The sequence below is a fragment of the Pseudomonas sp. CFBP 5748 genome (genome assembly GCF_053850495.1).
Map to the genome: position 1 here is coordinate 469,011 of NZ_JBSPTN010000001.1, position 57,671 is coordinate 526,681.

Annotated in this window: 44 protein-coding genes and 1 other RNA gene (2 of these 45 cut by a window edge); 25 read left to right on the top strand and 20 right to left on the bottom strand. The window is 61.2% G+C overall.

Going from position 1 to position 57,671, the window contains the following annotated elements:
• The 8 genes from ppsA to ACWNZ1_RS02205 form a co-directional block, all read left to right on the top strand.
• A protein-coding gene (gene ppsA / locus ACWNZ1_RS02170; RefSeq protein ID WP_135844473.1) for a phosphoenolpyruvate synthase crosses the window boundary here: on the top strand, positions 1-841 show its end. The gene continues 1,535 nt to the left of window position 1, outside the view; the window shows 841 of its 2,376 coding nt (coding positions 1,536-2,376); its start codon lies beyond the left edge, outside the window; the stop codon is at positions 839-841.
• A 158-nt stretch (positions 842-999) separates the two neighbouring features.
• A complete protein-coding gene (locus ACWNZ1_RS02175) occupies positions 1,000-1,989 on the top strand; it encodes an alpha/beta fold hydrolase (RefSeq protein ID WP_256452417.1) in 990 nt (329 codons plus the stop codon).
• A 126-nt stretch (positions 1,990-2,115) separates the two neighbouring features.
• Positions 2,116-2,607, top strand: a complete 492-nt coding sequence (gene rraA / locus ACWNZ1_RS02180) for a ribonuclease E activity regulator RraA (protein WP_135844475.1) — start codon at positions 2,116-2,118, stop codon at positions 2,605-2,607.
• Between the two features lie 23 nt (positions 2,608-2,630).
• Positions 2,631-3,626: a zinc transporter ZntB gene (locus ACWNZ1_RS02185; protein WP_135844476.1), complete on the top strand. Its 996-nt coding sequence runs from the start codon at positions 2,631-2,633 to the stop codon at positions 3,624-3,626.
• A 63-nt stretch (positions 3,627-3,689) separates the two neighbouring features.
• On the top strand, positions 3,690-3,935 hold the full coding sequence (locus tag ACWNZ1_RS02190) for a hypothetical protein (RefSeq protein ID WP_014337331.1): 246 nt from the start codon (positions 3,690-3,692) through the stop codon (positions 3,933-3,935).
• A gap of 2 nt (positions 3,936-3,937) precedes the next feature.
• Positions 3,938-4,762 (top strand): mechanosensitive ion channel family protein, encoded by an 825-nt coding sequence (locus ACWNZ1_RS02195; protein ID WP_003199523.1) that lies wholly within the window; start codon positions 3,938-3,940, stop codon positions 4,760-4,762.
• 91 nt (positions 4,763-4,853) lie between these two features.
• Positions 4,854-5,444 (top strand): RNA polymerase sigma factor SigX, encoded by a 591-nt coding sequence (gene sigX, locus ACWNZ1_RS02200; RefSeq protein WP_025212681.1) that lies wholly within the window; start codon positions 4,854-4,856, stop codon positions 5,442-5,444.
• 107 nt (positions 5,445-5,551) lie between these two features.
• Positions 5,552-6,586 (top strand): OmpA family protein, encoded by a 1,035-nt coding sequence (locus tag ACWNZ1_RS02205; RefSeq protein WP_135844477.1) that lies wholly within the window; start codon positions 5,552-5,554, stop codon positions 6,584-6,586.
• Positions 6,587-6,802: 216 nt separating this feature from the next.
• On the opposite strand, the gene cobA is transcribed toward ACWNZ1_RS02205, so the two are convergent.
• The 8 genes from cobA to ACWNZ1_RS02245 all read right to left on the bottom strand — a co-directional run bounded on the left by cobA (position 6,803) and on the right by ACWNZ1_RS02245 (position 18,406).
• Entirely contained in the window at positions 6,803-7,558 is a 756-nt protein-coding gene (cobA, locus tag ACWNZ1_RS02210; protein ID WP_135844478.1) for a uroporphyrinogen-III C-methyltransferase, read from the bottom strand.
• A gap of 10 nt (positions 7,559-7,568) precedes the next feature.
• Positions 7,569-10,283 (bottom strand): nitrate reductase, encoded by a 2,715-nt coding sequence (locus ACWNZ1_RS02215; protein ID WP_280944787.1) that lies wholly within the window; start codon positions 10,281-10,283, stop codon positions 7,569-7,571.
• Positions 10,283-10,600 (bottom strand): nitrite reductase small subunit NirD, encoded by a 318-nt coding sequence (gene nirD, locus ACWNZ1_RS02220; RefSeq protein WP_025212685.1) that lies wholly within the window; start codon positions 10,598-10,600, stop codon positions 10,283-10,285. Before nirD ends, ACWNZ1_RS02215 begins: the two co-directional genes overlap by 1 nt.
• The gene (gene nirB / locus ACWNZ1_RS02225) at positions 10,597-13,050 is read right to left on the bottom strand and encodes a nitrite reductase large subunit NirB (protein WP_135844480.1); all 2,454 of its coding nucleotides are present in this window, start codon (positions 13,048-13,050) and stop codon (positions 10,597-10,599) included. The genes nirD and nirB overlap by 4 nt, the downstream gene beginning before the upstream one ends.
• 328 nt (positions 13,051-13,378) lie before the next feature.
• Entirely contained in the window at positions 13,379-15,049 is a 1,671-nt protein-coding gene (locus ACWNZ1_RS02230) for a bifunctional protein-serine/threonine kinase/phosphatase (RefSeq protein ID WP_135844481.1), read from the bottom strand.
• A gap of 9 nt (positions 15,050-15,058) precedes the next feature.
• Positions 15,059-16,270: a nitrate/nitrite transporter gene (locus ACWNZ1_RS02235; RefSeq protein ID WP_014337339.1), complete on the bottom strand. Its 1,212-nt coding sequence runs from the start codon at positions 16,268-16,270 to the stop codon at positions 15,059-15,061.
• Positions 16,271-16,604: 334 nt separating this feature from the next.
• Entirely contained in the window at positions 16,605-17,180 is a 576-nt protein-coding gene (locus ACWNZ1_RS02240) for an ANTAR domain-containing response regulator (RefSeq protein WP_025212689.1), read from the bottom strand.
• A gap of 14 nt (positions 17,181-17,194) precedes the next feature.
• The gene (locus tag ACWNZ1_RS02245; protein ID WP_256452418.1) at positions 17,195-18,406 is read right to left on the bottom strand and encodes a CmpA/NrtA family ABC transporter substrate-binding protein; all 1,212 of its coding nucleotides are present in this window, start codon (positions 18,404-18,406) and stop codon (positions 17,195-17,197) included.
• Between the two features lie 287 nt (positions 18,407-18,693).
• Between ACWNZ1_RS02245 and ACWNZ1_RS02250 the strand changes: the two genes are divergently transcribed.
• Positions 18,694-19,713, top strand: coding sequence for a quinone-dependent dihydroorotate dehydrogenase (locus ACWNZ1_RS02250; protein WP_135844483.1), 1,020 nt, complete (start codon positions 18,694-18,696; stop codon positions 19,711-19,713).
• 223 nt (positions 19,714-19,936) lie between these two features.
• On the opposite strand, the gene rmf is transcribed toward ACWNZ1_RS02250, so the two are convergent.
• On the bottom strand, positions 19,937-20,152 hold the full coding sequence (rmf, locus tag ACWNZ1_RS02255; protein ID WP_003223300.1) for a ribosome modulation factor: 216 nt from the start codon (positions 20,150-20,152) through the stop codon (positions 19,937-19,939).
• A gap of 531 nt (positions 20,153-20,683) precedes the next feature.
• On the opposite strand from rmf, the gene rlmKL reads away from it, so the two are divergent.
• Positions 20,684-22,954 (top strand): bifunctional 23S rRNA (guanine(2069)-N(7))-methyltransferase RlmK/23S rRNA (guanine(2445)-N(2))-methyltransferase RlmL, encoded by a 2,271-nt coding sequence (rlmKL, locus tag ACWNZ1_RS02260; RefSeq protein WP_256452419.1) that lies wholly within the window; start codon positions 20,684-20,686, stop codon positions 22,952-22,954.
• A gap of 144 nt (positions 22,955-23,098) precedes the next feature.
• Positions 23,099-25,483 (top strand): sensor domain-containing diguanylate cyclase, encoded by a 2,385-nt coding sequence (locus ACWNZ1_RS02265; protein WP_135844485.1) that lies wholly within the window; start codon positions 23,099-23,101, stop codon positions 25,481-25,483.
• A gap of 87 nt (positions 25,484-25,570) precedes the next feature.
• On the opposite strand, the gene dacB is transcribed toward ACWNZ1_RS02265, so the two are convergent.
• Complete coding sequence (dacB, locus tag ACWNZ1_RS02270) at positions 25,571-27,037, bottom strand: D-alanyl-D-alanine carboxypeptidase/D-alanyl-D-alanine endopeptidase (RefSeq protein WP_135844486.1); 1,467 nt, start codon at positions 27,035-27,037, stop codon at positions 25,571-25,573.
• 234 nt (positions 27,038-27,271) lie between these two features.
• Between dacB and ACWNZ1_RS02275 the strand changes: the two genes are divergently transcribed.
• The gene (locus tag ACWNZ1_RS02275; protein ID WP_025212695.1) at positions 27,272-27,616 is read left to right on the top strand and encodes a YggL family protein; all 345 of its coding nucleotides are present in this window, start codon (positions 27,272-27,274) and stop codon (positions 27,614-27,616) included.
• A 161-nt stretch (positions 27,617-27,777) separates the two neighbouring features.
• Here ACWNZ1_RS02275 and ACWNZ1_RS02280 read toward each other — a convergent pair whose 3' ends face one another.
• The gene (locus tag ACWNZ1_RS02280) at positions 27,778-28,968 is read right to left on the bottom strand and encodes a benzoate/H(+) symporter BenE family transporter (protein WP_135844487.1); all 1,191 of its coding nucleotides are present in this window, start codon (positions 28,966-28,968) and stop codon (positions 27,778-27,780) included.
• A gap of 242 nt (positions 28,969-29,210) precedes the next feature.
• Here ACWNZ1_RS02280 and ACWNZ1_RS02285 point away from each other — a divergent pair, with 242 nt between their 5' ends.
• A complete protein-coding gene (locus tag ACWNZ1_RS02285; protein WP_003183531.1) occupies positions 29,211-29,975 on the top strand; it encodes a GntR family transcriptional regulator in 765 nt (254 codons plus the stop codon).
• Between the two features lie 120 nt (positions 29,976-30,095).
• Here ACWNZ1_RS02285 and guaD read toward each other — a convergent pair whose 3' ends face one another.
• The 4 genes from guaD to xdhA all read right to left on the bottom strand — a co-directional run bounded on the left by guaD (position 30,096) and on the right by xdhA (position 36,228).
• Entirely contained in the window at positions 30,096-31,400 is a 1,305-nt protein-coding gene (gene guaD / locus ACWNZ1_RS02290; protein WP_135844488.1) for a guanine deaminase, read from the bottom strand.
• A 21-nt stretch (positions 31,401-31,421) separates the two neighbouring features.
• The gene (gene xdhC / locus ACWNZ1_RS02295; RefSeq protein ID WP_135844489.1) at positions 31,422-32,264 is read right to left on the bottom strand and encodes a xanthine dehydrogenase accessory protein XdhC; all 843 of its coding nucleotides are present in this window, start codon (positions 32,262-32,264) and stop codon (positions 31,422-31,424) included.
• 117 nt (positions 32,265-32,381) lie between these two features.
• On the bottom strand, positions 32,382-34,781 hold the full coding sequence (gene xdhB, locus ACWNZ1_RS02300) for a xanthine dehydrogenase molybdopterin binding subunit (RefSeq protein WP_456027321.1): 2,400 nt from the start codon (positions 34,779-34,781) through the stop codon (positions 32,382-32,384).
• A complete protein-coding gene (xdhA, locus tag ACWNZ1_RS02305) occupies positions 34,774-36,228 on the bottom strand; it encodes a xanthine dehydrogenase small subunit (protein ID WP_135844491.1) in 1,455 nt (484 codons plus the stop codon). The genes xdhB and xdhA overlap by 8 nt, the downstream gene beginning before the upstream one ends.
• A 394-nt stretch (positions 36,229-36,622) precedes the next feature.
• On the opposite strand from xdhA, the gene ACWNZ1_RS02310 reads away from it, so the two are divergent.
• From ACWNZ1_RS02310 to ffs, 7 genes are all read left to right on the top strand, one after another.
• On the top strand, positions 36,623-37,282 hold the full coding sequence (locus ACWNZ1_RS02310) for a GntR family transcriptional regulator (RefSeq protein WP_135844492.1): 660 nt from the start codon (positions 36,623-36,625) through the stop codon (positions 37,280-37,282).
• A 1-nt stretch (position 37,283) separates the two neighbouring features.
• Positions 37,284-40,772 (top strand): chromosome segregation protein SMC, encoded by a 3,489-nt coding sequence (gene smc / locus ACWNZ1_RS02315; protein WP_256452422.1) that lies wholly within the window; start codon positions 37,284-37,286, stop codon positions 40,770-40,772.
• Positions 40,773-41,029: 257 nt separating this feature from the next.
• On the top strand, positions 41,030-41,875 hold the full coding sequence (gene zipA / locus ACWNZ1_RS02320; RefSeq protein WP_135844494.1) for a cell division protein ZipA: 846 nt from the start codon (positions 41,030-41,032) through the stop codon (positions 41,873-41,875).
• A 188-nt stretch (positions 41,876-42,063) separates the two neighbouring features.
• On the top strand, positions 42,064-44,421 hold the full coding sequence (ligA, locus tag ACWNZ1_RS02325) for an NAD-dependent DNA ligase LigA (RefSeq protein WP_256452423.1): 2,358 nt from the start codon (positions 42,064-42,066) through the stop codon (positions 44,419-44,421).
• 139 nt (positions 44,422-44,560) lie between these two features.
• Complete coding sequence (locus tag ACWNZ1_RS02330; protein WP_256452424.1) at positions 44,561-45,721, top strand: zinc-binding metallopeptidase family protein; 1,161 nt, start codon at positions 44,561-44,563, stop codon at positions 45,719-45,721.
• 168 nt (positions 45,722-45,889) lie between these two features.
• Complete coding sequence (locus ACWNZ1_RS02335; RefSeq protein ID WP_135844497.1) at positions 45,890-46,240, top strand: hypothetical protein; 351 nt, start codon at positions 45,890-45,892, stop codon at positions 46,238-46,240.
• Positions 46,241-46,670: 430 nt separating this feature from the next.
• Positions 46,671-46,767, top strand: an RNA gene (gene ffs, locus ACWNZ1_RS02340) — signal recognition particle sRNA small type.
• 309 nt (positions 46,768-47,076) lie between these two features.
• Here the strand turns inward: ffs and ACWNZ1_RS02345 are convergent.
• Complete coding sequence (locus ACWNZ1_RS02345) at positions 47,077-47,391, bottom strand: helix-turn-helix domain-containing protein (RefSeq protein ID WP_135844498.1); 315 nt, start codon at positions 47,389-47,391, stop codon at positions 47,077-47,079.
• Between the two features lie 338 nt (positions 47,392-47,729).
• On the opposite strand from ACWNZ1_RS02345, the gene ACWNZ1_RS02350 reads away from it, so the two are divergent.
• Complete coding sequence (locus ACWNZ1_RS02350; protein ID WP_135844499.1) at positions 47,730-49,472, top strand: putative bifunctional diguanylate cyclase/phosphodiesterase; 1,743 nt, start codon at positions 47,730-47,732, stop codon at positions 49,470-49,472.
• Here the strand turns inward: ACWNZ1_RS02350 and ACWNZ1_RS02355 are convergent.
• Complete coding sequence (locus tag ACWNZ1_RS02355) at positions 49,424-50,188, bottom strand: substrate-binding periplasmic protein (RefSeq protein WP_456027322.1); 765 nt, start codon at positions 50,186-50,188, stop codon at positions 49,424-49,426. The genes ACWNZ1_RS02350 and ACWNZ1_RS02355 overlap by 49 nt on opposite strands.
• Positions 50,189-50,331: 143 nt before the next feature.
• On the opposite strand from ACWNZ1_RS02355, the gene dnaX reads away from it, so the two are divergent.
• The 4 genes from dnaX to recR all read left to right on the top strand — a co-directional run bounded on the left by dnaX (position 50,332) and on the right by recR (position 54,710).
• Positions 50,332-52,407, top strand: a complete 2,076-nt coding sequence (dnaX, locus tag ACWNZ1_RS02360) for a DNA polymerase III subunit gamma/tau (RefSeq protein WP_135844501.1) — start codon at positions 50,332-50,334, stop codon at positions 52,405-52,407.
• Positions 52,408-52,470: 63 nt separating this feature from the next.
• The gene (locus tag ACWNZ1_RS02365) at positions 52,471-52,809 is read left to right on the top strand and encodes a YbaB/EbfC family nucleoid-associated protein (RefSeq protein ID WP_003183512.1); all 339 of its coding nucleotides are present in this window, start codon (positions 52,471-52,473) and stop codon (positions 52,807-52,809) included.
• Positions 52,810-53,006: 197 nt separating this feature from the next.
• A complete protein-coding gene (locus ACWNZ1_RS02370) occupies positions 53,007-54,041 on the top strand; it encodes an NADP-dependent oxidoreductase (protein ID WP_135844502.1) in 1,035 nt (344 codons plus the stop codon).
• 66 nt (positions 54,042-54,107) lie between these two features.
• The gene (gene recR / locus ACWNZ1_RS02375) at positions 54,108-54,710 is read left to right on the top strand and encodes a recombination mediator RecR (RefSeq protein ID WP_003199585.1); all 603 of its coding nucleotides are present in this window, start codon (positions 54,108-54,110) and stop codon (positions 54,708-54,710) included.
• A gap of 129 nt (positions 54,711-54,839) precedes the next feature.
• Here recR and ACWNZ1_RS02380 read toward each other — a convergent pair whose 3' ends face one another.
• From ACWNZ1_RS02380 to hemN, 3 genes are all read right to left on the bottom strand, one after another.
• Positions 54,840-55,388: an adenine phosphoribosyltransferase gene (locus ACWNZ1_RS02380; RefSeq protein WP_041020481.1), complete on the bottom strand. Its 549-nt coding sequence runs from the start codon at positions 55,386-55,388 to the stop codon at positions 54,840-54,842.
• A gap of 76 nt (positions 55,389-55,464) precedes the next feature.
• Positions 55,465-56,199 carry a fumarate/nitrate reduction transcriptional regulator Fnr gene (fnr, locus tag ACWNZ1_RS02385; protein ID WP_135844503.1) on the bottom strand — a complete coding sequence of 245 codons (735 nt, stop codon included), beginning with the start codon at positions 56,197-56,199 and terminating at the stop codon, positions 55,465-55,467.
• Positions 56,200-56,293: 94 nt separating this feature from the next.
• A protein-coding gene (gene hemN, locus ACWNZ1_RS02390) for an oxygen-independent coproporphyrinogen III oxidase (RefSeq protein ID WP_135844504.1) crosses the window boundary here: on the bottom strand, positions 56,294-57,671 show its 3' portion. 5 nt of this gene lie beyond the right edge of the window; only the last 1,378 of its 1,383 coding nucleotides appear in the window; the start codon falls outside the window, past its right edge — the gene reads right to left on this strand; it ends in the stop codon at positions 56,294-56,296.

Sequence of the window (57,671 nt, forward strand, 5' to 3'; positions counted from 1 at the left end):
CATCAACCGCATGATCGGCGTGCACCCCAAGGCGCTGCTGAACTACGACGGCCTGCCGCAGGAAATCAAGGACAGCGTCGACAAGCGCATTGCCGGCTACGACGATCCGGTCGGTTTCTACGTCGAGAAGCTGGTGGAGGGTATCAGCACCCTGGCGGCGGCATTCTGGCCGAAAAAGGTCATCGTGCGCCTGTCGGACTTCAAGTCCAACGAATACGCCAACCTGATCGGCGGCAAGCTTTACGAGCCGGAAGAAGAAAACCCGATGCTGGGCTTCCGTGGGGCCTCTCGCTACATCAGCGAATCGTTCCGTGACTGCTTCGAGCTCGAGTGCCGTGCCCTCAAGCGCGTGCGTAACGTGATGGGCCTGACCAACGTCGAGATCATGGTGCCGTTCGTCCGTACCCTGGGCGAAGCGAGCCAGGTCGTCGACCTGCTGGCGGAAAACGGCCTGGCCCGTGGCGACAATGGCTTGCGCGTGATCATGATGTGCGAGCTGCCGTCCAACGCGATCCTGGCTGAAGAGTTCCTCGAGTTCTTCGACGGTTTCTCCATCGGTTCCAACGACCTGACCCAGCTGACCCTGGGCCTGGACCGTGACTCCGGGATCATCGCCCACCTGTTTGACGAGCGGAACCCGGCGGTCAAGAAACTGCTGGCCAATGCCATCGCTGCCTGTAACAAGGCCGGCAAGTATATCGGCATCTGCGGCCAGGGCCCTTCGGACCACCCGGACCTGGCCAAGTGGCTGATGGAGCAGGGCATCGAAAGCGTTTCGTTGAACCCCGACTCCGTGCTGGAAACCTGGTTCTTCCTGGCTGAGGGTCAGGCTGCGGTCTGATTGAGTGAAGGGGCCTCACCGGTGATGTAAGCCGGGTAACCTTTGTGGGAGCGAGCTTGCTCGCGATAGCGGAGTGTCAGCCAAGATTATTTTTGCTGATCCACCGCAATCGCGAGCAAGCTCGCTCCCACAGTCGTCTTTTTTTGTGCAAGAGCATTATGCAAAGCAGCAGCAACCTATTTCCTGTCGCCCTGATCAGCGCCGAACGGCGTGGTGATCTGAGCGAAGACGTCTATCGTTTGAAGCCTGGCAACAGCCCGGACTACAGCGTTGAGCTGGCCGTTACCCGATTGGGCATGGCCGATGGCAGCGATATACGCGGCGTTCCGGTGATTCTGTTGCACGGCAGCTTTTCCAACCGACGTTTCTGGTACTCGCCCAAGGGCCTGGGCCTGGGGGCGTACCTTGCCCGCCTGGGGTTTGATGTCTGGATTCCCGAGATGCGCGGCCACGGACTGTCCCAGCGTAACCAGGGCTATCGCAACAACCGCGTGGCCGACTACGCCCGTTACGACTTGCCCGCCATCGGTGCCTTCGTGCGCGAGCAGAGTGGGCAGGTGCCACACTGGATCGGTCATTCCCTGGGAGGCATCACCCTGGCAGCAGCCCTGGGCGGCCACTACCTGGGCGAGCCTGCGGTGGCTTCAGTGGCGCTTTTTGGCACCCAGGTCAGCCGCACCTACTGGCCGCTGAAGATCCCTCCGGTGGAGTGGAGCGGACGCTTCATTCTCAAGCGGTTTGCCCAATTGTCTGGTTCACGGCTCAAGCGCGGCCCCGAGGACGAGCCCATCGGGCTGGCCCTGGAGAGCATGCGCTGGTACGGCCTGTTCGGACGTTTCGGCGATGCCGAGAAGAACTGGTGGGCCGGATTGGCCGATGTCCAGGTGCCGGTGCTGGCGGTGAGTGCCACGGGTGATCACCAGGACCCGACCTGGGCCTGCCGCAAACTCTTCGACCAGATCGGTTCCGAGCACAAGCAGTTTGTCTGCCTGGGCCGGGAGCAGGGTTTCAAGGGTGATTTCGGCCACGTCGAGATGCTGGTCAGCAAAGCCGCACAGACTGAGGTCTGGCCTTTGGTCGCGCGCTGGCTGCAGGATCAGCAGGCGCCGTTGCTGGAAAGCTTGCCCGCCCTGGCCGAGGCGGTTTAAGCGAAAGGCTCTGACGGGGGCATTTCGCTCTGGTCGGCTTGCGGCTAAGATATGACGCGTTACGCGGTTCCGGTCACAAACGGTTGCTCATTCAGTCTGACGTTCCAGCCTTCCAGGAGTTGTTCGATGAACCATTACCTCACGCCCGACCTGTGCGACGCCTACCCAGACCTGGTGCAGGTGTTGGAACCGATGTTCAGCAATTTCGGTGGCCGCGATTCCTTCGGCGGCGAAATCGTGACCATCAAGTGCTTCGAGGACAACTCGCGGGTCAAGGAGCAGGTTGAGCTCAAGGGCAACGGCAAGGTGTTGGTGGTCGACGGCGGTGGCTCCTTGCGCCGGGCGTTGCTGGGCGACATGCTGGCCGAAAAAGCCGCGAAAAATGGCTGGGAAGGGCTGGTGATCTACGGTTGCATCCGCGACGTCGATATCATCGCCCAGACGGATCTCGGGGTTCAGGCCCTGGCCAGTCATCCGATGAAAACCGACCGGCGTGGCGTCGGCGAACTCAATGTGCCGGTGACTTTTGCCGGTGTGACGTTTCGTCCGGGTGAATATGTCTACGCGGACAATAACGGCGTGATCGTCTCGCCGAGCCCGCTGAAGATGCCTGAATGAAGCGCCAGCTATAAGGGATGAGGATGTTCGAGGAAGAAAACGCGCAATGGGGGCTGGTGCATGCCCTGGTGCTGGACGGTAAAGGCGGCGCGCGTTCCATAGCCCGGACTGAACTCGATGATTTGCAGTTGCAGGCCCATGAAAGCCTGTGGCTGCACTGGGATCGCAGTCATCCGCAAACCCACACCTGGCTGCGCAAATCCAGCGGCCTGAGCGAATTCAACTGCGACCTGTTGCTTGAAGAGAACACCCGGCCGCGGCTGTTGCCGTTGCCCAACGCCGAGCTGCTGCTGTTTCTCAGGGGGATCAACCTCAACCCGGGTGCAGAGCCGGAAGACATGGTCTCGGTGCGCATCTTCGCGTCCGCCCAGCGGGTCATCTCCCTGCGCCTGCGTCCATTGCGCGCCACCGATGAGCTGCTGGCGCAATTGGCCGAGGGCAAGGGACCGAAAACCGCGTCGGAACTCATCCTCTATATGGCGCAATACCTCACCAACAAGGTGCAGGATCTGGTCACTTGCCTCTCTGAAATCGTCGATACCGAGGAAGAAAAACTCGATACCGACGAACGGTATACCCCTGAGCACGACGCCATTTTGCACATCCGTCGAAGGGCCGCCGGGCTGAAGCGATTCCTGGCGCCACAACGGGACATCTTCGCTCAGATGACTCGGCTTAAATTGCCGTGGTTTGTCGACGACGATGGCGACTACTGGAATGAATTGAACAACAGCCTGACCCGTTATCTCGAAGAGCTGGAATTGACTCGAGAGCGCGTGGGGCTTGTGCTGGAGGCCGAAGACCGGCGTCTTTCGGTACGCATGAACCGCACGATGTACCGCTTTGGCATCATCACCGGGATTTTCCTGCCGATGAGTTTTCTCACCGGCCTTTTGGGCATCAACGTCGGCGGTATTCCGTTCTCCGCGAGCCCTTACGGCTTCATGGTCGCTTGCTGCTTGATGGTCTGCGTGGCCCTGGGGCAGTGGTGGTTATTCCGCCGTTTGCGCTGGGTGTGATGGGGTTTCATGTGACCCGACGAAATTTGATCGCGTCTTTCACAGACATCACGAGAGGTGCGTATGCACGATCCGTTTGAACAGTCTTTGCGCGACATGCTCAAGGCTTCGCCGTCCAGCCGGGACGATGATGCTTGCCTGGGGCGTGTACTGAAAACCGCCAACCGCCAGGTCGGCGCCGGCGATCTGTTCAGCCTGCTGGGCCGCTGGTTGCCCGCGCTGATGATTGCCTTGAATAACGGCTCGGCCCACGTCTCGCCGGTCTCCCGTCGTAAACCTGTTACTCGCACCGCTGATAAGGCTGATTGAATATGGAACTTGATCTCTGGACCCAGAGCCTCGTCACGGCAATGACTGCGTTGTGGACCAAGGTGGCTAACTTCATTCCCAACCTTTTCGGCGCGCTGGTCGTGCTGCTGCTGGGTTTTGTCGTGGCCAAGCTGCTGGACACGCTGCTGTCCAAGTTGCTCGCCAAACTGGGTCTCGACCGCCTGATGGGTGGCACCGGCCTGACCAAACTGTTGTCCCGGGGTGGCATCCAGGTGCCGATCTCGACCCTGGTCGGCAAGATCGTCTATTGGTTCGTGCTGCTTATTTTCCTGGTTTCTGCGGCTGAGTCCCTTGGCCTTGAGCGAGTTTCAGCTACGCTCGATATGCTTGCGCTGTATTTGCCGAAGGTTTTTGGTGCTGCGCTGGTGTTGCTGGTCGGCGTCTTGCTGGCGCAACTGGCCAACGGGCTGGTGCGCGGTGCGGCCGAAGGCGTGGGGTTGGACTATGCGGCGGGCGTGGGGCGAATCGCCCAGGGCCTGGTGATCATCATCAGTATTTCGGTCGCGATCAGCCAGTTGGAGGTCAAGACTGACCTGCTCAACCACGTGATCGTGATTGTATTGATTACCGTTGGTCTGGCGGTTGCGCTGGCAATGGGCTTGGGAAGCCGGGAAATCGCCGGGCAGATTCTTGCGGGAATTTATGTGCGTGAATTGTATGAGGTTGGGCAACAAGTGCGTGTTGGCGAGGTCGAAGGCCAGATCGAAGAGATCGGCACGGTGAAGACTACATTGCTGACCGAGGAGGGCGAACTGGTGTCGCTCTCCAATCGGATCCTGCTGGAACAGCATGTGAGTAGCCGCTAACCCGGCAAACCCTGCTAATGTATGCCGCCGCAAAATGCCCGATATCGCAGGCTGCGGCGCACATTGACCTAGACTGTCGGCCCGACTTGTTTTGAACAAACCCCAATCGCTATCTACGCGCTACGACCCCCGTGATCTCTCCGATGAGGAGTTGGTTGCGCGCGCGCATACGGAGCTGTTTCACGTAACACGCGCGTACGAAGAGTTGATGCGCCGTTACCAAAGAACATTATTTAACGTTTGTGCACGATATCTCGGGAACGATCGCGATGCTGATGATGTCTGTCAGGAGGTGATGTTGAAGGTGCTGTATGGCCTGAAGAACTTCGAGGGGAAATCGAAGTTCAAGACTTGGCTCTACAGCATCACGTACAACGAATGCATCACCCAGTACCGCAAGGAACGGCGAAAGCGTCGCTTGATGGACGCCTTGAGCCTGGATCCTCTCGAGGAAGCGTCTGAAGAAAAGGCGCCCAAACCCGAGGAGAAGGGTGGACTCGATCGCTGGCTGGTTTATGTAAACCCGATCGACCGGGAAATTCTGGTGCTACGATTTGTCGCAGAGCTAGAGTTCCAGGAGATCGCAGACATCATGCACATGGGTTTGAGCGCGACAAAAATGCGTTACAAGCGCGCTCTTGACAAATTGCGTGAGAAATTTGCGGGTATTGCTGAAACTTAGTTCGGCGCAAATATCTCTTACGTGTAGGCAAGTTCTGATAGACTTGCCGCCGAGTTGTCCCCCGGTTTGCGGGACTGCTTCACAATCACCAGATGGGGATTTAACGGATGAAACTGAAAAACACCTTGGGCTTTGCCATTGGTTCTTTGATTGCTGCCACTTCGTTCGGCGCTCTGGCACAAGGCCAAGGCGCAGTTGAAATCGAAGGCTTCGCCAAGAAAGAAATGTTCGACAGCGCTCGGGACTTCAAGAACAACGGCAACCTGTTCGGCGGTTCGGTTGGTTACTTCCTGACCGACGACGTAGAACTGCGTCTGGCCTACGACGAAGTGCACAACGCACGTTCCGAAGACGGTCGTAACATCAAGGGCTCCAACACCGCTCTGGATGCTCTGTACCACTTCAACAACCCGGGCGACATGCTGCGTCCGTACGTTTCGGCTGGTTTCTCCGATCAGAGCATCGGCCAGAACGGCAAAAGTGGTCGTAACGGTTCCACCTTCGCCAACGTTGGCGGCGGTGCCAAGCTGTACTTCACCGACAACTTCTACGCCCGTGCCGGCGTTGAAGCTCAGTACAACATCGACCAGGGCGACACCGAGTGGGCTCCAAGCGTCGGTATCGGTGTGAACTTCGGTGGCGGCTCCAAGCCTGCTGCTGCTCCAGTTCCAGCTCCGGCTGAAGTCTGCTCCGACAGCGACAACGATGGCGTGTGCGACAACGTCGACAAGTGCCCTGACACCCCAGCCAACGTAACCGTTGACGCTGATGGCTGCCCAGCAGTTGCTGAAGTTGTACGTGTTGAGCTGGACGTCAAGTTCGACTTCGACAAGTCGGTCGTCAAGCCTAACAGCTACGGCGATATCAAGAACCTGGCTGACTTCATGAAGCAGTACCCATCCACCACCACTACTGTTGAAGGTCACACTGACTCCGTCGGTCCTGACGCTTACAACCAGAAACTGTCTGAGCGTCGTGCAACCGCCGTTAAGAACGTTCTGACCAACCAGTACGGTGTTGAATCGTCCCGCGTTCAGTCTGTTGGCTACGGCGAATCCCGCCCAGTTGCTGACAACGCCACTGAAGCTGGTCGTGCAGTTAACCGTCGCGTAGAAGCGCAGGTTGAAGCTCAAGGTAAGTAATTACCCCGCAGCTTTAGAAAAGCCCGGCTTAGGCCGGGCTTTTCTTTGTCTGGGATTTATGGAAGTGAGGGGAGCGCTGCCGCAAAACAGTTGGTTAAACACAAAACCTGTGGGAGCGAGCTTGCTCGCGATAGCGGTGTGTCAGCCAGTATTGATGCTGCTGACCCGACGCTATCGCGAGCAAGCTCGCTCCCACATTAGGTTGGATGTTGTTTGTTACAGCGCCGAAGCCTGGACCCACGCCGGCTGCGACCCCGCACGTTCGGCAGCGCCTGCCACCGCACCAATGACCAGAATCGCCGGGCTCTTGAGTTGAAATGCGCCTGCATCGGCCTCCATCGAGGCCAGGTCGCTGCGGCAGTCACGCTGATGGGGCAGGGAAGCGTTTTCGATCATAGCCACCGGCGTGTTCGCCGCCAGGCCGCCGGCCAGCAGTTGTTCGCGGATTTCGCTGAGCTTCGCCACGCCCATGTACACCACCAGCGTTGTGCCGCTTTGGGCCAAGGCTTGCCAGTTCAAGCTGCTACCGTCCTGGGTGTGGGCTGTCACCAGCGTCACACCACGGGCAATCCCGCGCAGGGTCAGTGGAATATCGCACTGGGTAGCCCCTGCAAGCCCGGCGGTGATGCCATTGACCAGCTCCACCTCGACACCATGCTCGCGCAGCCACTGCGCCTCTTCACCGCCGCGGCCGAAGATGCACGGGTCGCCGCCCTTGAGACGCACCACGCATTTGCCCTGGCGGGCATAACGCAGCATCAGGCGATGGATGAAGGCCTGGGGTGTAGAGCGGCATCCGCCGCGCTTGCCCACGGCAATGATGCGCGCAGCGGGGCAATGCTCCAGCACGGCAGCGTTGACCAGGTCGTCGATCAGCACCACGTCGGCCTCGCGCAGGGCGCGCACGGCTTTGAGGGTCAGTAATTCAGGGTCGCCAGGACCCGCACCCACCAGCCAGACTTTTGCGTTCATAGTGTTTTCCTCACGAGATAGCCGCCAGTGGTTGCGCGGTGGCAACCAGCAAGCGCTTGATTTCCGGTACGCAGGAGCCGCACTGCGTGCCACAGCCCAATTCCTGTTTCAGTCCCTGCAAGTCCAAGCCACGTTCAATGCCCGCGCAGATCGCGCGCTGGCTGACGTTCATGCAGTTGCACAGCGTTTTGCTGCCGCCAAGCGCAGCGCCAACGTTGCCCGGCGGCGCGCTCAAAGGCGCCAGCAACCAACGGCGCAATTGCTCATCGGCACGACCTTCCAGCCATAGGTTTTGCAACCAATGCCGGGCCAGTGTTTCGCCAGCCAGGCGAATGGCGGTGATACGACCGTTTTCGATCCGCACCCGTTTGCCGATGGCGCGACGCGGATCGTCATAAGCCAGCACCGGCCCGTCGATCAGCCCCAATTGCTCGTCGATCGCCTGAAGCAGTTGCGCCTCGGGCGCGATGGCGCCGGCAGCGCGAATCAGCAACGCCGGGCGCTCACGGCCGGTCAGACTCAGGCTGACGTAGGAAAATGCCTCACACAGCGGTCGCAAGGCCTCCAGATGTTGTTGAACATCGCCCTCGATCAAGGCAAACAGCTGCCAGGGCAGGTTCACCGGTTCCAGGCGTACGCCGCTGTGCTTGAGTTCCGGTTGTTTCGACAGGGGGTCGAAGGCCGGTTGAGTCAGGGTATTGACCCCGCCCTTGAGGAACCGGTCGCCCCAGTGCATAGGCAGGAATGCCTGGCCGGGGCGAATGCTTTCGTCACTGTCCACGGCCACGATCACCGCGCCACGACGGCTTTTGAGGCTGACCAGGTCGCCCGCTTGCAGGCGGTGGCGAAGCAATTCGTCGGGATGCAGGCTCAGTACCGCTTCGTTCACATGACCAAACAACTGTGCGGCGGTACCGGTACGGCTCATGCCGTGCCATTGGTCGCGCAAGCGACCGGTGTTCAAGGTCAACGGGTAGCGCGCGTCACGCAGCTCTTTGGCGGGGCGATACGGTTCGGCCAAAAAGCGGGCACGGCCGCTGTCGGTAGGGAAAATGCCGTCTACGTACAGGCGCGCCGTTCCAACCGTAGCGCCCTCCGGGAAGGGCCATTGCTGAGGACCGAGCTGATCGATCAGCGCATGGCTGATGCCGGACAAGTCCAGGTCGCGGCCACGGGTCAGCTGTTTGTATTCATCGAACAGTTGGGCCGGGTTATCAAAGGCGAACAGGCTGGGCTGGCCCGGCCGCAGACGTTTCTCCAGGCGCTGTGCGAAATCCACGGTAATCGCCCAGTCCGCTCGTGCTTCACCTGGTGCGTTAATTGCCCGGCGGACGTGGGAAATACGCCGCTCGGAGTTGGTCACCGAACCTTCTTTCTCGCCCCAACTGGCCGCGGGTAGCAGCAGGTCGGCAAATGCGGCGGTCTCGGTGGTCCGGAAGGCTTCCTGCAACACCACGAACGGGCAGGCTTGCAGCGCTTCACGTACCGCCGTCTGGTCTGGCATCGATTGGGCCGGGTTGGTGCAAGCGATCCACAAGGCCTTGATCTTGCCGCTGCGAACCTGCTCGAACAGCTCGATGGCGCTCAAACCGGTGGTGGCGGGCAACTGCTCGATGCCCCAGTAGCGGGCGACTTCGGCGCGATGCTCCGGGTTGGCGGCTTCACGATGGCCCGGCAGCAGGTTCGACAGGCTGCCGGTTTCCCGCCCGCCCATGGCATTGGGTTGGCCGGTCAGCGAGAACGGGCCAGCACCCGGACGACCGATTTGCCCGGTGGCCAAGTGCAGGTTGATCAACGCGCTGTTCTTGGCGCTGCCGGCGGTGGACTGGTTCAAGCCCATGCACCACAGCGACAGGAAACTCGGCGAGGTGCCGACCCATTCGGCGCACTGGTGCAGTTGTTCGATGCTGATGCCGCACAACTGGGCGACCATCGCCGGGGTGTAGTCGCGCACCAGGTTCTTCAGGTCCGCCAGGCCTTCTGTGTGGGCCTTGATGAAGTCGCGGTCGACCCAGTCTTCCCACAACAACAGGTGCAAAATCCCATGGAACAGGGCGACATCGGTGCCCGGCAGGATCGCCAGGTGCAGGTCCGCCAGGTCGCAGGTGTCGGTGCGCCGGGGGTCGATGACGATGATTTTCATCTGCGGCCGGCGGGATTTGGCTTCTTCGAGGCGGCGAAACAGGATCGGATGAGCGTAGGCCATGTTACTGCCGACGATCATCACGCAGTCGCTCAGTTCGAGGTCTTCATAGCTGCAGGGTGGGGCATCGGCGCCGAGGCTGCGCTTATAGCCCACCACGGCGGAGGACATGCACAGGCGCGAATTACTGTCGATGTTGTTGGTGCCCACCAGCGCCCGGGCGAGTTTGTTGAAGGCGTAGTAGTCCTCGGTCAGCAGTTGACCGGAGATGTAGAACGCCACGCTGTCGGGGCCGTGCTCGGCGATGGTCTCGGCGAAGACACTGGCGGCGTGATCCAGGGCGCTGTCCCAGTCGCTGCGGGCCCGGGCCAGGCCCTTGCCCAGGCGCAATTCCGGGTAAAGAGCGCGTGCGGCGAGGTCACCGGTCAGGTGCAGTGTCGAGCCCTTGCTGCACAGTTTGCCAAAGTTGGCCGGATGGGCGGGATCGCCGCTGACGCCGAGGATGCGCTCGTCGTCATGCTCGATCAAAACGCCGCAACCGACCCCGCAATAACAGCAAGTCGAAGCAGTGGTCTGGCTCATCAGCTTGCGTCCCGCAACGCCAGCATCACCCGGCCGTTCTCGACCCGTGCCGAGTGATGGTGGGCGCAGCCGACATCCGGGGCCTGGGCCTGGCCGCTTTCCAGGTCGATCTGCCAGTTGTGCAGCGGGCAGGCCACACGCTTGCCGTAGACCAACCCCTGGGACAGCGGGCCACCCTTGTGCGGGCAACGGTCATCGAGGGCGAACACTTCATCGTCGCTGGTGCGGAAAATCGCGATATCGCCTTTGGGGCCATTGATGATGCGCGAACCGAGGATATTGATCTCTTCCAGGGCGCAGATATCCAGCCAGTTCATGCCGGCACCTCCAGGTTTTTCACGGGGATGACTTCAAACTCTTTTTTCAGCTGGGGCTGTTCCAGACGCTGTTTCCACGGGTCTTGTTCCAGTGACAGGGAAAACTTCAGGCGCTCGTGGAGGGCCTGGCGCCGCGCCGGGTCTTCGAGCACGGCTTTCTTGATGTGCTCCATGCCGACCCGCTGCATGTAATGCACGGTGCGCTCAAGGTAGAAGGCTTCTTCGCGGTACAACTGCAGGAAGGCGCCGTTGTATTCACGCACTTCTTCGGCGGTCTTGAGTTTGACGAAGAACTCGGCCACCTCGGTCTTGATCCCGCCGTTGCCGCCGATGTACATCTCCCAGCCGGAATCGACGCCGATAATGCCGACGTCCTTGATGCCCGCCTCCGAGCAGTTGCGCGGGCAACCGGAGACGGCCAGCTTCACCTTGTGCGGCGACCACATGTTGAACAGGTCATGTTCCAGCTCGATGCCCAGTTGGGTGGAGTTCTGCGTGCCGAAGCGGCAGAACTCGCTGCCCACGCAGGTCTTCACGGTGCGGATGGACTTGCCGTAGGCGTGGCCGGACGGCATGTCGAGGTCTTTCCAGACGCCCGGCAGGTCCTGCTTTTTGATTCCGAGCAAATCGATGCGCTGTCCGCCAGTGACCTTGACCATGGGCACGTTGTATTTGTCGGCCACGTCGGCGATGCGCCGCAGTTCTGACGGATTGGTCACGCCACCCCACATCCGTGGGACGACCGAGTAGGTGCCGTCTTTCTGGATGTTGGCGTGGGCGCGTTCGTTGATCAGGCGCGATTGTGGGTCGTCCTGGGCTTCGCCCGGCCAGGTGGAAATCAGGTAGTAGTTCAACGCCGGGCGGCAGGTGGCGCAGCCGTTCGGGGTGCGCCAGTTCAGGTAGCTCATGGTTCCGGCGATGGTCAGCAGGTGCTGGTCGCGGATCGCCTGGCGGATCTGGCCGTGGTTGAGGTCGCTGCAACCGCAGATGGCTTTTTCGCTTTTCGGCTTGACGTCCGCCGCACCGCCCACGGTGTTGATCAGGATCTGTTCGACCAATCCGGCGCAGGAACCACAGGAACTGGCGGCCTTGGTGTGTTTTTTCACGTCGTCGACGCTGAACAGCCCGTGCTCCTGGATCGCCTTGACGATGGTGCCTTTGCACACGCCGTTGCAGCCGCAGACTTCGGCGGTGTCGGCCATGCTCATGGCTTTGTCCTGGCCCTGGTGGCCTACGTCGCCCAAGGCGTTTTCACCGAACATCAGGTGATCGCGGATCTCGCTGATGGTGTGGTTCTCACGGATCTGGCGGAAATACCAGCCACCGTCTGCCGTATCGCCATACAGGCAGGCACCGACCAGCACGTCGTCCTTGATCACCAGTTTTTTGTAGACGCCGCCGATCGGGTCGGAAAGGGTGATGGTCTCGGTGCCTTCGCCGCCCATGAAGTCCCCGGCGGAGAACAGGTCGATGCCGGTGACTTTGAGCTTGGTCGAGGTGACCGAGCCCTTGTAAGTGGCGAAGCCCAGTTGTGCGAGGTGGTTGGCGCAGACCTTGGCCTGTTCGAACAGCGGGGCCACCAGGCCATAGGCGGTGCCGCGGTGGCTGGCGCATTCGCCGATGGCATAGATGCGCGGGTCGTAGGTCTGCAGGGTGTCATTGACCAGGATCCCGCGGTTGCAAGGGATGCCGGATTTCTCCGCCAGTTCGGTGTTGGGGCGAATGCCGGCGGCCATCACCACCAGGTCGGCGGGGATGATGTCACCGTTCTTGAACTGGACCGAGCCGACCCGGCCGTTGCCGGCGTCGTACAGGGCCTGGGTCTGCTCGCAGAGGCGGAATTTCAGGCCACGGTTTTCCAGGGCGGTTTGCAGCAGTTGGCCGCTGGTCTTGTCCAGTTGCCGTTCCAGCAACCATTCGCCCAGGTGCACCACGGTCACGTCCATGCCCCGCAACTTCAGGCCATTGGCGGCTTCCAGGCCGAGCAGGCCGCCGCCGATCACCACCGCATGCTTGTGGGTCTTGGCGGTGTTGATCATGGCCTGGGTGTCGGCGATGTCGCGGTAGCCGATCACGCCTTCCAGGGTGTTGCCGGGGATCGGTAGGATAAAGGGTGTGGAGCCGGTGGCGATCAGCAGGCGGTCGTATTCGGCCTCGCTGCCGTCTTCGGCGATGACCCGGCGCTTGACCCGGTCGATCTCCACCACTTTGCGGTTGAGCAGCAGCTTGATGTTGTTGTCCAGGTACCAGCTCAGGTCGTTGAGCACGATCTCTTCGAACGTCTGCTCACCGGCAAGCACCGGCGAGAGCAGGATGCGGTTGTAGTTGGTGTGGGGCTCGGCACCGAACACCGTGATGTCGTACAGCTCGTTACTCAGTTTGAGCAGTTCTTCGAGGGTTCGAACCCCGGCCATGCCGTTGCCGATCATTACCAGTTTGAGTTTTTTCATCAGGGTTCTCCGCAAGTACAGGCCCGTTTCATCACGGTGATCGGGCTGGCTCGGCAATTTTTTCGAAAACAAAAAAAGGCGTCCCGCTAGTTGCCTAGCGAGGACGCCTTTGTCCTGGTCCCGTTCTCTCGGGAAGCACCGCCTTCATCGTTGGAGGCGTTGCTTTATGTATGGTGAGAGAGGTTATGCAGTGGTTGTGCCAAGTGGCTTGAGGGCGTGGATTTATTGGGGGAACGGCTGATTGCACGAATGGGGGAGGGATTTATTGCACCGAATCAAAGCGTGTTGCCCGGTAATGGAGCGTGGAGGCGAGGGGCGCGACTGGATTTCAGCCATGAAATACCAAAAACAGCAGCACAATATTCACCACCAAAGACACCAGCGCCAACGTCCGCCAGACCTTCAGTGGTTCTCTTTCCAGCAGCGGCCGGGGCCTTACGCCCAAGCTGCGGCGTTCGCCCTGTTCCAGCAGCAACAGCCATTCCTCGGCGGTTTCAAAACGCTGCTGCGGATCGGCCGCGACGGCGCGTTCCAGGCTTTGTCCGAGCCATTCGGCCAGGTCTGGCCGATAGCGACTGGCATTGACCGGCACGCCAAAGCGCGGGCGCTGGAACGCCTCGATTTCGCCGTAGGGATAATGCCCGGTCAGCAGGAAATACAAGGTCACGCCGAGGGCATACAAATCCTGTTGCGCGGTCGGCGCAGCGCCACCAAAGGCTTCCGGTGCGATATAGCTAGGCGTGCCGGGCAGCATGTTAGCCTGATCTTCGGACAAGCCCGGGCAGTACGCCAGCCCGAAGTCCAGCAAGCGCAATTCCCCATCGTCTCCCAGGTGCAGGTTTTCCGGCTTGATGTCGCGGTGGTAGATCTGCCTTCGATGCAACAGGCCCACCGCCCGCACCAGCCGCTGCGCCAGGTCCAGCCATTGGGCCAGAGGGAGCGGCCCGCCCTGGTTGAACAGCTCGGCCAGGGTCATGCCCGAATATTCGCGCATCACGTAGTACAAATGCTGACGCTGGGGAACGCCATGGACCTCGGGAAACTGCCGCCCTGCGACCCGTTTGAGAAACCACTCTTCCGACAGCAATGCCTGTCCGGCCCGGGTGTCGTCCCGTAGCTGCCCGGGCAAGGTTTTCAGCAGCCATGGCTGGCCCTGCCCATCGTGTACCCGGTAGAGCAACGATTGCTGGCTCTGGCCGAGCAGACTTTCGATCTGCCAGCCCTCGAACACCTGACCCGGTTTCAGTGCCGGGGGAAGGGGCCATTGCTGCAATTGGATCAGCGCATCGCCGATGCTTGCCTCGCCCAGCGCATCGACACGTACCAGCAGAGCGCTGGCGTTGTCCTGGCTACCGGCCAGGTGCGCGGCGTTGACCAGTGTCTGCGCCGCGAGGTCCAGGTTCGGTTGGTCGCGAAGGATGCCGGCGATGGCCGTGTCCCCGAGGACCGCCCAGACGCCGTCGCTGAGCAGCACGAAGGTTTCGTCGGTGCGCAGTTCACCGTCGAGAAAGTCGAGGATCAGATGTTGATCCAGCCCCAGGGCACGTTTGAGCACATGTTGCATGCCCTGTTGCTCCCAGACGTGATCTTCGCTGACCCGCTGCAGATGATCGGCGTGCCAGCGGTAGACCCGGCAATCGCCGACATGCGCGAGGGTGAAGCGCCGGCCTCGCAGCACCAGGGCACTGACGGTGGTGAGCAGGGGTTGCCCGCCACCGTTGGCCTGCAGCCAGCGATTTTGTGCGAGTAACAGCCGGTCCAGCGCCTGGGCCACGCCCCAGGTTTGCGGCGTGGAGTAATAGTCCAGGGCCAGCGCCTGCAAGGTCGAACGGGCGGCCAGCCCGCCATCGGCGCATTGGCTCACGCCGTCAGCGATGGCGAACAGGTAACCCTTGCTGGCAGCCAGGGCCGGGGCCGGGGTGACCAGGCGCAGGGCGTCCTGGTTTTCTTCCCGCGGGCCAATGGCACTGGCTTCGGCGAAACTCAGTTGCAGGCTCATGGTTGCACGTTATACCCGAGCTGCAGTGACGGCGGCCGAACCCCAAGTGGTTCTCCAGCGACGTTTCACGCCGTACAGGCCGAACCAGGCCAGGACACCGAGGCTGGCGAACAACCACAGTGCCAGTTGATAGCTGCCGGTGCTCTGTTTGATCGCACCCATGCCCGCCGCCAGGGCGAAACCACCGATGCCACCGGCCATGCCGATCAGTCCGGTCATCACGCCGATTTCGCGACGGAAGCGTTGTGGCACCAGCTGGAATACCGCGCCGTTGCCCGCACCCAAACCGAGCATGGTGCAGACGAACAGGGCCAGGGCCGCGTAGGAACTCGGCAGGTTGAAGCCCACCGCCGCGATGCAGACCGCCGCAACGGTGTACATGCCGAGCAAGGTGCGGATGCCACCGAAACGATCCGCCAGGGCGCCACCCAACGGACGCATCAGGCTGCCACCGAAGACGCAGGCGGCGGTGTAGTAGCCGGCGGTGACCGGACTCAGGCCGTATTGGTCGTTGAAGTAGCCGGGCAGGGCGCTGGCCAGGCCGATGAAACCACCGAAGGTCACGCTGTAGAAGAACATGAACCACCAGCTGTCACGGTCGCCGAGGGCCTTGAGGTAGTCGGCCATGGATTTGGCTTTCGGCCGCTCGGGAGCGTTCTTGGCCAGCCAGGCAAAGAGCACCAGGGTCAGCACCAGCGGGATCAGCGCGAAGCCGAAGACGTTGCTCCAGCCGAATGCCACTGCCATCACCGGGGCGATCAACGCCGCCAGTACGGTGCCCGAGTTGCCAGCGCCGGCAATACCCATGGCCTTGCCCTGGTGCTGTGGCGGATACCACTGGGACGCCAGCGGCAAGGCCACGGCAAACGACGCACCGGCCACACCCAGGAACAGGCCCAGCAGCAGCGCCTGTTCATAGCTGTGGATGCCCAGTTTCCAGGCGCAGAACAGCGCGCCGATCACAATCACCTGGCCCACCATGCCGGCGGTTTTCGGTGAGATGCGATCAGCCAGCAGGCCCATGAACAAACGCAGTACCGCACCGGCCAGGATTGGCGTCGCCACCATCAGGCCGCGTTGCTGGGTGGTCAGGTGCAGGTCGGCAGAGATCTGCACCGCCAGTGGACCGAGCAGGTACCAGACCATGAAACTCAGGTCGAAGTAGAGGAAGGCCGCGAACAGTGTCGGGGTGTGGCCGGATTTCCAGAAGCTTGAATTCATCGCGCACCTCAGCTGTAAAAGTCTCGAGAAATGAGTCAGTGCTTTGAGCAGTGCGCCGTCTGTGGTCGCACCACCGGCCCCGAGGGGCCAAAACAAAAAAACGCCGCAACCCGGATCGCCAGAGAGGCAAGGAGGGTGTGCGACGTCTTTGTCGTAGGTGGGGCAACCGCCGTTGGTTACCTGTGGGATTACTTAAGCGAGATCTGTGCCAACAGCGGGGATTGGTGTGAGGGCTATTGCGAGCAGGCTCGCTCCCACAATGGATCCTCAGGGGTCACGAACCTGTGGGAGCGAGCCTGCTCGCGGTGGCGCCAGCCCAGTCGCTACAGGGCTTTCAGCCCAGCAACTCATTCATGGCAATGATCTGCTCCGCCACCTGGATCAGCTTCTGCTGGCGGCTCATGGCCTGGCGGCGCATCAGGGTGTAGGCCTGTTCTTCGTTGCATTCTTTCATCTTCATCAGCATGCCCTTGGCCAGTTCGATGCGCTTGCGTTCGGCCAGTTGCTGGTCCCGCGCCAGGAGCTGGGCGCGCAGGGCCTGGTCGCTTTCGAAGCGGGCCATGGCCACGTCGAGGATCGGTTGCAGGCGCGCGGCGTGGATGCCTTCGACGATGTAGGCGCTCACCCCCGACTTGATCGCCTGGCGCATCACATCCGGGTCGTGCTCGTCGGTAAACATGACGATCGGTCGTGGTTGGTCGCGGCTGACCAGCACCACTTGTTCCATCACATCGCGTCCGGGTGACTCGGTATCGATCAGGATCACGTCCGGACGCACCGTTTCGACGCGCGCCGGCAGGTCAATGGTCAAACCGGACTCGTCGATGACTTCGAATCCGGCTTCAATCAGGGCGGCTTTGAGGCGGCCGACTTTTTTCGCCGTGTCGTTGATCAGCAGGATACGCAGCATGGTCGAGGCTCCTGTCAGCGGCTGGCGAGAAGGGGAGCCGCATCGCTCAAGGCGTGCAGTTTGAAGCTACGGGCATACGTGGCCGGGTCCGAGCCGTCCCAGATGATGCCGTCGATCAACTGGCTGCTGCGCATGTCCTGGCGTGGGGCCGCGATGTCCAGCGCCGCGCAGGCTTCACGGTACAGCGTGAGTTGCTGGACTTGCCGGGCCACGGCCAGGTAGTCCGGGTCTTCACGCAGTAGGCCCCAGCGGCGGAACTGGGTCATGAACCACATACCGTCGGACAGGTACGGCAGGTTCACCTCGCCGTTGCCATGGAAGCGCATCGCGTGAGGATCCTGCCAGCTATTGCCCAAGCCGTCGGCATAGATGCCCAGCAGGCGCGGCTCGATGCAGTCCAACGGTGCGTCGAGGTATTCGGGCGCACTCAACAGTTGCGCGGTGCTGCGACGGTTTTCCGTGCTTTGTTCGATAAAGCGGCTGGCTTCAAGGATCGCCATCACCAGCGCCCTGGCGGTATTGGGGTACTGCTCGACGAACGCGCGGGTGCAGCCCAACACTTTTTCCGGATGATCGGGCCAGATGGTCTGGGTGGTCGCCAGGGTGAAGCCCAGGTTCTGCTTCACCGCGCTGGCGCACCAGGGTTCACCGACGCAGAAGCCGTCGATACGCCCGGCCTGCAGGTGCGCGATCATTTGCGGCGGCGGCACCACCACGCTGTCGACATCCGACAAGGGATGGATGCCCTGGGCGGCGAGCCAGTAATAAAGCCACATGGCATGGGTGCCGGTGGGGAAGGTCTGGGCGAAGGTCAGTTTCGGGCGAGTTTGGTGCACATGCTGCTCCAGTGCCTCAGGACTGGTCACGCCTTGGGCCTGGAGGCCATGGGACAGGTTGATGCTCTGGCCGTTCTGGTTCAGCCCCATCAGCACCGCCATGTCAGTCGGCGCGACGCCACCGATGCCCAGGTGCACCGCATAAATCAGGCCGTACAGGCTGTGGGCGGCATCGATTTCACCGCTGACCAGCTTGTCCCGCAGGTTGGCCCAGGACGTCTGGCGCTTGAGGTTCAGGGTCAGGCCGTAGGGTTGGGCGAAGCCCTGGGTGGCGGCCACCACCACCGGGGCACAGTCACTCAAGGCCATGAAGCCAAGATTGACCGCGCTCTTTTCCGGGGCATCGCTGCCGTTGACCCAGGCCAGGGGGTTGGCTGGAATTTCATTCATTGAGCATCACCTTCCACAAAAAAGGCGCCGTATCCGGACGGCTGCCAGAGCAGGGGCGGATGACGACGCCGTTGTCCCTTAAAACAGTGTGGCACGCATTCCGCCGTTGGCATGGGCACCGATGAACACAAATGGTGCAAGGCATATGCCAGCCCGGACCTCATCCGCTTTCCTTCAGATTTCAATACGGCGCCAAGCAGGGAGCAGGCAACTATCGGTTGCTCGCTCCCATCCCTTCACCCCGCTATAATCCGCGCCTCATTTCTCCGATCGAGTCAAACCCACCCATGTACACCCTGGCCCGTGAGCTGCTGTTCAAACTTTCCCCGGAAACCTCCCACGATCTGTCCCTGGACCTGATCGGCGCGGGCGGACGTTTGGGCCTCAACGGGTTGCTGTGCAAGGCTCCGGCGAAATTGCCGGTGACGGTCATGGGGCTGGAGTTCCCTAACCCGGTCGGGTTGGCGGCGGGGCTGGACAAGAATGGCGCGGCCATCGATGGGTTCGCCCAGCTGGGTTTCGGTTTCGTGGAAATCGGCACCGTCACCCCACGCCCGCAGCCAGGCAACCCCAAGCCACGGCTTTTCCGCCTGCCGGAGGCGGAGGCGATCATCAACCGCATGGGCTTCAACAACCTGGGCGTCGACCATTTGCTGGCCCGGGTGGCTGCGGCCAAGTACAAGGGCGTGCTGGGCATCAATATCGGCAAGAACTTCGACACCCCGGTGGAGCGCGCCGTCGACGACTACTTGATTTGCCTGGACAAGGTCTACGCCCATGCCAGCTATGTGACGGTCAACGTCAGTTCGCCGAACACTCCGGGCCTGCGCAGCCTGCAATTCGGTGATTCCCTCAAGCAACTGCTGGCCGACCTGGCCCGCCGACGTGCAGAGCTGGCGGTGATTCATGGTCGCCATGTGCCACTGGCCATCAAGATCGCTCCGGACATGACCGACGAAGAAACCGCTCAAGTCGCCCAGGCCCTGATCGAGACCGGCATGGACGCGGTGATTGCCACCAACACGACCTTGGGGCGTGAAGGCGTCGAGGGGCTGGAGCATGGCGATGAGGCGGGCGGCTTGTCGGGTGCTCCGGTGCTCGAGAAGAGCACCCACACCGTGAAGGTGTTGGCCGCCGAGTTGGCGGGGCGCTTGCCGATCATCGCGGCGGGTGGCATCACACAAGGCCGGCATGCCGCCGAGAAAATCACCGCTGGGGCGAGCCTGGTGCAGATTTATTCGGGCTTTATCTATAAAGGACCGGCGTTGATTCGTGAATCAGTGGATGCGATTGCGGCGCTGCGTTGATTGATCTTTTGAAGGCTACGCAGACCCACCGTGGCGAGGGAGCAAGCTCCCTCGCCACAATGGTGTTCACAGTAGAGTTAGTAACCCTGTTCAGAAAACCCAGGCATTAAAAAGGGCTCCTCGAAGGAGCCCCCTGGGCCGAAGCCCGCCGTCCGGATGGGACGCGCGTGGTTAAATCGATGTGAGTATCAAATTGTCGAGTTCTTGAGTGTTGAGCCCTGTGTCAGCCGACGGCGTGAAGTTCGTTGAGTCTATGGATACCCGCAGTGCCGGTCATACCGTCCCAGTTGTCGCCGCGTCCTTCTCGCCAGCCATTGATCCAGGCTTGACGTACTGACGGTAGAGTAAAGGGGCAAAGCTCACGGGATTTACCACCAACGCCATATTGGTAACCGCGTAAAAATGCTCTTTCCAACGGATCACGCTTAAGTCTTCTCATAGGGTGTTGCCCTCACTTGTTGACTGTTGCTTAGCGTCGACCTCTATCGAGGCCGGGGCAGAATCATTCTGCCGTTGGTGGCTCGTTGCCGGCGTGACGAGCCAAGGTGTTGGCGCCGTTGTGGCGTCAACCTGTGTTGAGTTCTAACCAAAGCGTCACATGGATGGAATGATCGTTTTGTCATAAGCACGTAACAATAAAGACGTTAGGGCGATAAGTAACTTGATGTTCGTTGACCGCTTTTGAGCTAGACCCCTGTATGATCGGCCTCGCGCCGAAGGGCGCGGTCTTTCCTCGAATGAGAATGTCCCCCCGTTGCACTCGGGTACTATTCGACGAAAGGGTCGAGTTTTCACAAATTGTTATACAGAATTTTTTATCTGCCCTCCCATCCAGGCTCTTCTAACCTGAACGGCGAGGGCGGGACGGCACACTTTCGTGCCACGTGGGTGCTCTTGAGAAAAGCACCTGATTGAACCCGGCCCGGCAATGCGTTGCCCGGTCCACTTAGCCAAAGGCGCTGGAAATCCCATGTCCGATCGTTTCGAACTCTTCCTCACTTGCCCCAAGGGCCTCGAAGGCCTGCTCATCGAGGAAGCCGTCGGGCTTGGCCTTGAAGAGGCGCGCGAGCACACTTCGGCCGTGCGCGGCATGGCCGACATGGAAACGGCTTATCGCCTGTGCCTCTGGTCGCGCCTGGCCAACCGCGTGTTGCTGGTGCTCAAGCGTTTCCCGATGAAGGACGCCGAAGACCTGTACCACGGCGTGCTGGACGTCGACTGGCAAGACCACATGCTCGCCGATGGCACCTTGGCGGTGGAGTTCAGCGGCCACGGCTCGGGCATCGACAACACCCACTTTGGCGCCCTGAAGGTCAAGGACGCCATCGTCGACAAACTGCGCACCCCGACGGGCGAGCGACCGTCCATCGACAAACTCAACCCGGACCTGCGCATTCACCTGCGCCTGGACCGCGGCGAAGCGATCCTCTCCCTGGACCTCTCCGGCCACAGCCTGCACCAGCGCGGCTATCGCCTGCAGCAAGGCGCCGCGCCGCTGAAGGAAAACCTCGCTGCCGCCATCCTGATCCGCGCCGGCTGGCCGCGCATTGCCGCTGAAGGCGGGGCGCTGGCCGACCCGATGTGCGGCGTGGGCACGTTCCTGGTGGAAGCCGGGATGATCGCTGCCGACATGGCGCCGAACCTGCGTCGCCAGCAGTGGGGCTTCACCGCCTGGCTCGGCCACGTGCCGGCGCTGTGGAAGAAGCTCCACGAAGAGGCCTCCGAGCGTGCCGCCGCCGGGCTGGCCAAGCCACCGTTGTGGATTCGCGGCTATGAAGCCGATCCACGGTTGATCCAGCCAGGCCGCAACAACGTTGAGCGTGCGGGCCTGAGCGAGTGGATCAAGATCTATCAAGGCGAAGTCGCCACCTTCGAGCCGCGTCCGGATCAGAACCAGAAGGGCCTGGTGATCTGCAACCCGCCGTACGGCGAGCGTCTGGGCGACGAAGCCAGCCTGCTTTACCTCTACCAGAATCTGGGCGAGCGCTTGCGCCAGGCTTGCTTGAACTGGGAGGCGGCGGTGTTCACCGGCGCGCCGGACCTGGGCAAGCGCATGGGCATTCGCAGCCACAAGCAGTATTCGTTCTGGAACGGCGCCTTGCCGTGCAAGCTCTTGCTGATCAAGGTGCTGCCGGATCAGTTCGTCACCGGCGAACGTCGCACCCCGGAACAGCGTCAGGCCGAGCGTGAGCAGGCAGCGTACGATCAGACGCCGGAGGTGCCGCAAGAGCGCCAGTACAACAAGAACGGCAACCCGATCAAGCCAACCCCGGCTCCGGCCCCTGTGGTCGAGCAGGCCCGTTTGAGCGAGGGCGGGCAGATGTTCGCCAATCGCCTGCAAAAAAACCTCAAGTTGCTGAGTAAATGGGCCAAGCGTGAAGGCGTGGACTGCTATCGGGTCTACGACGCTGACATGCCGGAATACTCCATGGCCATCGACCTGTATCACGATTGGGTGCACGTTCAGGAATACGTCGCGCCAAAATCCATCGACCCGGAAAAAGCCTCGGCCCGGTTGTTCGATGCCCTGGCGGCGATTCCACAGGCGCTGAATGTCGACAAGAGCCGCGTGGTGATCAAGCGTCGCGAGCGCCAGAGCGGCACCAAGCAGTACGAGCGCCAGAGCGCCCAGGGCAAGTTCACCGAGGTCAACGAAGGCGGCGTGAAGCTGCTGGTCAACCTCACCGACTACCTGGACACCGGACTGTTTCTCGATCACCGGCCGATGCGCCTGCGGATCCAGAAAGAGGCGGCCGGCAAGCGCTTCCTCAACCTGTTCTGCTACACCGCGACCGCCAGCGTCCACGCTGCCAAGGGCGGTGCGCGCAGTACCACCAGCGTCGACCTGTCGAAAACCTATCTGGACTGGGCACGGCGCAACCTGTCGCTCAATGGCTTTTCGGATAAGAACCGCCTGGAACAGGGTGACGTGATGGCCTGGCTCGAAGCCAGTCGGGACGAGTACGACCTGATCTTCATCGACCCGCCGACGTTCTCCAATTCCAAGCGTATGGAAGGGGTGTTCGACGTGCAGCGCGACCACGTCCAGTTGCTGGACCTGGCCATGGCCCGTCTGGCGCCGGGCGGCGTACTGTATTTTTCCAACAACTTCCGTAAGTTCCAGCTCGAGGACAACCTTGGCGAGCGATACGCCGTGGAAGAGATCACCGCCAAGACCATTGATCCGGATTTTGCGCGCAACAGTAAGATCCACCGTGCCTGGAAGATCATGGCCCGTTGATCCTATCGCTGATTGGATCCACGAAGCCTTGTAAATCAAGGCTTCTGGGCCCTTTTTGGGACTGGCTAAAGTGATGGCTAATAGCTATAACTTAGGCTGTGTCCAGGGCTGCGCCTACGCCTGGCTCCTTTCTGAGTTGTATTTATGGCATTGCATCAGGTACGCCCCAGAATCCTGGGCTTTATCAGCGAAGATGTGTCGGCCTGGCTGGTGGCTTCGCTGGTCTTGCTGGCCGGTACCTGCCTGACCGGCTTGCTGACCTGGTCGATGATGGAGCTGTTCAAGCAGCAACTGCGTCAGCGCTTCGAGCTGCAAGCCGAGGAACGTTTCAGCCGCCTCGAGGAACGCTTCCAGGGTCAGGAGCAACGCCTCGATAGCCTCAGGCGTTTCTTCGCCAATTCCGATGGGGTTTCCTACGCCGAATTCCGCGGTTACACCGAAGCTTTGTTGCCGCGCACCCGAGCCTTCGCCTGGGCGCCAAGGGTGCTTGGGGGCGAACGGCAGTCGTTCGAGCAGCAGGCACGGGCCGAGGGGGCAGACAACTTTACGATCCGTGAGGTGGATAACACCGGTGACCTGCGCCAGGCCCCCGAGCGGGACGAATACGCGCCGGTGCTCTACCTCCAGAGCCAGGCTTCCTACGGGTCACCGTTGGGGTTGGACCTGCTTTCTGACCCGCTGCGCCGGGCGGCGCTCGAGCGGGCCCGCCAGCGTGGCGGGTTGGTGGTCTCGCAGCCATTGGACCTGATGGGCGTCGACCCGAACTTGGCCCGTGGGGTTTTGCTGGTCGCGCCGGTCACCAGGGCGTCGGCCAAGGAGCCGTTCGGTTATGTGGTGGCGGCCATCAGCATGCGTCAGCTGGTGGGCGATGGCCTGCCGGAGTCCGGGCAAGACAACCTTTCGATGCGGGTCCTGGACCTGTCCACTGAGGACCGGGAGGAAGTGCTGTTCGAGTCTCTCGACCCATCGGTTGACAGCAGTTTGTCGGCGATCCGCTTGTTACGCCTGGCAGATCATGACTTTCGGGTGGAGTTGCGGCCCAGTGGGGCCTTCCTGGCAACCAACCATTCCACGGTGGAGAGCCTGGTGGTGCTGGGCGGTTTGCTCAGCCTGTTGCTCAGCGCCTTGCTCTATGTGTTGGTCAGCCAGCGCCAACGGGCTCTGAAATTGGTGGAACAGCGGACCCAGGAACTGCGCGCACGCGAGCAAGAGTTGCGGGGCACCCATGGGCAGTTGCGCGGAGTGCTGGATGCCGCGACCCAGGTTGCGATCATCGCCACGGACCTGCGCGGTGTCATCACTACATTCAATGCCGGTGCCGAACAGATGCTTGGCTATGCCAGCAGCGCCGTCCTGCAGAGCATGACCCTGGAAAGCTTGCACGTTCCGCGTGAACTCCAGGCCCGGGCCGCACAGCTTGGCGCACGCTACGGCAAACCGATTCCAACGTGTCACGCGATGTTGGTCGAGGGCGGTGAGCAGGGTGGCCAACAGGCCCGGGAATGGACGCTGGTGCGCCGCGATGGCAGCCATCTGACCGTGAATATGCTCGCCACCCCGATGCTCGATGACCAAGGGCTGTGGGTCGGCCATCTGGCGATCTGCATCGATATCACCGAGCGCAAGCGCGTCCACGAGGCCCTGGCCGCCCGGGACCTGTTACTGAAAAAACTCAGCGCCCACGTTCCTGGCGGCATCTACCAATTCAAGATGGATTTCAACGGTCGTTTCAGCGTGATCTACGCCAGTGACGGCATTCGCGACATCTATGAGCTGGAGCCTGATGTGTTGGTGCAGCACGCCGAAGCGGTTTTCTCGCGTATTCATCCCTTGGACGGCACACGGGTCCGCGCTTCGATTCGTGCTTCGGCGGCGACGTTGAGCCCCTGGCGCGAAGAGTACCGAGTGCAACTCCCGGTGCGTGGCCTGCGCTGGGTGCGTGGTGAGGCCACACCCGAGGAGCTACCCGGTGGCGGGGTGCTGTGGCATGGCTATATCTCGGATATTTCCGATCTCAAGCGCGTGGAGGAGGAACTGCGGGCCCTGTCCGTGACCGACGCCCTGACCGGCATTCGCAACCGGCGCTATTTCCAGGAGCGCCTGACCTCGGAAATGGTTCGGGTCGAACGGGGTTCCGGTGAGTTGGCGGTGATCATGCTCGACATCGATCACTTCAAGCGTATCAACGACCAGTACGGCCACGCGGTGGGCGACCGAGTGTTGCAGGCGGTCTGCCAGCGCGTCGCCCAACGGTTGCGCCGTACTGACGTGTTCTGCCGGCTGGGTGGTGAAGAGTTTGTGGTGCTGTGCCCGGACACTGACGGTACCAGCGCCTATGCATTGGCCATTGGGCTGTGGGAAGGCCTGAGGGCCGCGCCGATCGATGGCGTGGGCGTCGTCACCGCCAGTTTTGGTATCGCCAGCTGGCGGATCGGTGAGGGCGCGGATGCGTTGCTGTTGCGGGCCGACTCAGGGGTGTATGCGGCCAAGCAGGCTGGGCGGGATCGGGTGGAGACGCAGTTGGGATAGCTATCTGGATATACGCGGTCAATTGTGGGAGCAGGCTTGCTCCCACACTGTTCTCTGGTGCCGCTGAAGTTGCGGCGAATCAAGGGTTCAGAGCACCGAAGCCGTCTGCGGCAGTTTCGGCTGGCGGTACAGGTCCAGCAGCACCTGGTCCAGCACCGAAGAAGCGCCCCAGGGCTTTGGATCATTGAGGATCGCCACCACCGCCCAGGTATTGCCATTGATGTCACGGCTGAAGCCGGCGATGGCGCGGACAGTATTCAAGGTGCCGGTCTTGACGTGGGCTTCGCCGGCCATGGCAGTGGTCTTGAGGCGTTTGCGCATGGTGCCGTCGGTGCCAGCGATCGGCATCGAACTGATGAACTCCGCCGAGTACGGGCTGCGCCAGGCGGCCTGCAGCATCGCCGCCATTTCCCGGGCGCTGACCCGTTCGGCGCGGGACAGGCCGGAGCCGTTCTCCATCACCAGGTGCGGTGCGGTGATGCCTTTCTTGGCCAGCCATTGGCGCACCACCCGTTGCGCCGCCTTGGCGTCGTCACCGTCGGCTTCGTTGCGAAACTGCGCGCCGAGGCTCAGGAACAGTTGCTGGGCCATGGTGTTGTTACTGTATTTGTTGATGTCGCGGATGATCTCGGCCAGGTCCGGCGAGAACGCCCGGGCCAGCACCTTGGCGCTGCTCGGGGTCGGAGCCAGGCGGTCCTTGCCCTGGATGCTGCCGCCCAGCTCCTTCCAGATCGCCCGCACGGCTCCGGCGGTGTAAGTGGCGTGGTCCAGCAGCGACAGGTAAGTCTGCGAGCTGCAACCGTCACCGAGCTGGCCGCCGACGGTCACGGTCACACTGCCGTCCGCCTGTGGCACCGGGTTGTAGCGCACGCCGCCGGTGCATTGCTTGGAATTGACGGCCTTGACCTGGTTTTCGATGCGAATAGTGGCAATCGGTGGCTCCACCGACACCAGCACCCGACCGCCGTCATTGCGGGCGACGAAGCGCAGGGCCTTGAGGTTCACCAACAGCGAGTCGGGCTTGACCAGGAACGGTTTGTTTTCGTCATTGCCGTCATCGTTGAACTCGGGCAGTTGCGGCTGGATGAAGAAGCTGCGGTCCAGCACCAGATCGCCAGTGATTTGCTGCACGCCGTTGGCCCGAAGGTCACGCATCAACAGCCAGAGTTTTTCCATGTTCAGCTTGGGGTCGCCGCCGCCCTTGAGGTACAGGTTACCGTTGAGAATTCCGCCGCTGAGGGTGCCGTCGGTGTAGAACTCGGTTTTCCACTGGTGATTGGGGCCGAGCATTTCCAGGGCCGCGTAGGTGGTCACCAGTTTCATGGTGGAGGCCGGGTTCACCGAGACGTCGGCGTTGTACAAGGTCGGAGTGCCGGGGCCGTTGAGTGGGATCAGCACCAGGGACAGGGCGTTGTCTTGCAGCTTGCTGTTCTTGAGGGCCTTTTGCACATTGGGCGACAGGGCGGTGTTGATGGTGGCGGCGTTGGTAGTAACCGGCAGGGCCAGGGGAAGAATAAGGCTGGCCAGAAGCAGTGGACGCAAAGATTTGATCATGTGAAATAAAACCCTACGGGCGAGGGGGAAAAAGACGAGGGCATGAAAATGAACGCCCTCAACGGTCATGAAAGTGTCGGCATTATGCCCCAAGGTGCACCGGCTTGTGCCGTGCCTGAGCCCTTGGGGGGGCTATTTTTTACCGACGGTAGGGCGAATGCGCCCGATCAGTCGGGCAATCGACGCACCAAACTGGTAAAGTGCCGGCCGTTATTACTTATGAGGATTGTTCCAATGGCGACTAACCGTTCCCAGCGTCTGCGCAAAAAGCTGTGCGTGGATGAATTTCAAGAGCTGGGTTTCGAACTGAACCTGGATTTCAAAGAAGATCTGGCCGATGAGGCTATTGACGCTTTCCTCGATGCTTTCCTCAAAGAAGCCATGGAAGCCAACGGCCTGGGCTATGTCGGCGGCGACGACTACGGTCTGGTTTGCCTGCAGAAGCGTGGCTCGGTGACCCAAGAGCAGCGTGCAGCCGTTGAAGCCTGGCTCAAGGCGCGTCCTGAGCTGACCAGCGTTGAAGTCAGCCCGCTGATGGACGTCTGGTACCCGGAAAAGCCGATCAATCCGGTCGCTTGATGTTCAAAAACCGGCAGCCCGTTTGGGCGCCGGTTTTTTTGTGCCTGTCATTTACTGGTTGTCTGTCAGGCCGCCTTCGCGAGCAAGCCCACTCCCACAGGAGTTATGTGGGCGACACAGATCTGCTGTGGGAGTGGGCTTGCTCGCGAAGCTTTTAGCCGTCAGGCGCTACGCCAGTTCAGAATCACTAAGGTCAACACCCCGGCCACAATCCCCCAGAACGCCGACCCGATGGAAAACAGCGTCAGTCCCGACGCCGTGACCATGAAGGTGATCAGCGCTGCTTCCCGTTCCTTGGCTTCGCTCATGGCGATGCTCAGGCCATTGATAATCGACCCGAACAGCGCCAGCGCCGCGATGGACAGCACCAACTCCTTGGGCAGCGCCGCGAACAAGGCCGCCAGTGTCGCGCCGAACACCCCGGCAAAGCCGTAGAAAACTCCGCACCAGACCGCTGCCGTGTAACGCTTGTTGCGGTCCTCATGGGCGTGAGGCCCAGTGCAGATGGCTGCGCTGATGGCTGCCAGGTTGATGCCATGGGAGCCGAACGGGGCCAGCAGCAACGAGGCGATGCCGGTGCTGGTGATCAACGGCGAGGCCGGCACGGTGTAACCGTCGGCCCTCAGCACGGCGATGCCCGGCATGTTCTGCGAGGTCATCGCCACCACAAACAGTGGAATGCCGATGCTGATGGTCGCCGCCAGGGAGAAATGCGGAGTGGTCCAGACTGGCGTTGCGACTTCCAGGGCAAAGCCGCTGAAGTCCAGCAGCCCCAACAGGCCGGACAGTGCCGTGCCGATCAGCAGCGCCGCCAGCACGGCGTAGCGCGGCGACAGGCGCTTGACGATCAGATAGCTGAAAAACATCCCCAGCACCAGGCCGGTGCGATGTTGTGCGGCGACGAAGATCTCGCTGCCGATCTTGAACAGGATCCCTGCCAGCAATGCCGCCGCCAGTGATGCCGGAATGCGTTTGACCAGGCGTTCGAAACTGCCGGTCAAGCCGCAGATCGTCACCAGCGCCGCGCAGGTGATATAGGCGCCGATGGCCTCGCCATAACTGACACCGCCAAGGCTGGTGATCAGCAATGCCGCGCCGGGAGTCGACCAGGCGATGGTGATTGGCGTGCGATAACGCAGCGACAGCCCGATGGAGCACACCGCCATGCCGATGGAAATTGCCCAGATCCACGAGGAAATCTGTCCACTGGTCAGCCCGGCTGCCTGGCCAGCCTGGAACATCAGCACCAGGGAACTGGTGTAGCCGGTCATCATCGCGATGAACCCGGCGACAATCGCCGAGGGCGAGGTGTCGGCCAGTGGGCGAAGTGGAGTGGTCGTGACTTCGGTCATGGTGTGCGATGGTCCTTGTTGTAGATTGACGGGCTTGGAGGAGCCACAGGTTGCGGGTTTAAGCCTAAACTCAACCCAGGAGCCGATTGCAATACAGCCATGCCTGCAAACAGCCGTACAGTCGTGTTGCCATCAGAGGTTGTGTACAATCGGGCTGTTTTTTACGCGATACTTGCCAGCGATCCGCTGTGCCGTATTACAGTCACGGTCAATTCGCCGCAGTTCTCCCGACTCGAGTGCCCATGAACGAACAGTTGCAGCCCCTCAAGAAACAACCGCGAGCAGGTAAAGCCGGCCGCAGCGGAACCCAGGACGATATTGTCTATGCGCATATCTTTGAGGCCATCCTCGAACAGCGCCTGGCGCCCGGTACAAAATTGAGCGAAGAGGCGCTGGGGGAGATTTTCGGGGTCAGCCGCACCATCATCCGCCGGGCGCTGTCACGCCTGGCCCACGAAGGGGTGGTGTTGTTGCGGCCCAATCGCGGTGCCGTGGTAGCGAGCCCGAGTGTCGAAGAGGCCCGCCAGGTGTTCATGGCCCGGCGTCTGGTGGAGCGGGCGATCACCGAGTTGGCGGTGCAGCACGCCACCGCTGAGCAGTTGGCCGAACTGCGGCAGATGGTCAGCGACGAGCGCGACAGTTTCTCCCGTGGCGACCGTGGCGCCGGCATCCGCCTGTCGGGCGAGTTTCACCTCAAGCTGGCCGAAGCGGCGAAGAACGCCCCGCTGATCAGCTTCCAGCGCAGCCTCGTGTCGCAGACTTCGTTGATCATCGCCCAATACGAAAGCGGCAACCGCTCCCACTGTTCCTACGATGAACATACCCAGTTGATCGACGCCATCGAGGCCCGCGACGCCACGCTGGCCGTGGACCTGATGATGCATCACATGGACCACATCGACAGCAAACTCAACCTCGACGAGGAAAGTGCGTCGGATGATTTGCATGCGGTGTTTTCGCATTTGTTGCAGAGCAAGAAACCGGGACGGTCGACGGCCAAGCTTTGATGGGTTGAGCCAGTCATACCGAGTCGCGCCCTTCGCGAGCAAGCCTGCTCCCACATTGAAATGCATTCCAAATGTGGGAGCAGGCTTGCTCGCGAAGGCGATTTGGCAGGCGATAAAAATCTACCGCTGATGCACCAACCTGCCAGCCGCATAAGTCTGCATCACCGTCCGGTCATCCCCCAGCGTCATCAACACAAACAACTTCTCGGCAATGTCCCTGGCCTGCTTCAGGCGATAGCTCAACAGCGGCGTGGCGTTGTAGTCCAGTACCAGAAAGTCCGCATCGCTGCCCGGCTGCAAAGTCCCGATCCGCTCTTCCAGGCGCAGGGCCCGGGCGCCGCCCAGAGTCGCCAGGTACAGCGATTTGAACGGGCTCAACCGCGCGCCCTGTAGCTGCATCACTTTGTAGGCTTCGTTCAGGGTTTGCAGCAGCGAAAAACTGGTGCCGCCGCCCACATCCGTGCCCAATCCCACGTTCACCTTGTACTTCTCGGCCATCGGCAGGTTGAACAGGCCGCTGCCCAGGAAAAGATTCGAGGTCGGGCAGAACGCGATGGCCGAACCGGCCTCGGCCAGGCGCGCACATTCGTCGTCGCACAGGTGCACGCCGTGGGCAAACACCGAACGCTCGCCAAGCAACTGGTAATGGTCGTAGACGTCCAGATAACCCTTGCGCTGCGGGAACAGCTCCTTGACCCACTGCACCTCCTGCAGGTTTTCACTGATGTGGGTCTGCATGTACAGGTCTGGATATTCCCCCAGCAGTTGACCGGCCAAGGTCAATTGTTCCGGGGTGCTGGTAGGCGCGAAACGCGGGGTCACGGCGTAATGCAGGCGGCCCTTGCCGTGCCAGCGCTCGATCAGCGCCTTGCTTTCGGTGTAGCTGGATTCGGCGGTGTCGGTCAAGTAGTCCGGGGCGTTGCGGTCCATCATCACTTTGCCGGCGATCATGCGCAGGTCAAGTTTCTCGGCCACTTCGAAAAGCGCGTTCACCGATTGCGGATGGACGCTGCCGAATACCAGTGCGGTGGTGGTGCCGTTGCGCAGCAGTTCCTTGACGAAAATATCGGCCACCGCATCGGCATGGGCCTGGTCGGCGAACTGGCTTTCGCAGGGGAAGGTGTAGGTGTCGAGCCAGTCCAGCAACTGCTCGCCATAGGCGCCGACCATGCCGGTCTGCGGCAAGTGGATGTGGGTGTCGATGAAGCCTGGGGTGATCAGCGCGTCCGGGTAATGGTTGATCTCGATGTCCGCCGCCAGGGTTGGCAGCAGGTCATGGGCAGGGCCGATGGCGCTGATCTGGCCGTTCTCCACCACCAGCAAACCGTCTTCGAAATATTCATAGGACGCTTCGATCCCAACTTCGGCGGGGTCGGCGAGGCTGTGGAGCAGGGCGGCGCGGTAGGCTTTGCGTGTCAGGGGCATGAGGAACTTCTCAACAATGAATTAACGATTGGCCTGGCTACGGCGCGAGGCCGGCAGCAGCTTGGCAATCGGTTCGGCGCGGGCGGTGTGCTGGCCGAAATCGGCGTTATAGGTGGCGATGATTTCACCGGCGATGGAGATGGCGATTTCCACCGGTAACTTGCCTTTGACTTCGCCAATGCCCATCGGGCAACGCATGCGTTGCAAGGCGCTGCTGTCGAAGCCACGATCACGCAGGCGGTGTTCGAACTTGACCCGCTTGGTCTTCGAGCCGATCAGGCCGAAGTAGGCGAAGTCGTTGCGCTTGAGGATCGCGGCGCTCAATTCCAGATCGAGCTGATGGTTGTGGGTCATGACAATGCAGTAACTGCCGGCGGGCAAGTCGTCGATTTCATCCTGTGGGTCTTCGCTGACGATCTTGCGCACGCCGTGGGGCAGGTGTTCGGGGAACTCCGCCTCCCGGGAGTCGATCCAGCGCACTTTGCAGGGCAGGCTTGCCAGCAGCGGGACCAAGGCGCGGCCGACGTGGCCAGCGCCGAACACGGCGATTTGTGCCTGCACCTGGCCCATGGGTTCGAACAGCAACACCGTCACGCCACCGCAGCATTGGCCCAGGCTGGCGCCGAGGCTGAAGCGCTCCAGATGCGTGCTTTGCTGGCCGCTGGCGAGCATTTGCCGGGCGAGTTCCATGGCCTTGTATTCCAGGTGCCCGCCACCAATGGTGTCGAAGGTCTGGCTGGCGCTGATGACCATCTTCGAACCGGCGTTGCGTGGTGTGGAGCCGAGCTCTTCGATGATCGTCACCAGTACGCAGGGTTCACCGCGATCTTGCAGGTCGGCGAGGGCGCTGATCCAGTTGTACATATTCCACCTCAACATTTCTGTTGTCTGTTCGGCCGCCTTCGCGGGCAAGCCCGCTCCCACATTTGGATCGCGGTCCCCTGTGGGTGCGGGCTTGCTCGCGAAGGCCGCGCCGCGGTCTTAGAGCGAAGCCAGCTCGGTTTCAGCTTCCCCAACCTTCGCCACCCTCAACCCGCGCATCTGCTCACACCCCCACAACACCCGCTCCGGTGTCGCCGGCGCGTCGATTTTCGGTTGGTGCCGGTAATCCCCCAGGCTCGCTACGGCGTCCTTGATCGCGCACCACGCGGCGATGCCGAGCATGAACGGTGGCTCGCCGACGGCTTTGGAATGGAACACCGTGTCTTCGGGGTTCTTGCGGTTCTCCACCAGTTTGACCCGCAGATCCAGCGGCATGTCAGCCACTGCCGGGATCTTGTAGCTGGCCGGGCCGTTGGTCATCAGCTTGCCCTTGTCGTTCCACACCAGTTCTTCCATGGTCAGCCAGCCCATGCCCTGGATGAAGCCGCCCTCGACCTGGCCGGTGTCGATGGCCGGGTTCAATGAGGCGCCGACGTCGTGAAGGATGTCGGTGCGCAGCATCTTGTACTCGCCGGTGAGGGTGTCGACGATCACCTCGGCACACGCCGCGCCGAAGGCGTAGTAGTAGAACGGCCTACCCCGGGCCTGGCTGCGGTCGTAGTAGATTTTCGGGGTCTTGTAGAAGCCGGTGCTCGACAGCGAGACCTGGGCGAAATACGCCTGCTGCACCAGCGCGTCGAACGTCAGGATGTGATCGCGTACCCGTACATGGCCATTGTGGAATGCCACGTCTTCCTCGCTGACCTTGTACTGCCGCGCGGCGAATTCCACCAGGCGCTGCTTGATGATTTCGGCGGCATTCTGCGCGGCCTTGCCATTCAGGTCGGCGCCGCTGGAGGCGGCAGTCGGCGAAGTGTTCGGCACCTTGTCGGTGTTGGTCGCGGTGATTTGCACGCGGTCCATTTCCACCTGGAATACTTCGGCCACCACTTGCGCGACCTTGGTGTTCAGGCCCTGGCCCATTTCGGTGCCGCCATGGTTCAGGTGGATGCTGCCGTCGGTGTAGATGTGGATCAAGGCACCTGCCTGGTTGAGGAAACTGGCGGTGAACGAAATACCGAATTTCACCGGGGTCAGCGCCAGGCCTTTTTTCAGGATCGGGCTATTGGCGTTGTAACGACGAATCGCTTCGCGACGCTCGGCGTACTGGCTGCTTTCTTCAAGTTCGGCGGTCATTTCCTCGAGCATGTTGTGCTCGACGGTCTGGTAGTAGTGGGTGACGTTGCGCTCGGTCTTGCCATAGTAGTTGGCCTTGCGCACCGCCAGCGGATCGAGCCCCAAGTGCCGGGCGATGGCGTCCATCACCTCTTCGATGGCGACCATGCCTTGCGGCCCGCCGAACCCCCGATAGGCGGTGTTCGACGCGGTGTTGGTCTTGCAGCGATGGCCATTGATGGTCGCATCGCCCAGGTAATAGGCGTTGTCGGCATGGAACATCGCCCGGTCGACAATCGAGGCCGACAGGTCCGGCGAACAACCGCAGTTGCCGGCCAGTTCCAGGGCGATGCCATGCAGGCGCCCGGTGCTGTCGAAGCCCACGTCGTATTCGATGTAGAACGGGTGGCGCTTACCGGTCATCAGCATGTCTTCGACCCGGGGCAGGCGCATCTTGGTTGGCTGGCCGGTGAGGTGGGCGATGACTGCGCACAGGCATGCCGGGCTGGCGGCCTGGGTTTCCTTGCCACCGAAGCCGCCGCCCATGCGGCGCATGTCCACCACGACCTTGTTCATCGACACACCCAGCACTTCGGCCACCAGTTTCTGCACCTCGGTGGGGTTCTGGGTCGAGCAATAGACGATCATGCCGCCGTCTTCGGTGGGCATCACCGAGGAGATCTGGGTTTCCAGGTAAAAGTGTTCCTGGCCGCCAATGTGCAGCGAGCCCTGGATACGATGCTCGGCACTGGCCAGTGCCGTGGCCGAATCACCCCGTTGATGGGTATGGCTGTCGAGCACGAAATGGCGTTTGCGCAGGGCCTCGACCACATCCAGCACCGGTTCCAGGTCTTCGTATTCGACGATGGCGGCCAGCGCGGCCTTGCGTGCGGTTTCCAGGTCTTTGGCGGCGACGGCGAGCACCGGTTGGCCGACGAACTGCACGTCATCGATGGCCAGCAACGGATCACCGGGCAGCAACGGGCCGATGTCCTTGAGCCCCGGGATGTCTGCATGGGTAATGGCGATGCGCACGCCTTCGAAGGCGTAGCAGGGCGCGGTGTCGATGCGGATGATCCGGGCGTGGGCGCGGTCCGAAAGTCGGGCGTAAACGTGCAGCTGATTAGGGAATTCCAGGCGATCATCAATGTACTGGGCTTCGCCGGACACATGCTTGGCGGCGCTGTCATGCTTGACGCTGCGGCCCACGCCAGTGGTCAGCTCACGGGCGAACAGCTCGGCCAATTCGACTTGAGTCTTCTCTACGGCGTGATGGTTAGACATAAGCGGTCACCCGAGTCTCGATGTGCGGCGTTTGCAGTTCGATGAAGTATTTGCGCAACAGATTGCGGGCGCTGAGCAGGCGGTATTCCTTGCTGGCGCGGAAGTCCGACAGCGGCGTGAAATCTTCGGCCAGGGCGGCGCAGGCGCGTTCGATGGTGCTGTCGTTCCACTGCGCACCGATCAATACGGCTTCGCAATGCGTGGCGCGTTTGGGCGTCGCGGCCATGCCGCCGAAGGCCACGCGAGCGTCGCGGACCACGCCGTTGTCGATGCGCAGGTTGAATGCCGCGCACACCGCGGAAATGTCATCGTCCAGGCGCTTGGAGACCTTGTAGGCGCGGAACGCCTGTTCGGCGCTGGCCCGCGGGACGATGATCTTTTCGATGAATTCGCTTTCCTGACGGGCGGTGACCCGGTAGTCGATGAAATAGTCTTCCAGCGCCAGGGTGCGACGGGTCTGGCCCTTGCACAACACGATCTGCGCACCCAGGGCGATCAGCAGGGGCGGGGAGTCGCCAATCGGTGAAGCGTTGCCGATGTTGCCGCCCAAGGTGCCCTGGTTGCGGATCTGCAGCGAGGCGAAGCGCTGCAGCAGTTCGCCGAAGTCCGGGTATTCGGCTTTCAGGGCCTCGTAGCAATCGGACAGCGCCGTGGCGGCGCCGATCTCCAGGCGATCGTCAAAGCGTTCGACACGCTTGAGTTCGGCGACGTTGCCCACGTAGATCATCACCGGCAGGGTGCGGTGGAACTGGGTGACTTCCAGGGCCAGGTCCGTGCCGCCGGCCAACAGGCGCGCCTGGGGATAAGCGTCGTAGAGGTCGGCGAGGTCGGCGACGGTCAGCGGCACCAGGCAGCGCTTGTCGCCGCTGTTGAGTTCGCCAGTCTCGGTCGGGGCGATGGCTTTGAGGCGGGCGATGGTCTCGGCCTCGCGGGCGTCGAACTGGTCCGGTTGCTTGCCGCAACAAGCCTGCTCGGCGGCGGCCAGGATAGGCCGATAGCCGGTGCAGCGGCACAGGTTGCCGGCCAAGGCTTCGTGGGTTTTGTGGGTGTCGGCTTGCTCGCTGTTCTTTTGCAGGGCGAACAACGACATGACGAAGCCGGGTGTGCAGAAGCCGCATTGCGAACCGTGGCAATCGACCATCGCTTGTTGGACGCTGTGCAACTGGCCCTGGTGCTTGAGGTCTTCGACGCTGATCAGTTGTTTGCCGTGCAGGGCCGAGACGAAGGTCAGGCATGAATTGAGGCTGCGATAGCGCATGCGCTCGTGGCCGGTTTCGTCCGTGTGCAATTCGCCCACCACCACGGTGCACGCGCCACAGTCGCCACTGGCGCAGCCTTCTTTGGTACCGGGTTTGCCGACATGCTCGCGCAGATAATTGAGCACGGTCAGGTTCGGGTCCAGGGCGTGCTCGCTACGGAGTTCCTGGTTGAGTAAAAACTGGATCACGGAAGGCCTCGCAGACTCATTATTGTTGTATCGACTTGGGCTGAATTTATCAGTTCTGACTTTACGGTCAATGATTTTCTGACTTTAAGGTCAGGAAAATCTGTTTTGTCGATGAACAATGGGGTTCGGGTATTGGTCCTTGGGCGATGTCCTACTTCTATCAGTTAAGCGCAAATCCATGTGGGAGCGGGCTTGCTCGCGAAGACGGCGTTTGTGTCGGAAAATTTCTCGCTCACGGACTGGCCTCTTCGCGAGCAAGCCCGCTCCCACAAGGTCTGCACTACTGAAAAAATTGCTTATATCGTGCCAAAACCCGGTGCAGGCCCTGCGCCATGACGTATTGAGTGCGCTACACTGCGCCGCTTGTGCAAATCGAAGAGTTTGAAGGACAACCATGACGTTCAAGGCCCCGGACAGCCTCGCCGAGCAAATCGCCCACCATCTCGCCGAACGCATCATTCGCGGCGAAATGAAGCCGGGGGAGCGCATCCAGGAGCAAAAGGTCACGCTGGCACTCAACGTCAGCCGCGGCTCGGTGCGCGAGGCCCTGTTGATTCTCGAGCGACGTCACCTGATCGCCATCCTGCCGCGCCGTGGCGCCCACGTCACCGAGCTCACCGAACATAATGTGCGCAGTCTCTGTGCGTTGATGAGCGAGCTGTACATCCTGCTGGGCAATGCCGTGGCCCATGGTTGGCAGGATCAGGCCGACATGGCGCCGTTCGTGGCCATCCAGCAGCGGCTCAAGGACGCCTTTGCGCGCCAGGACATCCGCACCTTTGTCGACGAAAGCTTCAGCGTGATGCGCGCCGCGTATCCTTTCGCCAACAACCCGTACTTGCAGGAAACCGTCGAGAACCTGCAACCGGCCATGAGCCGTGCCTATTTCCTCGCCCTGGAACAGCGCAAGGCGGAAATGAGTGAATTCCTCGAGTTGTTCCAGCGCCTGCTCACCGCCGTGCTGGCCCGTGATTTGCCGCAGATCCGCATCGTGCTCACGGCCTACGCCCAGCGCAGTTGCGATCTGGTGGTTTCTGCCCTGACGGCGGCCTGACGTGCGACTCAAGTGCATCAAGCTGGCGGGGTTCAAATCCTTCGTCGACCCGACCACGGTGAACTTCCCCAGTAACATGGCGGCGGTGGTCGGGCCCAACGGTTGCGGCAAGTCGAACATCATCGACGCCGTGCGCTGGGTGATGGGCGAGAGTTCGGCCAAGAACCTGCGCGGCGAATCGATGACCGACGTCATCTTCAATGGCTCCACCAGCCGCAAGCCGGTGAGCCAGGCCAGCATCGAGTTGGTGTTCGACAACTCCGACGGCACCCTGGTCGGCGAATACGCCGCCTATGCGGAAATCTCCATTCGTCGCAAAGTGACTCGCGACAGCCAGAACAGTTATTTCCTCAACGGCACCAAATGCCGGCGTCGCGATATCACCGATATTTTCCTCGGCACCGGCCTGGGGCCGCGCAGCTATTCGATCATCGAGCAGGGCATGATCTCCAAGCTGATCGAGGCCAAGCCCGAAGATCTACGCAACTTCATCGAAGAAGCCGCCGGTATTTCCAAATACAAGGAACGGCGCCGCGAAACTGAAAACCGCATTCGCCGCACCCACGAAAACCTGGCGCGCCTGACCGACCTGCGTGAAGAGCTCGAACGTCAGCTTGAGCGCTTGCACCGACAGGCCGAGGCCGCCAAGAAGTATCAGGAATACAAGGGCGAGGAGCGTCAGCTCAAGGCCCAGCTCTCGGCCCTGCGCTGGCAGGCGTTGAACGAGCAGGTCGGCCAGCGCGAGGCGGTTATTGGCAACCAGGAGGTCAGCTTCGAAGCCTTGGTGGCTGAACAGCGCAACGCCGATGCCGCCATCGAGCGCCTGCGGGACGGCCACCACGACCTGTCCGAACGCTTCAACCTGGTGCAAGGGCGCTTCTATTCGGTGGGCGGCGACATCGCCCGGGTCGAACAGAGCATTCAGCACGGTCAGCAACGACTGCGGCAGTTGCAGGATGATTTGAAGGAAGCCGAGCGGGCGCGCCTGGAAACCGAATCCCACCTGGGCCACGACCGCACTTTGCTGCTGACCCTCGGCGAAGAGCTGGACCGGCTCACGCCGGAGCAGGAAATCACCAGCGCCGCAGCCGAAGAGGCTGCCGCCGCCCTGGAAGAAGCCGAGCTGACCATGCACGGTTGGCAAGAGCAGTGGGACAGTTTCAACCTGACCTCGGCCGAGCCACGGCGTCAGGCTGAGGTCCAGCAGTCGCGCATCCAGCAGCTGGAAACCAGCATGGAGCGCCTGGCCGACCGTCAGCGCCGTCTGGCCGAAGAGCGTGCCTTGCTGGCGGCGGATCCGGAAGATGCGGCGATCCTCGATCTGAGCGAGCAACTGGCCGCCAGCGAAGCCACGCTTGAAGATTTGCAGGCCAGCGAAGACGCCCAGGTCGAGAGGCTTGAGCAACTGCGCCAGGCCTTGCAACTGGCCTTGCAGAACCAGCAGCAGGCCCAGGGCGAATTGCAACGGCTCAACGGGCGCCTGGCCTCGCTGGAGGCCCTGCAGCAAGCCGCGTTGGACCCGGGCACCGGCACCGCCGAATGGCTGCGCGATCAGCACCTGGCCGAGCGCCCGCGCCTGGCCGAGGGCCTGAAGGTCGATGCCGGTTGGGAGCTGGCGGTGGAAACCGTGCTGGGCGCTGACCTGCAAGCGGTGCTGGTGGACGATTTCGCCGGTTTCGACCTGTCGGGTTTTACCCAAGGCGATCTGCGCCTGCTCAGCCCGGCCGGTGACGGCGTGCGGGTGCCCGGCAGCTTGCTGGATAAAGTCGAGGCCCAGGTCGATCTGTCGCCGTGGTTGGGGCAGGTCAAACCGGTAGAAAGCCTCGAACAGGCCTTGGCCTTGCGCGGACAATTGGCGGCCGGCGAAAGCCTGATCAGCCGCGACGGGTATTGGGTGGGCCGGCATTTCCTGCGGGTGCGCCGGGCCAGCGAAGCCGAGAGCGGCATGCTCGCCCGCGGCCAGGAAATCCAGCGCCTGAGTGCCGAGCGCGAAGAGCGCGAGGCCAGCGTCGAAGCCCTGGAAACCGAATTGCAGAACCTGCGGGCGCAACAGCGTCAACAGGAGAACGGCCGCGAACACTTGCGTCGGCTGTTGCAGGACGAAGCACGCCAGCAAGGCGAGCTCAAGGCGCAGTTGTCGGCCGGCAAGGCCAAGGTCGAACAATTGGCCCTGCGCCGCACCCGTCTTGAAGAAGAGATTGCCGAGCTGGGCGAGCAGCGGGCACTGGAACACGAACAGATCGGCGAAGCGCGCCTGCAACTGCAGGAGGCCCTCGATGCCATGGCACTGGACACCGAGCAGCGCGAGCTGTTGCTGGCTCAGCGCGACAGCCTGCGCGAACGCCTCGACCGGGTGCGTCAGGAAGCGCGACAGCATAAGGATCACGCCCATCAGTTGGCGGTGCGCCTGGGCTCGCTCAAGGCCCAGCACGATTCGACGCGCCAGGCACTGGAACGGCTGGAAATGCAGTCCGAACGCCTGACCGAAAAGCGTGAGCAGTTGAGCCTCAATCTGGAGGAGGGCGAAGCGCCGCTGGAAGAGTTGCGCCTCAAACTCGAAGAACTGCTCGACAAGCGCATGAGCGTCGATGAAGAACTCAAGACTGCGCAAATTGCCCTGGAAGACGCCGACCGTGAACTGCGCGACGCTGAGAAGCGCCGCAGCCAGGCCGAGCAGCAATCCCAGTTGATCCGCGGCCAGATGGAACAGCAGCGCATGGAATGGCAAGCGCTGACGGTACGGCGCAAAGCCTTGCAGGACCAATTGCTGGAAGACGGCTACGACCTCGACGGCGTGCTTGCCACCTTGGTGGCCGGGGCGAACGAGAAGGAGGCCGAGGAAGAACTGGAACGTATTGCCCTGCGCATCCAGCGGCTGGGGGCGATCAACCTGGCGGCCATCGACGAGTATCAGCAGCAGTCCGAGCGCAAGCGCTATCTGGATGCCCAGAACGACGATCTGGTGGAAGCGCTGGAGACCCTGGAAAACGTCATTCGCAAGATCGACAAGGAAACCCGCAACCGCTTCAAGGATACCTTTGATCAGATCAACGGTGGTTTGCAGGCACTTTTCCCAAAAGTTTTCGGTGGTGGCAGCGCCTACTTGGAACTGACGGGCGAAGATTTACTCGATACAGGGGTGACTATCATGGCGCGTCCTCCTGGCAAGAAGAACAGCACCATCCATTTGCTCTCCGGTGGCGAAAAGGCGCTGACCGCGCTGGCCCTGGTTTTTGCCATTTTCAAATTGAACCCGGCGCCGTTTTGCATGCTCGACGAAGTCGATGCGCCACTGGACGATGCCAACGTGGGCCGTTACGCACGGCTGGTAAAGGAGATGTCGGAAACGGTGCAGTTCATCTACATCACCCACAACAAGATCGCCATGGAAATGGCCGATCAGTTGATGGGCGTGACGATGCACGAGCCGGGTTGCTCGCGGCTGGTGGCGGTGGATGTGGAGGAAGCCATGGCGATGGTGGATGCCTGACCCTCGGGTTGTAGGGCATCTACTGGGAACGCTGTAGGTATTTTTTACCCTTGGGCTTGTTGTTCAATTCACAGATTGGCACGAGCCTATGCGACAGACGGTGTAAAGTTATCTTTGGTCGTGCTAGTTTAATGTCAATTTTTCGTGTGCGTGGGCAAAACGCCATTCAGAACATAGAGTTGGCGCCACGTTTTAAAGCGGTTTGCAAATAGCTAAGCCCCTTATTTTTCAGCATTTTTATAGAGGCACGGGATTACATGGAAATCGGTCTGCGCGAGTGGCTGATCGTCATCGGCATCATTGTCATTGCCGGTATTCTTTTCGACGGCTGGCGCCGCATGCGCGGCGGCAAGGGGAAACTGAAGTTTCGTCTTGATCGCAGTCTGTCGAACCTGCCGGATGACGATGGCAATGCCGAGCTGCTGGGGCCGCCACGGGTGCTGGACACCCATAAGGAGCCGCAGCTGGACGAGCACGACCTGCCGTCGATGAGCGCGCCTGCACGTGAGCCACGGGAGTCGGGTTCCAAGCGCGGCAAGCGCAACAGCGAGCCGTCCCAGGGGGACCTGAATCTCAATCTGGACCTGGACGGCGGCCCGAGCTTCAGCAGCCGTGACGGCGATTTCCCCGATGAGAACAAATCCTCGGGTGCCGACAAAGACCAGGCCCAAGCCGAAGAAGTGTTGGTGATCAGCGTGATCTGCCGCGACCCGGCCGGTTTCAAGGGCCCGGCGTTGCTGCAGAACATCCTGGAAAGCGGCTTGCGTTTCGGTGAGATGGACATTTTTCACCGTCACGAAAGCATGGCCGGCAATGGCGAAGTGTTGTTCTCCATGGCCAACGCGGTCAAGCCGGGCGTGTTCGACCTGGATGACATCGACCACTTCAGCACGCCGGCAGTGAGCTTCTTCCTCGGCCTGCCAGGCCCGCGTCATCCCAAGCAAGCCTTCGACGTGATGGTGGCCGCGGCGCGCAAGCTGTCCCAGGAACTCAACGGCGAACTGAAGGATGACCAGCGCAGCGTGCTGACCGCCCAGACCATCGAGCACTACCGTCAGCGCATCGTCGAATTCGAACGCCGGGCACTGACCCAGAAGCGCTGAGGCCAAAGATCGCTGGCCCTGTAGGCGCTGCCGAAGGCTGCGATCTTTTGACCTTTCGCTTGAGATTCAAGTGTCTGGGGAAAGATCGCAGCCTCGTTGCACTCGTCAGCTCCTACAGCGCCTACATGCGATCGAAGTATTGAGAATGAGCAGCTTAGGCTGCTCTTTTGCTTTATGAGAGAACATCCATGACTGCCGTCGAAACCCGCATTCAACAGCTGCGCACCGAGCTGGACCAGCACAACTACCGCTACCACGTCCTCGATGAACCGAGCATCCCCGACGCCGAGTACGACCGCCTGTTCCATGAGCTCAAGGCCCTGGAAGAGCAGTACCCGGAACTGGTGACCAGCGACTCCCCAACCCAGCGGGTCGGCAGCGTGGCGCTGTCGGCGTTCAGCCAGGTGCGGCACGAGATCCCGATGCTCAGCCTGGGCAACGCTTTCGACGAAACCACCATGCGCGAGTTCGACCGACGGGTGACCGAAGGCCTCGATCTGCCAATGGGCGATCTGCTGGGCGGCGGCGCGGCGGTGGAATACAGTTGCGAACCGAAGCTCGATGGCCTGGCGGTCAGCCTGTTGTACCAGGACGGCATGCTGGTGCGCGGCGCCACTCGCGGTGACGGCACCACCGGCGAAGACATCAGCGTCAACGTGCGCACCGTGCGCAACATTCCCCTCAAGTTGCAGGGCAGCGGCTGGCCGCCGGTGCTGGAAGTGCGCGGCGAGGTCTACATGTCCAAGGCCGGCTTCGAGCGCCTCAACGCCACGCAGTTGGAGGCGGGCGGCAAGACCTTCGCCAACCCGCGCAACGCGGCGGCGGGGAGCCTGCGCCAGCTGGATTCGAAGATTACCGCCAACCGCCCGCTGGAATTCTGCTGCTACGGCATCGGCCAGGTGACCGCTGATATTGCCGATACCCATATCGGCAATCTCAATCAGCTCAAGGCCTGGGGCATGCCCATCAGTCGCGAACTGAAGCTGGCCCACGGTATCGACGAATGCCTGGATTACTACCGCGACATTGGCGAACGGCGCAGTGCGTTGCCTTATGAAATCGACGGTGTGGTGTTCAAGGTCAACAGCATCGCCTCCCAGCGTGAACTGGGTTTCCGTGCCCGGGAGCCGCGCTGGGCCATCGCCCATAAATTCCCGGCCAGCGAAGAACTCACCGAGCTGTTGGACGTCGAGTTCCAGGTCGGTCGCACTGGCGCTGTCACGCCCGTTGCACGGCTCAAGCCGGTCAAGGTGGCTGGCGTGACCGTGGCCAACGCCACGTTGCACAACATGGACGAAGTGGCGCGCCTGGGTTTGATGATCGGCGACACAGTGATTATCCGTCGCGCCGGGGACGTGATCCCACAAGTGGTGCAAGTGATCACCGAGCGCCGTCCGGACAATGCCCGGCCGGTGGAGATCCCGCAAGAATGTCCGGTCTGCGGCTCCCATGTGGAACGCACGCAGTTGATCAAGCGCAGCAAGGGTCGCGAGACCATCAGCGAAGGTGCGGTGTACCGCTGCGTCGGTCGCCTGGCCTGCGGCGCGCAGCTCAAGCAGGCGATCATTCATTTCGTGTCGCGCCGGGCCATGGACATCGAGGGTCTGGGCGAGAAGAGCGTCGAACAGTTGGTGGACGAGGGCCTGGTGGGGTCGCCGGCCGATCTGTATGCCCTGACCTTCGAGCAGGTGGTCGACCTGGAAGGCTTCGCTGAACTGTCGAGCAAGAACCTGCTGGCGGCCATCGTCGACAGCAAAAAGCCGAGCCTCGCGCGCTTTATCTACGCCCTCGGCATCCCGGACGTGGGCGAGGAGACCGCCAAGGTCCTGGCTCGCTCCCTCGGCTCCCTGGAGCGCGTGCAGGCAGCTTTGCCTCAAGTCCTCACGTACTTGCCCGATGTCGGCCTGGAAGTGGCTCACGAGATCCACAGCTTCTTCGAAGACCTGCACAATCGCCAGGTGATCAAGGACTTGCTGCGCCATGGCCTCGATATCCAGGACCAGGGCGAGCTGGGTGCCGAGTTCTCCGCCAGCACCACCCTGGGCGGTTTTCTGGACAAGCTGAACATTCCGTCGGTCGGGCCGGGCGGGGCGCAGAAACTGGCGGATAAATTCGGTTCACTCGAAGCGGTCATGAGTGCCGACTGGCTCGACATGCGCCAGGCGCTGCCGGAAAAACAGGCCAACGCCGTGCGTGAGTTCTTCGCTATCGCTGCCAACCGTCAGCAGGCCGAATCTGCCGAGAAGCAGCTGCAGGACTTTGGCATGCATTGGCTGAGCGAGAAGAAAGTCGTCGAAGGCCTGCCCGAGGCGGGACACACTTGGGTGCTGACCGGTTCGCTGGAGTTGATGAGCCGCGATGTCGCCAAGGACAAGCTGGAAAGCCTGGGGGCCAAGGTGGCTGGTTCCGTGTCGGCGAAAACCCATTGCGTGGTGGCCGGGCCGGGCGCGGGCTCGAAGCTGACCAAGGCTAACGAGCTTGGGCTCAAGGTGCTGGATGAAGAGGCGTTTGTGGCCTTTTTGAGTAAGCATGGCATCACGGTTTAATCAGAAGCGCTCCCTCGGGCAACATGCTGGCTCTTGTGGCGAGGGAGCTTGCTAGCGCTCGGGGGCACCGGCGGGGTAACGCGTGGGAACGATCGTGGGCAGAGGATGATCTAGTCTTGCAGGCTCCAGGGAGATCGCCATGTACCGCTTCTTTGAACAACTGAGTTCGCGCATTGCCGCGCCATTTGTGGGCGATCGCTCGCGTAACAGCAAAATCTGGGCGTGTCGCTGTGGTCAGTCGCTGTTTTTTCGCAACAGCCAATGCCTGGCCTGCCTGGCGGCGCTGGGCTATCAGCCGGAGCAAAGTCGCCTGTCGTCCTTGCAGCCCGGCGAGCAGCCCGACACCTGGACGCTGGACGCCGACCCGCAAGCCGGGGTGTTCCGCCGTTGCGCCAACCTCGACACCCCGGCGGCGTGCAACTGGTTGCTTGCGGCCAATGACCACGATGCCTTGTGCGTCGCCTGCAGCCTGAATCGCACCATTCCCGACTTGTCGATCCCGGAAAACCCCGAGCGCTGGCGCAAGGTCGAGACTGCCAAGCGCCGTCTGGTGGCGCAACTGATCACCCTCGGCTTGCCGGTTATCCCGAAAACCGTCGATGAAAACATTGGCTTGGCTTTCGATTTCATCGGCGTCGATCCTGATGGCACGCCTCCGACCACGGGGCACGCCAGCGGACTGGTCACCCTCGACATCAAAGAGGCCGACGATGACCATCGCGAGTACGTGCGCCAGCAGATGCGCGAACCGTATCGCACCTTGCTCGGGCATTTCCGGCATGAGGTAGGGCACTACTATTGGGACAGGCTGGTCGCCAGCAGCCACTGGCTCGAGGCGTTTCGCCAGCTGTTCGGCGATGAGCGCGCCAGTTACGCCGATGCCCTGGAGCGGCACTATCAGCAGGGAGCGCCGCTGGACTGGCAAACCCATTACGTCAGCGCCTACGCCACCATGCACCCGTGGGAAGACTGGGCGGAAACCTGGGCCCATTACCTGCACATGATGGACGCGGTGGACACGGCGCTGGGTTTCGGCATGAGTGCCCGGGAAATGGATATCGACTACCAGCCTTTCCCGCCGGAGACCCTGTACGACCCCGAGCACACCGGGGGGACGGCGTTCCTGTCATTCGTCAACGCCTGGATCGAGCTGGCCGGCATGCTCAACGAATTGTCTCGCAGTATGGGGCAGCCGGACTTCTATCCGTTCGTCGTATCCGCCGCCGTCATCACCAAGCTGCATTTCATCCATCTGGTGATCCAGGAGGAGGGTGGTCGGGCGGATGAGGTGCTGATGTAATTTTGCTACCGCTGCAAGTGTCTGCTCAGCAGATAAATTGTCGATTCTCGAAAAGGGGTTGAGCGAAGTTAAAGTGATGCCATTTGTTTTGACAGTGGTTTTCTATTCAAACTTTCCTTTACCCTAAAGCCGCCATGGATGATGGCTATATTTATTATGGAAGATGTTATGAAATATGAAGAGATGGATAAAGCGGCAACTATTCCCAATGCGCCTCGGCGGCTTTCCCAAGCTGGGCAGAGCCAATACACCATTATATTGGCTTGGCAAATCTCGGATAATGTCCGGCCCGATCAGATTGCGGGTCACACGTTTAAAGTAACTGCGGTGGCAACTGGACAGCCACAGTTTGTTCCCGCAACCCAAGTGAAACCGGATGGGCGCGGCTGGTACCGACATGAAATAGGCGTCAGTGGCGGTTCCCGGCCTGTCTATTTCAATGTTCAAGTTCGGGCGCAAGCTTCCAATGGTGAGTATGGGCCGTTCTGCCCAGTGGTAGTTTGTAATACTTCGTCATGACCGGCTATTTAATGTCAACAATGATTCAAGGCCGTAGTTGCTCATTGGTAGTTGTTTGAAAGATTCAATCTATTACGACTCACTGCAGGCCTGTGGGAGCGAGCCTGCTCGCGATGGCGGTGGATCAGCTTGTATTGATGTTGAGTGAACCTCCGTCATCGCGAGCAAGCTCGGCTCCCACATGGGTTCTCTAGTGTCCGCAGATCCAGTGTTCGCTCCAGATCCCTTGTGGGTGCGAGCTTGCTCGCGAAAGCGGTGGGTCAGCTTGCACCCAGGTCGAATGTGCCGAAGCCATCGCAAGCACGCTTTGCCCCCACAGCAAGTGCTTGAACATCTTAAGTTTTTTTATCCGGCGCGAACGGTTGTATCTTCTCGTCAGATAGGTACAATGGCGCGGCTCGTCGTCAGGTGAGCGTCGTTATGGTGACCCCATCGGTCCCCCCGCAACGATTACCCGTGAACCTGGTCAGATCCGGAAGGAAGCAGCCACAGCGGGAACATTGTGTGCCGGGGTGTGGCTGGTGGGGTTGCCTCCATAACGCCCAAGCCTTCGTTCGCAAGGTTTGCCAATTTTCAACTATTCCTATTATTCGCTGATCGATATCGATCGTTGCTTTCTGCTGTCCGGATTTTGGCCGGGGCAGGGCAGCTGAGTACTGGAACAGGTCCGTCTTGCCTCGGCGGACCGAGCTCCTGTCGCAGGTCGCTTGGATCAGCACTCCACGAATCGACGGCAGTGGGGCTGTGTACAAATCGCCAGCCAGGCAAACGAGCGCCAAAGAGAAGCCTGGTCCGGCTTGTACCGACAGGCCAGATTCCTCTTTTTCATGACTGCATCAAGGCTTGGACAAGGCCTGGTCAACCGCTGCGATCAGCTTTCCCAGATCCTTCGGGGTGGCTCTATGTATGACACCGAACAGATACGCTCGCTGTTCGTCTTCATCGCCCATGTCGGCAAAAAAGGCTTTCAGCTGCACATCCAGCACGTCGGCAAGTAGGAACAAGGCTTCGATGCTGGGGGTGTAGGTGCCGGTTTCGAAGCGGCTGATGGTTTTGGGGTCAAAACCGGTTTTTTCGCCAAGTTCAGCCTGAGTAAGCCCCGCTACTTTGCGATAGCGTTTGATGGCCGCACCCAAACTTGAAATTTGCATCGCTCAATTCCCATTTAGAATCAAGAACTTAACGACAGTTTTTTGCATTAGGCAACCGCATTATTCATCACCTTGCTTTGCAAAATGTGATGCGTTTCGTAGAATCGGCCTTTGGCATGGGTATTTGGTGCCCTGCTTCTGAGCCGGGATGTGCGAAAAGAGTGGGCCTTGTGTTTCTTGCCGCGACACAAGACTTGAGCCTGGGCCCTCTGGTAGCACCGCCGGGGGTCTGTGCCCCAGCTTCTCTCAAGGTGTTTGAGCCTAGTTGATTTTCGCCTTTCCTGGAGGCGGTGCAACCGCGCGCGACAAATGAGCCTGACTCATGGATGACTGCTTCGATGGATAAGAAGTACCGCAGAGCCGTTGATGCCGCCGCGATTTTTTCCGAAACAGATCTGAGTGGGCGCATCACTTACGTCAACGATCAGTTTTGTAAACTGTTCGGGTACCGGCGTGAGGAACTGCTGGGGGCCGATCATCGCCTGCTCAATTCCGGCCAGCATCCCGGCGAGTTCTTCAGCGCCATGTGGCGCACCATTGCCTTGGGGCAGGTCTGGAAAGGGGAAATCTGTAACCGGGCCAAGGACGGCACGTTGCACTGGGTCGATACGACTTTGGTGCCGGTGATCGACGATGCGACCGGGCAAATCGAACGCTACCTGGCGATTCGCTTTGACGTCAGCGAAAAGCGCCAGCTGTTGCATTCGCTGCAGTGGCGGGTCGGGCACGATGTGCTGACCGGATTGCCCAATCGCACCTATCTGTCCGAGTTGCTGGACCAGGCCCTGGAGTTTTCCCGGCTGGAAAACTTTCCCTTGGCCGTGTGCATGCTCGATCTGGACGGCTTCAAGGCCGTCAACGATGGTCATGGCCACGCCAGTGGCGATCAATTGCTGGTGGAGGTCGCCAGGCGGCTGCGCACCATTGTGCGTGGAGAGGACGTGGTGGCGCGGTTGGCCGGGGACGAATTCGTGCTGGTGTTACGCCATGTGCGGGGGATGGAGGAATTGCACGCGGCGTTAAACCGAGTGTTGATTGCCGTGTCCATGCCGTATGGCATCAACGGTAAAGGCATCAAGGTTTTCGCCAGCATTGGCGTCACGTTGTTCCCGTGGGACAACGAAAACGCCGAGACCTTGTTGCGCCACGCCGATCAGGCGATGTATGTGGCCAAACAAAGCGGCCGTAATCGTTTTCATCTGTTCGATGTGTCCCGGGACAAGGAGGTCCGGGCCACTTACCAGACTGTCGAGCGGGTCCGGCAGGCGCTGGCGGGTAACGAATTGCGGTTGCACTTCCAGCCCAAGGTCAATATGCGCAACGGCACAGTGGTTGGTCTTGAGGCGTTGTTGCGCTGGAAGCATCCGCAACGTGGCCTGGTGCCGCCTCGGGAGTTCCTGCCGCTGGTGGAGGAGACTGACCTGATCGTCGAGATTGGCGAGTGGGTCATGGAGCAGGTGCTGACCCAGTTGCAGCAATGGCAGCAGGCGGGGCAGGGCTGGCCGGTGAGCATCAATATCTCGGCGCGTCATTTTCAGCGAGAGGACTTCGTCGAGCGGCTGCAGCAGGTGTTGGAGCGGCACCCGGCGGTGTCGCCGCGCATGCTGGATCTGCAGATCGTTGAGTCCGTCGCCGTGGAAAACCTTGCGCACGTCAGCGCGTGCCTCCAGTCATGCCAGGCGTTGGGTGTAGGCTTTTCACTGGGTGGCTTTGGCACTGGCTACTGCTCGCTCAACGACCTCAAGCACCTGCGCACGCAAACCATCAAGATCGACAAGGCCTTTGTCCGCGATATTCTCGAAGACCGCGATGACCTGGCGCTGACCGAAGCGGTGATCGGCCTGGCCCGGGCGTTTGGCCGCGAGGTGGTCGCGGAGGGGTTGGACAGCCTCGAACATGGGCTACTGTTGCTGCGCCTGGGCTGCGAGGTGGCTCAAGGCTATTTCATTGCCCGGCCCATGCCGGCCGAGCAAGTCCCAGGTTGGGTGACGGATTTTATCCCGCCGTTGCAATGGCGGCAGCGGCCGGGCGTTCAAGGCGAACCGGCTTCGGCCTGCGACGTGTCCCTGCGGCCAGTGTAGAGCCGGATGATTGCGTCGATTTCTCCCGACGTTTTCATTTTCAGCAAGGTGCGCAAAATGCGTTGTGCCGGGATTTTCGGATCGTCGCGCACGTAACAGCTCAACTGCTGTTCCTGGAGCAATGCCACCTCATGTAGCTGCCGATCAGCGTTATGCCGTTGATTGAACCAGTCCAGTGCCCATTGATTAGTGACCGCGTAGCGATAGCGGCCGGCCAGCAGTTTCGCCAGTACTTGTTCCTGGCTACGGGCATCGTCACGGTGCAGTTGGCCGCCATCGAAAAAGGGTTGCAAGGTCGGGTAGGTATAGCTCAGCACGGTGCCTATGGACTGGTGCGCCAGCGTCGCCAGCGTCACCGCTGCGGGGGCGTTCGCCGTGCCGACGAGCACGTCACGCTGGAAAAACAGTGGGACACTCCACAAATAATTGCCGCCCTCACTCACCCAGTCGGGGCTGACATAACACCGTACGTCGATTTCACCCTGCTTCATGGCTCCGTCCATCCGGGCGCGGGAGAGGACGTGAAATTCCGCCGGCATACTCACTTGGGTCGCCAGGCTGGTCATGATGTCGGGAAGGATGCCCTGGGTCGGGCGACCTCGTTCGATCTGTACCATGGGCATGGCCCAGCCGTCGGTAATGGCAAAGCGCAGTGGTACTTCGTCAGCCAAACAACCGGTCCCTAACAACAGCAAAGCCCCCATGGCTGAGCGCATAAACTCTCCTGACTGTGCAAAACCCTGTCGACAACCGAGTCCCAGATTCAAGCTTAGACAGATTAGACAAGCACACCGGATGCAATTTCGCCCCTGCTCCGCTAGCATTAGCCGCTTATGTTCCTTCGTTGCGACGGTTTTCGATGAGTTATCAGGTTCTTGCACGTAAGTGGCGTCCGCGCTCGTTCCGCGAAATGGTCGGCCAGACCCATGTGCTCAAGGCCCTGATCAATGCCTTGGACAGCCAGCGGCTGCACCATGCCTATCTGTTCACCGGTACCCGTGGCGTGGGCAAGACCACCATCGCGCGGATCATCGCCAAGTGCCTGAACTGCGAAACCGGCATTACCTCTACGCCTTGCGGCGAGTGTTCGGTGTGCCGGGAAATCGACGAAGGTCGTTTCGTCGACCTGATCGAGATTGACGCCGCCAGCCGCACCAAGGTCGAAGATACTCGCGAGTTGCTCGACAACGTGCAGTACGCGCCGAGCCGTGGGCGCTTCAAGGTCTATCTGATCGACGAAGTGCACATGCTCTCCAGCCATTCGTTCAATGCGCTGCTCAAGACCCTCGAGGAGCCGCCGCCCTACGTCAAGTTCATCCTGGCGACCACCGACCCGCAGAAACTTCCTGCGACGATTTTGTCGCGGTGCCTGCAGTTCTCCCTGAAGAACATGACGCCGGAGCGGGTCGTCGAGCACCTGACCCACGTGCTGGGCGTCGAGAACGTTCCGTTCGAGGACGATGCGCTGTGGCTGCTGGGCCGCGCTGCCGATGGGTCGATGCGTGACGCCATGAGCCTGACCGACCAGGCCATTGCCTTCGGTGAAGGCAAGGTCATGGCCGCCGATGTGCGGGCGATGCTCGGCACCCTCGATCACGGCCAGGTCTATGACGTGTTGCATGCGTTGATCGAGGGTGACGCGAAGGCGTTGCTCGAAGCGGTGCGTCACCTGGCCGAGCAGGGCCCGGACTGGAATGGCGTGCTTTCGGAGATCCTCAATGTGCTGCACCGGGTCGCCATTGCCCAGGCCCTGCCTGAGGGTGTCGACAACGGTCATGGCGACCGTGATCGCGTACTGGCCCTGGCCCAGGCGCTGCCGGCCGAAGACGTGCAGTTCTATTACCAGATGGGCCTGATCGGCCGTCGTGACTTGCCCCTGGCGCCGGATCCGCGAGGCGGCTTCGAAATGGTCTTGTTGCGAATGCTGGCGTTCCGACCGGCCGACACGGCGGACGCCCCGAGGCAACCGCTAAAGCCAGTGGGGATCAGCCAGGCCACAGCTGATTCCGCCAAGCCAGTGGCTGCCGCGCCTGTCGTTGCGCCGGCAGTGGCTTCTGCTCCGGCGGCAGTGGTACCTATGGCCGAACCGGCTCCGGTGCCTGTCATTGCGCCAATTGAACCCGAGCCTGAACCGGTCGTCGAGGCATTGCCTGAGCCGGTCGCCGAAGCGGTCATCGACTTGCCCTGGAATGATCCGGTCGAGCCGCAGATCGTCCAGCAGCCCGCAGTGGAACCCGTGCTGGAAACCACCGCCGAGCAGCCCGAACTGCCACCGATGCCCCTGCCGACGCCCGACAGCGTGGTGCCGGATGCGCCCGAGTGGGTCGCCGCCCCGGTGCCTGAGCCGACAGTGGCCGACGTCGATGACGCCACACCGGGTATGGACCTGGATGACGAGCCGCCGCTGGATGAGGATTACATAGAGCCGGACATGGATTCGGCCTACAGCTATCTGGACGAGCTGGCCAGCGAACACGCTGCTGAACCAGCACCGGAACCCGAGCCGGAGCCGGCGGCGATGCCTGCCACCGGGCTGGCCTTGCAATGGCTGGAGCTGTTCCCGAAACTGCCGATTACCGGCATGACCGGCAGCATCGCGGCCAACTGCACGTTGATCGCCGTGGAAGGCGATCACTGGCTGCTGCATCTGGACCCGGCCCACAGCGCCTTGTTCAATGCCACCCAGCAGCGTCGCCTCAACGATGCGCTGAACCAGTACCACCAGCGCACCCTGACGCTGAACATCGAACTGATCAAGCCTGAGCAGGAAACCCCGGCCCAGGCCGCGTCCCGCCGCCGTGCCGACCGTCAGCGCGAAGCCGAGGAGTCGATCCACAGTGATCCGTTCATCCAGCAGATGATGCAACAGTTCGGCGCCGTGGTTCGTCACGATACTATCGAACCTGTCGAGGCCCCGGTTACTCAGGGCTCATAACTGAAAGCGTCGGGCTGAATGGCCGGACGCGGTGTTTATCCAAGTACTTTCGAGGTGATTCCCATGATGAAAGGTGGCATGGCCGGCCTGATGAAGCAGGCGCAGCAGATGCAGGAAAAAATGGCCAAGATGCAGGAAGAACTGGCCAACGCCGAAGTCACCGGCAAGTCCGGCGGCGATATGGTGACGGTGGTCATGACCGGCCGCCACGACATCAAGCGCGTCAGCATCGACCCAAGCGTGGTCGAAGGCCTGAGCGAAGACGACAAGGAAATGCTTGAAGCCCTGTTCGCCGCCGCCGTCAACGACGCAGTGCGCAAGATCGAAGCCAACAGCCAGGACAAGATGTCCGGCATGACTGCCGGCATGCAACTGCCGCCGGGCATGAAATTGCCGTTCTGATTCGCCATCCCGGTTGGGATGGGCTACACACAATGCCAGGCATCGCGCCTGGCATTTTTGTTTCTGTCATAGGGCCGAGCGGTGGCAGAAACCTTACTTGCTCCCACAAGTACCCACTGAATAAACATCGAACGCCGCTCCACCGGCAATGGTCTGCTTCCTATAGGTCCCACTCAACGATCAAGGAGAACGCTTCCATGTCACAAGCATCGACATCCAACCAGCGCATCGTCCTAGCCTCCCGCCCCAAAGGCGCGCCCACCGCGGACAACTTCCGTATCGAGCAGGTAACGCTGCCGGACCTGGTGGACGGGCAGATCCTGCTCAAGACCCTGTTCCTGTCCCTGGACCCCTACATGCGGGGACGGATGAGCGACGCACCTTCCTACGCCGCCCCGGTGGAAATCGGTGAGGTAATGACCGGAGGCGCTGTCAGCCGCGTGGAGCGTTCGATGCACCCGAAATTCCACGAAGGCGACCTGGTGGTGGGCGCCACAGGTTGGCAGAGCCACGGCATCAGCGATGGGCGCAATGTCACTCCGATCCCCTCCGGGCTACCCAGTCCGTCGATGGCCTTGGGTGTGCTGGGCATGCCGGGCATGACCGCGTACATGGGGCTGATGGACATTGGCCAGCCCAAGGAGGGGGAAACCCTGGTGGTCGCGGCGGCGTCGGGAGCCGTGGGCTCGGTGGTCGGCCAGGTGGCGAAGATCAAGGGGCTGCGGGTGGTCGGCGTGGCTGGCGGCAGCGCGAAATGTAAATACGTGGTCGACGAGTTGGGGTTCGATGCCTGCATCGATCACAAGAGCGAACACTTTGCCGAGGAGCTGGCCCAAGCCTGCGACAAAGGCATCGACATCTATTACGAAAACGTTGGCGGCAAGGTGTTCGACGCAGTGGTGCCGCTGCTCAACGCCAAGGCCCGTATTCCGCTCTGTGGCCTGATCGCGTCCTACAATGAGCACGAAGCACCGAGCGGCCCGGATCGCTTGCCGCAATTGCAGCGCACCTTGTTGACTAAACGCGTGCGGATCCAGGGTTTTATCGTGTTCGATGACTACGGCGACCGTCAGCCGGAGTTCATCAGCGCCATGGCGCCCTGGGTGCGTGATGGCAAGGTCAAGTTCCGCGAAGACGTAGTCGATGGCCTTGAGAATGCACCGCAGGCCTTTATCGGGCTGCTGGAGGGGCGCAACTTCGGCAAGTTGGTGGTCCGGGTGGCGCGGGATTGAGTATTTGACGCTAATCGGAGGCGCGGGTATAAACCGCGTCTCGTTGTTATGTCGGACATTTCCTCCATGAGCTTCAGCCCTTTGATTCGCCAACTGATCGATGCCCTGCGAACTTTGCCAGGTGTGGGTCAGAAAACTGCCCAGCGCATGGCGTTGCAATTGCTCGAGCGTGATCGCAGCGGCGGTTCGCGCCTGGCCCAGGCCTTGAGCCAGGCCATGGAGGGCGTAGGGCATTGCCGTTTATGCCGCACGCTCACTGAAGACGACCTTTGCCCGCAATGCGCGGACCCGCGTCGGGACGACAGCCTGCTGTGCGTCGTGGAAGGGCCGATGGATGTCTATGCGGTCGAGCAGACGGGTTTTCGCGGACGCTATTTCGTGCTCAAGGGTCATTTGTCACCGCTCGACGGCTTGGGGCCGGAAGCCATTGGCATTCCACAGTTGATCGCGCGGATCGAAGAAGCGGGCACGTTCACCGAAGTCATCCTCGCCACCAATCCGACGGTCGAAGGCGAAGCCACCGCCCACTACATCGCCCAATTGCTGAACAACAAAGGCCTGATCGCCTCCCGCATCGCCCATGGCGTGCCACTGGGTGGTGAACTGGAGTTGGTGGACGGTGGGACGCTGGCGCATTCGTTTGCCGGGCGCAAGCCGATCGCGTTGTAACAGCCAGCCAAAAGCTAATGTGGGAGCGGGCTTGCTCGCGAAAGCGGTGGATCAGTCAGTGAACATATTGACTGACACTCCGCTTTCGCGAGCAAGCCCGCTCCCACAGGTTAGATTGTTGTTTGCCGGTTACCTTTCGCTCAGGGAAAACTGCGTCAGGCAGAACGTCGGAATCCCCATATCTTCCAACCGCTGGGAACCGAGCAATTCCGGCAAATCAATAATCGCCGCCGCTTCGTGGACCTTGGCGCCCATGCGGCGGATCAGGTTGGCGGCGGCGATCAGCGTGCCGCCGGTGGCGATCAGGTCATCGAACATCACCACCGAATCACCCTCGCACAGGCTGTCGGCGTGGACTTCCAGGAAGGCCTCGCCGTATTCGGTCTGGTAACCCTCGGCCAGCACATCCGCCGGCAGCTTGCCTTGCTTGCGGAACAGCACCAGGGGCTTGTTCAACTGATAAGCCAGGATTGAGCCGATCAAGAAGCCCCGCGCATCCATCGCGCCGATGTGAGTGAACTCGGCCTCGACATAACGGTGGGCGAAACTGTCCATCACCAGCCGCAGGGCGGTGGGAGACTGGAACAGCGGGGTAATGTCGCGAAAGATCACGCCCGGCTTGGGGAAGTCGATCACGGGGCGGATCAGGGATTTGATGTCGAAGGAGTCGAAGACCATCGTCGAGGTGTCCTGGCAGGGCTGCAAACGCGGCAGTATAGCGCGGCCAGGACAATCCCTCAGCCGCGCATGTGCGTCAGCCTTCGAGCGAGCCGCCGGCCAGGGCGCAGAGCTGGATCGGGTCGAGAATATGAATTTCCTTGCCTTCGGCGGCGATCAACTCGTTCTGCTGGAAGCGGGTGAATACCCGGGACACGGTTTCCACCGCCAGGCCCAGGTAGTTGCCGATTTCGTTACGCGACATGCTCAGGCGGAACTGGTTGGCCGAGAACCCGCGGGCGCGGAAGCGGGCCGAGAGGTTGACCAGGAAGGTCGCAATGCGCTCGTCGGCGGTTTTTTTCGAGAGCAGCAGCATCATTTGCTGATCGTCGCGGATCTCCCGGCTCATCACTCGCATCAGCTGACGGCGCAGTTGCGGCAGTTGCAGGGCCAGTTCGTCGAGACGGTCGAAAGGAATTTCGCACACCGAGGTGGTTTCCAGCGCCTGGGCCGAGACCGGATGGGTCTCGGTGTCCATGCCCGACAGGCCCACCAGTTCGCTGGGCAGGTGGAAACCGGTGAGTTGTTCTTCGCCACCGTCACTCAGGTTGAAGGTTTTCAAGGCGCCCGAGCGCACCGCATAGACGGAATCGAAGGTGTCGCCCTGACGAAACAGGAATTCACCTTTTTTCAACGGGCGACCCCGTTTAACGATATCGTCCAGCGCGTCCATGTCCTCCAGATTCAATGAAAGTGGCAGGCAGAGAGGGGCCAGGCTGCAATCCTTGCAATGGGCCTGGTTGTGGGCGCGCAGCTTGACTGGCTCGGACATTTCTTCAATCCTTGTGGGAAAACACACATAAGGCGTAAGGGTACCCCAGAGCAGTCACTCCGGCCAGTGCGGTTTTGTCGTCAAATTGTCGCGCTCAGATGACCCTGGAGAAGCGTTGCAGGTTGTGTTGCTCCAAATACGCATCGAACACCATGCACACTGATCGCACCAGCAGGCGCCCGGCGGGCAGGACTTTGATGTGCATGTTGTCGAGCTCGATCAGACCGTCCTTGGCCATGGCCTGCAATTGCGGCCATAACGGCGCGAAATAGCCACGAAAATCGATATTGAAAGTTTGCTCGATGTCGGCGAAGGCCAGATTGAAATGACAGATCAACTGCTGGATCACTGCGCGCCGCAGGCGGTCGTCGGCGTTGCAGATCAGCCCGCGACTGGTCGCCAGTTGCCCGTCGGCGAGGGTGTTCTGGTAATGGTTCAGGTCGCTGCTGTTCTGGCAGTACAGATCACCGACCTGGCTGATGGCTGACACGCCGAGGCCGATCAGGTCGCAATGGCCATGGGTAGTGTAGCCCTGGAAGTTGCGCTGCAGGGTCGCTTCTTCCTGGGCGATCGCCAGTTCGTCGTCGGGCAGGGCAAAGTGGTCCATGCCGATGTAACGGTAACCGGCGGCGGTCAGTTGTTCGATGGTGCCTTGCAGCATGGCCAGTTTTTGCATCGGGTTCGGCAGGTCCTGGCTGTTGATGCGCCGCTGGGGCATGAAGCGCTCCGGCAGGTGGGCGTAGTTGAACACCGAGAGCCGATCCGGCTGCAGGTTGATGACTTCCTCGATGGTACGGGCGAAGTTTTCCGGCGTTTGCTTGGGCAGGCCGTAGATCAGGTCGATGTTGATCGAGCGGAACTGCAAGGTCCGGGCAGCTTCGATCACGGCGCGGGTTTCGTCCAGGCTTTGCAGGCGATTGACGGCACGTTGCACGGCCGGGTCAAGGTCCTGCAGGCCGATGCTGACCCGGTTGAACCCCAGCTCTCGCAGTAGGCCCATTGTCGACCAGTCGGCTTCGCGAGGGTCGATTTCGATGCTGTAGTCGCCGGAGTCGTCGTCCAGCAGGTTCAAGTGCTTGCGCAACTTGGCCATCAGTTGGCGCAGTTCGTCGTGGTTGAGGAAGGTCGGGGTACCACCGCCCAGATGCAATTGTTCCACGCGCTGGGCGGAGTCCAGGTGGCAGCCAATCAGCTGGATTTCCTGTTCCAGGCGTTGCAGGTAGACGTGAGCGCGGCCGCGGTCCTTGGTGATGACCTTGTTGCAGGCGCAGTAGTAGCAAATGTTCGCGCAGAACGGCACATGCACATACAGCGACAATGGCCGCAGGGCCTTGCGGCTGTCGCGCAGGGCATGAAGCAGGTCGAAGGCACCCACCTGGCTACCGAATTGCGCCGCGGTCGGATACGAGGTGTAGCGTGGACCCGCCAGGTCATAACGGCGGATCAGGTCTGTGTCCCAACGAATGGCGTCG

Excerpts from the sequence above, each read along its gene's own strand:
- ACWNZ1_RS02175 (WP_256452417.1), top strand. The coding sequence starts at position 1,000 with ATGCAAAGCAGCAGCAACCTATTTCCTGTCGCCCTGATCAGCGCCGAA.
- rraA (WP_135844475.1), top strand. The coding sequence starts at position 2,116 with ATGAACCATTACCTCACGCCCGACCTGTGCGACGCCTACCCAGACCTG.
- ACWNZ1_RS02185 (WP_135844476.1), top strand. The coding sequence starts at position 2,631 with ATGTTCGAGGAAGAAAACGCGCAATGGGGGCTGGTGCATGCCCTGGTG.
- ACWNZ1_RS02190 (WP_014337331.1), top strand. The coding sequence starts at position 3,690 with ATGCACGATCCGTTTGAACAGTCTTTGCGCGACATGCTCAAGGCTTCG.
- ACWNZ1_RS02195 (WP_003199523.1), top strand. The coding sequence starts at position 3,938 with ATGGAACTTGATCTCTGGACCCAGAGCCTCGTCACGGCAATGACTGCG.
- ACWNZ1_RS02205 (WP_135844477.1), top strand. The coding sequence starts at position 5,552 with ATGAAACTGAAAAACACCTTGGGCTTTGCCATTGGTTCTTTGATTGCT.
- cobA (WP_135844478.1), bottom strand. The coding sequence starts at position 7,558 with ATGAACGCAAAAGTCTGGCTGGTGGGTGCGGGTCCTGGCGACCCTGAA.
- ACWNZ1_RS02215 (WP_280944787.1), bottom strand. The coding sequence starts at position 10,283 with ATGAGCCAGACCACTGCTTCGACTTGCTGTTATTGCGGGGTCGGTTGC.
- nirD (WP_025212685.1), bottom strand. The coding sequence starts at position 10,600 with ATGAACTGGCTGGATATCTGCGCCCTGGAAGAGATCAATATCCTCGGT.
- nirB (WP_135844480.1), bottom strand. The coding sequence starts at position 13,050 with ATGAAAAAACTCAAACTGGTAATGATCGGCAACGGCATGGCCGGGGTT.
- ACWNZ1_RS02230 (WP_135844481.1), bottom strand. The coding sequence starts at position 15,049 with ATGAGCCTGCAACTGAGTTTCGCCGAAGCCAGTGCCATTGGCCCGCGG.
- ACWNZ1_RS02235 (WP_014337339.1), bottom strand. The coding sequence starts at position 16,270 with ATGAATTCAAGCTTCTGGAAATCCGGCCACACCCCGACACTGTTCGCG.
- ACWNZ1_RS02240 (WP_025212689.1), bottom strand. The coding sequence starts at position 17,180 with ATGCTGCGTATCCTGCTGATCAACGACACGGCGAAAAAAGTCGGCCGC.
- ACWNZ1_RS02245 (WP_256452418.1), bottom strand. The coding sequence starts at position 18,406 with ATGAATGAAATTCCAGCCAACCCCCTGGCCTGGGTCAACGGCAGCGAT.
- ACWNZ1_RS02250 (WP_135844483.1), top strand. The coding sequence starts at position 18,694 with ATGTACACCCTGGCCCGTGAGCTGCTGTTCAAACTTTCCCCGGAAACC.
- rmf (WP_003223300.1), bottom strand. The coding sequence starts at position 20,152 with ATGAGAAGACTTAAGCGTGATCCGTTGGAAAGAGCATTTTTACGCGGT.
- rlmKL (WP_256452419.1), top strand. The coding sequence starts at position 20,684 with ATGTCCGATCGTTTCGAACTCTTCCTCACTTGCCCCAAGGGCCTCGAA.
- ACWNZ1_RS02265 (WP_135844485.1), top strand. The coding sequence starts at position 23,099 with ATGGCATTGCATCAGGTACGCCCCAGAATCCTGGGCTTTATCAGCGAA.
- dacB (WP_135844486.1), bottom strand. The coding sequence starts at position 27,037 with ATGATCAAATCTTTGCGTCCACTGCTTCTGGCCAGCCTTATTCTTCCC.
- ACWNZ1_RS02275 (WP_025212695.1), top strand. The coding sequence starts at position 27,272 with ATGGCGACTAACCGTTCCCAGCGTCTGCGCAAAAAGCTGTGCGTGGAT.
- ACWNZ1_RS02280 (WP_135844487.1), bottom strand. The coding sequence starts at position 28,968 with ATGACCGAAGTCACGACCACTCCACTTCGCCCACTGGCCGACACCTCG.
- ACWNZ1_RS02285 (WP_003183531.1), top strand. The coding sequence starts at position 29,211 with ATGAACGAACAGTTGCAGCCCCTCAAGAAACAACCGCGAGCAGGTAAA.
- guaD (WP_135844488.1), bottom strand. The coding sequence starts at position 31,400 with ATGCCCCTGACACGCAAAGCCTACCGCGCCGCCCTGCTCCACAGCCTC.
- xdhC (WP_135844489.1), bottom strand. The coding sequence starts at position 32,264 with ATGTACAACTGGATCAGCGCCCTCGCCGACCTGCAAGATCGCGGTGAA.
- xdhB (WP_456027321.1), bottom strand. The coding sequence starts at position 34,781 with ATGTCTAACCATCACGCCGTAGAGAAGACTCAAGTCGAATTGGCCGAG.
- ACWNZ1_RS02310 (WP_135844492.1), top strand. The coding sequence starts at position 36,623 with ATGACGTTCAAGGCCCCGGACAGCCTCGCCGAGCAAATCGCCCACCAT.
- zipA (WP_135844494.1), top strand. The coding sequence starts at position 41,030 with ATGGAAATCGGTCTGCGCGAGTGGCTGATCGTCATCGGCATCATTGTC.
- ligA (WP_256452423.1), top strand. The coding sequence starts at position 42,064 with ATGACTGCCGTCGAAACCCGCATTCAACAGCTGCGCACCGAGCTGGAC.
- ACWNZ1_RS02330 (WP_256452424.1), top strand. The coding sequence starts at position 44,561 with ATGTACCGCTTCTTTGAACAACTGAGTTCGCGCATTGCCGCGCCATTT.
- ACWNZ1_RS02335 (WP_135844497.1), top strand. The coding sequence starts at position 45,890 with ATGAAATATGAAGAGATGGATAAAGCGGCAACTATTCCCAATGCGCCT.
- ACWNZ1_RS02345 (WP_135844498.1), bottom strand. The coding sequence starts at position 47,391 with ATGCAAATTTCAAGTTTGGGTGCGGCCATCAAACGCTATCGCAAAGTA.
- ACWNZ1_RS02350 (WP_135844499.1), top strand. The coding sequence starts at position 47,730 with ATGGATAAGAAGTACCGCAGAGCCGTTGATGCCGCCGCGATTTTTTCC.
- ACWNZ1_RS02355 (WP_456027322.1), bottom strand. The coding sequence starts at position 50,188 with ATGCGCTCAGCCATGGGGGCTTTGCTGTTGTTAGGGACCGGTTGTTTG.
- dnaX (WP_135844501.1), top strand. The coding sequence starts at position 50,332 with ATGAGTTATCAGGTTCTTGCACGTAAGTGGCGTCCGCGCTCGTTCCGC.
- ACWNZ1_RS02365 (WP_003183512.1), top strand. The coding sequence starts at position 52,471 with ATGATGAAAGGTGGCATGGCCGGCCTGATGAAGCAGGCGCAGCAGATG.
- ACWNZ1_RS02370 (WP_135844502.1), top strand. The coding sequence starts at position 53,007 with ATGTCACAAGCATCGACATCCAACCAGCGCATCGTCCTAGCCTCCCGC.
- recR (WP_003199585.1), top strand. The coding sequence starts at position 54,108 with ATGAGCTTCAGCCCTTTGATTCGCCAACTGATCGATGCCCTGCGAACT.
- ACWNZ1_RS02380 (WP_041020481.1), bottom strand. The coding sequence starts at position 55,388 with ATGGTCTTCGACTCCTTCGACATCAAATCCCTGATCCGCCCCGTGATC.
- fnr (WP_135844503.1), bottom strand. The coding sequence starts at position 56,199 with ATGTCCGAGCCAGTCAAGCTGCGCGCCCACAACCAGGCCCATTGCAAG.